The organism is Burkholderia sp. L-4 (genome assembly GCF_056856535.1).
The window spans coordinates 281971-339641 of record NZ_JBXEOX010000003.1; the positions used below are offsets into that span (position 1 = coordinate 281971).

General features: G+C 66.2%; 44 protein-coding genes and 3 pseudogenes (2 of these 47 only partly in view). 27 read left to right on the forward strand and 20 right to left on the reverse strand.

Annotated elements, in window-relative coordinates:
- The 6 genes in view from AC1VVG_RS31805 to AC1VVG_RS31830 are tightly spaced (at most 55 nt apart) and all read left to right on the forward strand, a layout consistent with a single transcriptional unit that may run on beyond the window.
- Nucleotides 1-992, forward strand: the 3' portion of a protein-coding gene (locus AC1VVG_RS31805) for an aldo/keto reductase (protein ID WP_482837423.1). Its footprint begins 25 nt before the window's first position; the window shows 992 of its 1017 coding nt (coding positions 26-1017); its start codon lies off the left edge, out of view; it ends in the stop codon at nucleotides 990-992.
- On the forward strand, nucleotides 989-1864 hold the full coding sequence (locus AC1VVG_RS31810; RefSeq protein WP_034191811.1) for an amidohydrolase family protein: 876 nt from the start codon (nucleotides 989-991) through the stop codon (nucleotides 1862-1864). Before AC1VVG_RS31805 ends, AC1VVG_RS31810 begins: the two co-directional genes overlap by 4 nt.
- A gap of 22 nt (nucleotides 1865-1886) precedes the next feature.
- The gene (locus tag AC1VVG_RS31815; RefSeq protein ID WP_482837424.1) at nucleotides 1887-2897 is read left to right on the forward strand and encodes a zinc-binding alcohol dehydrogenase family protein; all 1011 of its coding nucleotides are present in this window, start codon (nucleotides 1887-1889) and stop codon (nucleotides 2895-2897) included.
- A gap of 31 nt (nucleotides 2898-2928) precedes the next feature.
- A complete protein-coding gene (locus tag AC1VVG_RS31820; protein ID WP_482837425.1) occupies nucleotides 2929-4092 on the forward strand; it encodes a mannitol dehydrogenase family protein in 1164 nt (387 codons plus the stop codon).
- On the forward strand, nucleotides 4089-5612 hold the full coding sequence (locus AC1VVG_RS31825) for a UxaA family hydrolase (protein WP_482837426.1): 1524 nt from the start codon (nucleotides 4089-4091) through the stop codon (nucleotides 5610-5612). The genes AC1VVG_RS31820 and AC1VVG_RS31825 overlap by 4 nt, the downstream gene beginning before the upstream one ends.
- A 55-nt stretch (nucleotides 5613-5667) precedes the next feature.
- The gene (locus AC1VVG_RS31830; protein WP_051701118.1) at nucleotides 5668-5961 is read left to right on the forward strand and encodes a hypothetical protein; all 294 of its coding nucleotides are present in this window, start codon (nucleotides 5668-5670) and stop codon (nucleotides 5959-5961) included.
- A 46-nt stretch (nucleotides 5962-6007) separates the two neighbouring features.
- Here the strand turns inward: AC1VVG_RS31830 and AC1VVG_RS31835 are convergent, their stop codons facing one another.
- The 4 genes from AC1VVG_RS31835 to AC1VVG_RS31850 form a co-directional block, all read right to left on the reverse strand.
- On the reverse strand, nucleotides 6008-7966 hold the full coding sequence (locus AC1VVG_RS31835; protein ID WP_069704837.1) for a phosphatase PAP2 family protein: 1959 nt from the start codon (nucleotides 7964-7966) through the stop codon (nucleotides 6008-6010).
- Between the two features lie 167 nt (nucleotides 7967-8133).
- Nucleotides 8134-9654 carry a sensor domain-containing diguanylate cyclase gene (locus tag AC1VVG_RS31840; protein WP_034191806.1) on the reverse strand — a complete coding sequence of 507 codons (1521 nt, stop codon included), beginning with the start codon at nucleotides 9652-9654 and terminating at the stop codon, nucleotides 8134-8136.
- Nucleotides 9655-9958: 304 nt separating this feature from the next.
- A complete protein-coding gene (locus tag AC1VVG_RS31845) occupies nucleotides 9959-12334 on the reverse strand; it encodes a sensor histidine kinase (protein ID WP_482837427.1) in 2376 nt (791 codons plus the stop codon).
- On the reverse strand, nucleotides 12327-13160 hold the full coding sequence (locus AC1VVG_RS31850; protein ID WP_059562620.1) for a response regulator transcription factor: 834 nt from the start codon (nucleotides 13158-13160) through the stop codon (nucleotides 12327-12329). Before AC1VVG_RS31850 ends, AC1VVG_RS31845 begins: the two co-directional genes overlap by 8 nt.
- A 1439-nt stretch (nucleotides 13161-14599) precedes the next feature.
- On the opposite strand from AC1VVG_RS31850, the gene AC1VVG_RS31855 reads away from it, so the two are divergent.
- Nucleotides 14600-19117, forward strand: coding sequence for a YadA-like family protein (locus AC1VVG_RS31855; RefSeq protein WP_482837428.1), 4518 nt, complete (start codon nucleotides 14600-14602; stop codon nucleotides 19115-19117).
- Between the two features lie 44 nt (nucleotides 19118-19161).
- On the forward strand, nucleotides 19162-19557 hold the full coding sequence (locus tag AC1VVG_RS31860; RefSeq protein ID WP_049035342.1) for an outer membrane protein assembly factor BamE: 396 nt from the start codon (nucleotides 19162-19164) through the stop codon (nucleotides 19555-19557).
- A gap of 79 nt (nucleotides 19558-19636) precedes the next feature.
- Here AC1VVG_RS31860 and AC1VVG_RS31865 read toward each other — a convergent pair whose 3' ends face one another.
- On the reverse strand, nucleotides 19637-19825 hold the full coding sequence (locus AC1VVG_RS31865; protein ID WP_034192021.1) for a hypothetical protein: 189 nt from the start codon (nucleotides 19823-19825) through the stop codon (nucleotides 19637-19639).
- 162 nt (nucleotides 19826-19987) lie between these two features.
- Between AC1VVG_RS31865 and AC1VVG_RS31870 the strand changes: the two genes are divergently transcribed.
- Nucleotides 19988-20206, forward strand: coding sequence for a DUF3820 family protein (locus AC1VVG_RS31870; protein WP_034192020.1), 219 nt, complete (start codon nucleotides 19988-19990; stop codon nucleotides 20204-20206).
- 223 nt (nucleotides 20207-20429) lie between these two features.
- On the forward strand, nucleotides 20430-26324 hold the full coding sequence (gene uvrA / locus AC1VVG_RS31875) for an excinuclease ABC subunit UvrA (protein WP_482837429.1): 5895 nt from the start codon (nucleotides 20430-20432) through the stop codon (nucleotides 26322-26324).
- 79 nt (nucleotides 26325-26403) lie between these two features.
- Here uvrA and AC1VVG_RS31880 read toward each other — a convergent pair whose 3' ends face one another.
- From AC1VVG_RS31880 to AC1VVG_RS31890, 3 genes are all read right to left on the reverse strand, one after another.
- Nucleotides 26404-27138 carry an ABC transporter substrate-binding protein gene (locus AC1VVG_RS31880; protein WP_482837430.1) on the reverse strand — a complete coding sequence of 245 codons (735 nt, stop codon included), beginning with the start codon at nucleotides 27136-27138 and terminating at the stop codon, nucleotides 26404-26406.
- 110 nt (nucleotides 27139-27248) lie between these two features.
- Nucleotides 27249-27731 (reverse strand): cupin domain-containing protein, encoded by a 483-nt coding sequence (locus tag AC1VVG_RS31885; RefSeq protein ID WP_034191798.1) that lies wholly within the window; start codon nucleotides 27729-27731, stop codon nucleotides 27249-27251.
- Between the two features lie 65 nt (nucleotides 27732-27796).
- Nucleotides 27797-28705 (reverse strand): alpha/beta fold hydrolase, encoded by a 909-nt coding sequence (locus AC1VVG_RS31890; RefSeq protein WP_482837431.1) that lies wholly within the window; start codon nucleotides 28703-28705, stop codon nucleotides 27797-27799.
- 88 nt (nucleotides 28706-28793) lie between these two features.
- Between AC1VVG_RS31890 and AC1VVG_RS31895 the strand changes: the two genes are divergently transcribed.
- The 3 genes from AC1VVG_RS31895 (at nucleotide 28794) to AC1VVG_RS31905 (ending at nucleotide 30623) form a co-directional block, all read left to right on the forward strand.
- Nucleotides 28794-29180 (forward strand): MerR family transcriptional regulator, encoded by a 387-nt coding sequence (locus AC1VVG_RS31895; protein WP_034191796.1) that lies wholly within the window; start codon nucleotides 28794-28796, stop codon nucleotides 29178-29180.
- Between the two features lie 34 nt (nucleotides 29181-29214).
- Nucleotides 29215-29451 (forward strand): hypothetical protein, encoded by a 237-nt coding sequence (locus AC1VVG_RS31900; RefSeq protein WP_482837432.1) that lies wholly within the window; start codon nucleotides 29215-29217, stop codon nucleotides 29449-29451.
- Between the two features lie 302 nt (nucleotides 29452-29753).
- On the forward strand, nucleotides 29754-30623 hold the full coding sequence (locus tag AC1VVG_RS31905; protein WP_482837433.1) for a hypothetical protein: 870 nt from the start codon (nucleotides 29754-29756) through the stop codon (nucleotides 30621-30623).
- Nucleotides 30624-31149: 526 nt separating this feature from the next.
- Here AC1VVG_RS31905 and AC1VVG_RS31910 read toward each other — a convergent pair.
- From AC1VVG_RS31910 to acnA, 5 genes are all read right to left on the reverse strand, one after another.
- Nucleotides 31150-32070: a LysR family transcriptional regulator gene (locus AC1VVG_RS31910; RefSeq protein ID WP_482837434.1), complete on the reverse strand. Its 921-nt coding sequence runs from the start codon at nucleotides 32068-32070 to the stop codon at nucleotides 31150-31152.
- 554 nt (nucleotides 32071-32624) lie between these two features.
- Nucleotides 32625-32840 carry a hypothetical protein gene (locus AC1VVG_RS31915; protein ID WP_124608743.1) on the reverse strand — a complete coding sequence of 72 codons (216 nt, stop codon included), beginning with the start codon at nucleotides 32838-32840 and terminating at the stop codon, nucleotides 32625-32627.
- A 139-nt stretch (nucleotides 32841-32979) separates the two neighbouring features.
- Nucleotides 32980-33441, reverse strand: a complete 462-nt coding sequence (locus AC1VVG_RS31920) for a hypothetical protein (RefSeq protein WP_185732850.1) — start codon at nucleotides 33439-33441, stop codon at nucleotides 32980-32982.
- A gap of 98 nt (nucleotides 33442-33539) precedes the next feature.
- Nucleotides 33540-34835: an MFS transporter gene (locus AC1VVG_RS31925; RefSeq protein ID WP_049034474.1), complete on the reverse strand. Its 1296-nt coding sequence runs from the start codon at nucleotides 34833-34835 to the stop codon at nucleotides 33540-33542.
- Nucleotides 34836-34979: 144 nt separating this feature from the next.
- Entirely contained in the window at nucleotides 34980-37631 is a 2652-nt protein-coding gene (acnA, locus tag AC1VVG_RS31930; RefSeq protein ID WP_482837640.1) for an aconitate hydratase AcnA, read from the reverse strand.
- 187 nt (nucleotides 37632-37818) lie between these two features.
- Between acnA and AC1VVG_RS31935 the strand changes: the two genes are divergently transcribed.
- From AC1VVG_RS31935 to AC1VVG_RS31945, 3 genes are all read left to right on the forward strand, one after another.
- Nucleotides 37819-38709 (forward strand): LysR family transcriptional regulator, encoded by an 891-nt coding sequence (locus AC1VVG_RS31935; RefSeq protein ID WP_482837435.1) that lies wholly within the window; start codon nucleotides 37819-37821, stop codon nucleotides 38707-38709.
- Nucleotides 38710-38863: 154 nt separating this feature from the next.
- Complete coding sequence (locus tag AC1VVG_RS31940) at nucleotides 38864-39082, forward strand: hypothetical protein (protein WP_482837436.1); 219 nt, start codon at nucleotides 38864-38866, stop codon at nucleotides 39080-39082.
- A complete protein-coding gene (locus AC1VVG_RS31945; RefSeq protein WP_482837437.1) occupies nucleotides 39054-39425 on the forward strand; it encodes an ATP-binding protein in 372 nt (123 codons plus the stop codon). The genes AC1VVG_RS31940 and AC1VVG_RS31945 overlap by 29 nt, the downstream gene beginning before the upstream one ends.
- 23 nt (nucleotides 39426-39448) lie before the next feature.
- On the opposite strand, the pseudogene AC1VVG_RS31950 reads toward AC1VVG_RS31945, so the two are convergent.
- Nucleotides 39449-39589, reverse strand: a pseudogene (locus AC1VVG_RS31950) (IS481 family transposase); the annotation flags it as partial.
- Nucleotides 39590-39831: 242 nt separating this feature from the next.
- Between AC1VVG_RS31950 and AC1VVG_RS31955 the strand changes: the two are divergent.
- From AC1VVG_RS31955 to AC1VVG_RS31965, 3 genes and pseudogenes are all read left to right on the forward strand, one after another.
- A pseudogene (locus AC1VVG_RS31955) lies at nucleotides 39832-40092 on the forward strand (aldehyde dehydrogenase family protein); the annotation flags it as partial.
- Between the two features lie 10 nt (nucleotides 40093-40102).
- Nucleotides 40103-41050, forward strand: coding sequence for a ketopantoate reductase family protein (locus tag AC1VVG_RS31960; RefSeq protein ID WP_482837438.1), 948 nt, complete (start codon nucleotides 40103-40105; stop codon nucleotides 41048-41050).
- 165 nt (nucleotides 41051-41215) lie between these two features.
- Entirely contained in the window at nucleotides 41216-42337 is a 1122-nt protein-coding gene (locus AC1VVG_RS31965) for an ATP-binding protein (protein WP_482837439.1), read from the forward strand.
- A 172-nt stretch (nucleotides 42338-42509) separates the two neighbouring features.
- On the opposite strand, the gene AC1VVG_RS31970 is transcribed toward AC1VVG_RS31965, so the two are convergent.
- Both AC1VVG_RS31970 and pstS read right to left on the reverse strand, forming a co-directional pair.
- Nucleotides 42510-43079: a YdeI/OmpD-associated family protein gene (locus AC1VVG_RS31970; RefSeq protein WP_034191787.1), complete on the reverse strand. Its 570-nt coding sequence runs from the start codon at nucleotides 43077-43079 to the stop codon at nucleotides 42510-42512.
- 87 nt (nucleotides 43080-43166) lie between these two features.
- Nucleotides 43167-44192, reverse strand: a complete 1026-nt coding sequence (gene pstS / locus AC1VVG_RS31975) for a phosphate ABC transporter substrate-binding protein PstS (protein WP_482837440.1) — start codon at nucleotides 44190-44192, stop codon at nucleotides 43167-43169.
- A gap of 334 nt (nucleotides 44193-44526) precedes the next feature.
- Between pstS and AC1VVG_RS31980 the strand changes: the two genes are divergently transcribed.
- Genes AC1VVG_RS31980 through AC1VVG_RS31990 form a run of 3 tightly spaced genes read left to right on the forward strand, consistent with a single transcriptional unit; the run spans nucleotide 44527 to nucleotide 47154 of the window.
- On the forward strand, nucleotides 44527-45489 hold the full coding sequence (locus tag AC1VVG_RS31980; RefSeq protein ID WP_482837641.1) for a chromate resistance protein ChrB domain-containing protein: 963 nt from the start codon (nucleotides 44527-44529) through the stop codon (nucleotides 45487-45489).
- A gap of 16 nt (nucleotides 45490-45505) precedes the next feature.
- Nucleotides 45506-46678, forward strand: coding sequence for a chromate transporter (locus AC1VVG_RS31985; RefSeq protein WP_175027725.1), 1173 nt, complete (start codon nucleotides 45506-45508; stop codon nucleotides 46676-46678).
- A gap of 14 nt (nucleotides 46679-46692) precedes the next feature.
- On the forward strand, nucleotides 46693-47154 hold the full coding sequence (locus tag AC1VVG_RS31990) for a chromate resistance protein ChrB domain-containing protein (protein ID WP_482837441.1): 462 nt from the start codon (nucleotides 46693-46695) through the stop codon (nucleotides 47152-47154).
- 41 nt (nucleotides 47155-47195) lie between these two features.
- Here the strand turns inward: AC1VVG_RS31990 and AC1VVG_RS31995 are convergent, their stop codons facing one another.
- Complete coding sequence (locus tag AC1VVG_RS31995; RefSeq protein ID WP_069704822.1) at nucleotides 47196-48089, reverse strand: LysR family transcriptional regulator; 894 nt, start codon at nucleotides 48087-48089, stop codon at nucleotides 47196-47198.
- Nucleotides 48090-48196: 107 nt separating this feature from the next.
- Here AC1VVG_RS31995 and AC1VVG_RS32000 point away from each other — a divergent pair, with 107 nt between their 5' ends.
- The 4 genes from AC1VVG_RS32000 to AC1VVG_RS32015 all read left to right on the forward strand — a co-directional run bounded on the left by AC1VVG_RS32000 (nucleotide 48197) and on the right by AC1VVG_RS32015 (nucleotide 52986).
- Nucleotides 48197-48805, forward strand: coding sequence for a short chain dehydrogenase (locus AC1VVG_RS32000; protein ID WP_482837442.1), 609 nt, complete (start codon nucleotides 48197-48199; stop codon nucleotides 48803-48805).
- A 216-nt stretch (nucleotides 48806-49021) separates the two neighbouring features.
- Nucleotides 49022-49459 carry a tetratricopeptide repeat protein gene (locus AC1VVG_RS32005; RefSeq protein WP_482837443.1) on the forward strand — a complete coding sequence of 146 codons (438 nt, stop codon included), beginning with the start codon at nucleotides 49022-49024 and terminating at the stop codon, nucleotides 49457-49459.
- A 279-nt stretch (nucleotides 49460-49738) separates the two neighbouring features.
- Entirely contained in the window at nucleotides 49739-51151 is a 1413-nt protein-coding gene (nosR, locus tag AC1VVG_RS32010; protein WP_034191779.1) for a response regulator c-di-GMP phosphodiesterase, NosR family, read from the forward strand.
- A gap of 65 nt (nucleotides 51152-51216) precedes the next feature.
- Nucleotides 51217-52986: a histidine kinase gene (locus AC1VVG_RS32015; protein ID WP_482837642.1), complete on the forward strand. Its 1770-nt coding sequence runs from the start codon at nucleotides 51217-51219 to the stop codon at nucleotides 52984-52986.
- Between the two features lie 48 nt (nucleotides 52987-53034).
- Here AC1VVG_RS32015 and AC1VVG_RS32020 read toward each other — a convergent pair whose 3' ends face one another.
- The 3 genes from AC1VVG_RS32020 to AC1VVG_RS32030 all read right to left on the reverse strand — a co-directional run bounded on the left by AC1VVG_RS32020 (nucleotide 53035) and on the right by AC1VVG_RS32030 (nucleotide 57362).
- Entirely contained in the window at nucleotides 53035-54189 is a 1155-nt protein-coding gene (locus AC1VVG_RS32020) for an extracellular catalytic domain type 1 short-chain-length polyhydroxyalkanoate depolymerase (protein WP_482837444.1), read from the reverse strand.
- A gap of 264 nt (nucleotides 54190-54453) precedes the next feature.
- The gene (locus tag AC1VVG_RS32025; protein WP_482837445.1) at nucleotides 54454-56157 is read right to left on the reverse strand and encodes a cobaltochelatase CobT-related protein; all 1704 of its coding nucleotides are present in this window, start codon (nucleotides 56155-56157) and stop codon (nucleotides 54454-54456) included.
- 5 nt (nucleotides 56158-56162) lie between these two features.
- Entirely contained in the window at nucleotides 56163-57362 is a 1200-nt protein-coding gene (locus tag AC1VVG_RS32030; RefSeq protein ID WP_482837446.1) for an AAA family ATPase, read from the reverse strand.
- A 70-nt stretch (nucleotides 57363-57432) separates the two neighbouring features.
- Between AC1VVG_RS32030 and AC1VVG_RS32035 the strand changes: the two are divergent.
- Nucleotides 57433-57671 (forward strand): annotated as a pseudogene (locus AC1VVG_RS32035) (type 2 periplasmic-binding domain-containing protein); its annotated part runs 15 nt beyond the window's last position; the annotation flags it as partial.

Here is a 57671-nt window from a genome sequence, read left to right on the forward strand (position 1 = left end):
TGCCGCGCAGCGGGTTGACGGTATCCGCGCTCGGTCTCGGCTGCTCGCAGCTCGGCGGCCTTTATCGTCCGATGTCGGCGGCCGATGCCGCGTCGCTCGTCGACGCCGCGTGGGCGGCGGGCCTGCGCTATTTCGACACCGCGCCGTATTACGGTTACACGCTGTCCGAGCGGCGCGTGGGCGCGGGGCTTGCCCTGCGCGAGCGCGGCGCCTTCACGCTCAGCACGAAGGTCGGACGGCTGATGCGTGCCGACGCGAGCGTGCGGCCGGGCGACGACGGCTGGGCCGAGCCGCTGCCGTTCCGGCCCGTCTACGACTACAGCTACGACGGCATCATGCGTTCGCACGACGACAGCCGGCAACGGCTCGGGCTCGCGCGGATCGACATGCTGTACGTGCACGACATCGGCGCGATGACGCACGGCGAGCGTCATGCGCACTACTGGGATCAGTTGACCCGCGGCGGCGGGTTCCGCGCGCTGGAGGCGCTGCGGGCGGGCGGCGAGATCGGCGGGTTCGGTCTCGGCGTGAACGAATGGGAAGTCGCGGCCGATGCGCTGAACGAAGCGGCGCTCGACGCGGTGCTGCTGGCCGGCCGCTACACGCTGCTCGAACAGACGGCGCTCGAACCGCTGCTCGACACGTGCGCTCGCGAAGGGACGGGGATCGTGATCGGCGGCGTGTTCAATTCCGGCGTGCTCGCCGGCAACGGCAAGTTCAACTATTCGGACGCGCGTGCCGACGTGATCGACAAGGCGACGCGCCTCGGCGCGCTGTGCCGGCGCTTCGACGTGCCGCTTCCCGCCGCCGCGTTGCAGTTTCCGTTCGGCCATCCGGCGGTCGTGTCGTGCGTGATCGGCGCGCGCAGCGTGGCCCAGCTGACGCAGAACATCGAATGGTTCGAGCGCGCCGCGCCGGCCGAACTGTGGGACGCGCTGCGCGATGAAGGTCTGATCGACGCGCACGCGCCGGTTCCGGGAGCGCACGCATGACCGTGCGTATCGACGCCCATCAGCACTACTGGCGCATCGGCGCGCGGGCCGGCAACTGGCCGCCGGCCGAGCTCGATGCGATCCATCGGGATTTCGGCCCCGCCGATCTGGCGCCGCTGCTCGACGCCGCGCGCATCGAGCGCACCGTGCTCGTGCAATCGTTGCCGAGCGAAGCCGACACGCGCTATCTGCTCGATCTCGCGGCCGACACCCCGACGGTCGGCGCCGTGGTCGGCTGGGTCGACATGAAGGCCGACGACGCGCCGGCGCGGATCGCGGCATTTGCGCGCGCGCCGAAGGCGCGCGGCCTGCGGCCGATGCTTCAGGATCTGCCCGACGACGCGTGGATCGACGATCCGCGGCTGGATCGCGCGGTGGCCGCGATGCTTGAGCATGTGCTGAGTTTCGACGCGCTGGTGATGCCGCGCCACCTCGATGCGCTGCATGCGTTCGCGCGACGCCATCCGGATCTGCCGATCGTGATCGACCACGGCGCGAAGCCGTTCGTCGAGCGCGGCGAACTGCAGCCGTGGCTGTCGTCGATGCGCCGGCTGGCGAGCCTGCCGAACCTGCATTGCAAGCTGTCCGGCCTGTGGACGGAGGCCGGGCCGTCGGCCGGACCGGACGCCGTGCGGGCGCGCACGCGGCCGTATGTTCGCGCGCTGGCCGAGCTGTTCGGGCCGACGCGATTGATGTGGGGCAGCGACTGGCCGGTGCTGCGGCTCGCGTCGGCGTGCGGCGGCTACGGCGAATGGCTGGCCGCGTGCGAGGACGATTGCGCGCGGTGGCTCGGCTCTGCGGCGCTGGCCGGCCTCTTCGGCGGCAACGCGCGCCGCTTCTACCGGATCGACACCGCACGCCACGACGAATGAACCCCGAACGAAAGGAACCGACATGCTCAGCGTGATTTGCGAATCCCCCGGCGTGCTGCGCGTGCAGCATCGCGAACTGCCCGTGCGCGGCAGCGGCGAAGTGCTGTTGCGCGTGCAACGTGTCGGCATCTGCGGCACCGACCTGCACATCTTCACCGGCAACCAGCCGTACCTCGAATATCCGCGTGTGATGGGCCACGAGCTTTCCGCGGTCGTCGTCGAGGCGGAACCCGAGTCGGGGCTCGGCGTTGGCGACGCGGTGTACGTGATGCCGTACCTGTCGTGCGGGCACTGCGTCGCATGCCGTCACGGCAACACGAACTGCTGCGTGAACATCAAGGTGCTCGGCGTGCATCGCGACGGCGCGCTGGCCGAATACCTCAGCGTGCCCGCGCAGTTCGTTCACAAGGCCGACGGCATTTCGCTCGACCAGGCGGCGATGCTGGAATTTCTCGCGATCGGCGCGCATGCGGTGCGGCGCGCGGACATCCGGGCCGGCCAGCGAGCGCTGGTGGTCGGCGCCGGGCCGATCGGCATGGCGGCGATGACCTTCGCGAAGCTGCGCGGCGCCGACGTGACCTGCCTCGATACGCGGGCCGACCGCCTGGCGTTTTGCCGGCAGCATCTGGGGGTCGACGCGGCGGTGGAGGTCGGGCCCGACGATGCCGCACGCCTCGCGGCGCTGACCGACGGCGAGTATTTCGATGCGGTGTTCGATGCGACCGGCAACCTCGATGCGATGAACCGCGGTTTCGAATTCGTTGCGCACGGCGGCAAATACACGCTGATCTCGATCGTGCGCGGGCACGTCGCCTTCTCGGATCCGGAATTCCACAAGCGCGAAACCACGCTGCTCGCGAGCCGCAACGCCACGGCCGAGGATTTCGCGACGGTGCTCGATGCGATGCGCGCGGGGCGGATTCCGGACCGCGCGCTGAATACGCACCGGATGCGGCTCGAGGACGTGCCCGACGCGCTGCCGCGCCTGTTCGACGCCGGGCAGACCGTCGTGAAGGCGCTCGTCGAATGCTGAGCCGCGCCATGCAAGCCGCGGGGCGCACGTCATGACGCCGCCGATCCTGCAGTTCGGCACAAGCCGCTTCCTGCTCGCGCACGTCGACCTGTTCGTGTCGCAGGCACTCGACGAAGGCGGCGCGATGGGCGGCATCGGCATCGTGCAGTCGACCGGGAACCCGGCCAGCCGCGCGCGCATCGACGCGCTGCGCTCGGGCGCGCACTATCCGGTGCGCATACGCGGACGCGACGGCGGCCGGATCGTCGACGAGGTGGTCGAGTGCCGCGCCGTGCACCGCGCGTGGGATGCGGAGTCGGACTGGGCCGAAATCCGCCGCGCGGCGATCGAGTCCGTGCGGGCGATCGTGTCGAACACCGGCGACGCGGGTTATCGCGCCGACCCGCACGATTCGGCGCAGGTGCTGGCTCATCCCGACCGCGCGCCGCGCGGTTTTCCCGCGAAGCTGCTCGTGCTGCTGCAGGCGCGCTGGCAGGTGCGGCCCGCCGACGGCGTCACCGTGCTGCCCTGCGAACTGGTCGCGGACAACGGCGACACGCTGCGCGGCGGCGTGCTCGCGCTCGCGCGTGAATGGCGGTTGCCCGACGCGTTCGTCGACTACCTGCAGCACCGCTGCATCTGGGTCAACTCGCTCGTCGACCGCATCGTGTCCGAGCCGATCCACCCGGTCGGCGCGGTCGCGGAGCCTTACGCGCTGTGGGCGATCGAGCGGCGTGCCGGCATGGCGTTGCCGTGCCGGCACGCGCGGATCGTCGTCACCGACGACCTGCGCAGTCACGAGCGCCTGAAACTGTTTTTCCTCAACCTCGGGCACAGCTGGCTGGCGGAGCAATGGCTCGTCACGGGGCGGCCCGAATCGGAAACGGTGCTCGACGCGATGAACGACGTGCGGCTGCGCGACGGCCTCGAGGCCGTATGGCGCGATGAGGTCGCGCCGGTATTCGCCGCGCTGGGCCAGCAAGAAACGGCCGAACGCTACCTCGACAGCGTGCGCGAACGTTTTCTCAATCCGTATCTCGCGCATCGCCTCGCCGATATCGCCGGCAATCATCGCGAGAAGGTGGCGCGGCGGATCGCGCCGCTGCTCGCGCTCGCGGATTCGCTGGCGCTGCCGGACGGGCAGCCGCGCCTGCGACGCATCGCGGCCCGCTGCGATCCGGCGCGCCGCGCCACCACAGGGAGCATCGCATCGTGAACCAGCCGGCAGTAGTGATCCTGCATCATGACGACAATGTCGCCGTCGCGCTCGACGCGCTGGCGCCGGACGTGCCGGTCGACGCGAACGGCACGACGCTGCGCGTCGCGGCCGCGGTGCCGGCCGGCCACAAGCTCGCCACGGCGCCGATCGCGCGCGGCGCGCGGATCGTCAAGTGCGGCCAGCCGATCGGCGTCGCGCTGTGCGACATCGCCGCGGGCGAGCACGTGCACGTGCACAACGTCGGGATGCCCGAGCGGCACGTGCTCGATCACGGCGCGGCCGGTGCGGCGCCCGACGCGCCGACCGACCTCGGCGATACCTTCGACGGGTTCGTGCGGCCCGACGGCCGCGTGGGTACCCGCAACTACATCGGCGTGATCGCGAGCGTCAACTGTTCGGCGAGCGTGTGCCACGCGATTGCCGATGCGTACCGGCACGAGGCGCTCGCGCCGTTCGGTCATGTCGACGGCGTCGTCGCGATCACCCATCAGAGCGGATGCGGGATGGCGGCGAACGGGGACGGGGTCGAGCTGCTGCGCCGTACGCTCGTGGGCTACGCGCGCAACCCGAATTTCGCCGGCGTGCTGTTGGTCGGCCTCGGTTGCGAGGTCAACCAGGTGCGCGTGCTGGCCGAGCGGCTCGACGCGGCCGCGCCGGGCACGGTCCGCACGCTGGTGATCCAGGACGAGGGCGGCGTGCGCGAAACGGTCGCGCGCGGCGTGTCGATCGTGCGCGAGCTGCTGGAGGCGGCCGACGGCGCGCGCCGCCGTGCGGTGCCGGCGGCGCGGCTGACGGTCGGCCTGCAATGCGGCGGATCCGACGGCTACTCGGGGATCACGGCGAACCCGGCGCTCGGCGCGGCCGTCGACCTGCTGGTGCGCAACGGCGGCACCGCGATCCTGTCCGAGACGCCCGAGATCTACGGCGCGGAGCACCTGCTGATCGCCCGCGCGGCATCGCGCGACATCGGCGAACGCCTGCTCGGCCGGTTGCGGTGGTGGGAGCGCTACGTGGCCGACGGCGGCGGCGAAATGAACAACAACCCGTCGCCCGGCAATATCGCCGGCGGCATCACGACCATTCTCGAGAAATCGCTCGGCGCGGTGTCGAAGGGCGGGCGCTCGACGCTTCGCGCCGTCTACGACTACGCGGAGCCGGTGCGGCAGCGCGGCCTCGTCTTCATGGATACGCCCGGCTACGACCCGGTGTCGGCGACCGGGCAGATCGCCGGCGGCGCGAATCTCGTCTGTTTCACCACGGGCCGCGGTTCGGTGTTCGGGTCGAAACCGGTGCCGACGGTCAAGATCGCGACGACGACCGGCCTGTACGAGCGGATGCGCGCCGACATGGACTTCGATAGCGGCGGGATCGTCACTGGTTCGTCGAGCGTCGACGACGCGGGCGCGCGGCTGTTCCGGCTGATGCTCGACGTCGCGTCCGGGCGCAGGACCTGCAGCGAGGAGAACGGTATCGGCGAACGCGAGTTCGTGCCGTGGCTGCGCGGCGCGATCATGTGACGCGCGGGGCGGCATGTGGCCGCCCGCGCGATCCGGCTTCGAAGGAGACCCCGCGATGACGACCCTGATGCGCAAGCCGGCGGCCGGCGACACCGGCCGCGACTTTCCGCTGTCGGACCTGGAGCAGCGACTGCTGGGCGAGGCGCTGCGGATGCTCGCCGAGACACGCGCCCGGGCGCTGGAACTCTGTGCCGAGGTGAACCGGCGGCAAGGCGGCGCCGTGCCCGACGTCCACGACTTCAACCTGCCCGCGATCATCGATCTGCAACGGCGCTTCGGGACGCGGCCTCGTCCGTCGGGCGAGGCTGGCACCCCGGGCGACGGGCCGGTGCCCGGTCGCTTCGCGTAGCCGCCGCCGCTCGGCGGCGACGTCGCCCGGGTCGCTGCGGCGCCGCTTACGCCGCCGACAGCGTGATCGACACGCCCGTCGCCGTGTAGACCGGCGTCGCCTTGAAGCCGTCGACGGTCACCGTCGCGAATTTCGCCGCGCCCGCTGCCGCGTCGATCAGCGCGATGGTGTCGCCGGCCTTCGGCTGATAGCCGTTCACGAACTTCACGTGCAGCGTGCCGCCCGCGACGGTGAACGCGCCGCCCACGCGCAGGCGTCCGCCGCCGTTGCCGTCGATGTCGAGTTCGAGCGTGGCGCCGTCGAGCTGCGTGTAGCGCGTGGCGATCGTGACGGGCGCGCCGGCCGCGATCCTGACGCCGCCGCCCGCGCCGACGTAGACGTCGCCGTTGCCGAACGCCGTCGCGGACGCGGCGGCGAGCGTGCCGCCGCCGACCTGCGTGCCGCCCGTGTAGCTGTTGTTGCCCGCCAGCGTCAGCACGCCGCTGCCTTGTAGCGTCAGCTTGCCCGAGCCGGCGATGTCATTGCGCCACAGGTCGGCGGCGTTGAGGCCGCCCTTCGACGCATCCATCGCGACGGTCACGTTGCCGTTGAATGCGCCGTAGCCGTCGGCGGCCGCGAACAGGTTCAGCCGGCCCCAACCTTCCGCATCGTCCATCACCGGGTAGCCGGACGGCAGTTCGGTGGTTTTCAGCACGACGCGCCGCTGATCCGCGCCCAGGTACGGGAAACGCGTCTGCAGCAGGATCTCCGCCCCCTTCGGCACGACCGGCGGCGCGCCGGTCGCGTCGAGCGCGCCGAAGCCGTAGGTCATGCGGCGCGCGAAGGCCGTCTTGTTCGTCGTGTAATCGGCGAACCGGTCGGTCGCCGTCGTGCCCGAGCGTGCGAATGCCTGGAACGTCGCGTCGGTCGTGCCGGTGAGCTGCTGCAGCGTCTGGTGCGCCTGGCCATAGGCGGCCTGCGCATCGTTCGCGTACACCGCGAGATTGGCCGCGCTGATCGCCAGCGCGAGCATGCGCCCGCCGATCACGTCGAGCGGCGAGTGCATGCCGGCGAGAATGCGGTTCTCGCCGAGTTCGAGGCCGCGGCCGACCATTTCCTGGAAGCGCTCCGGCACGAGCCACGCCATCGTCACGGCGTCGCGCATCGCTTCCGCCTGATGGCCGCTGATGAAACCGCCGTCGGTCGCGGGCGTCGTGCTTTCCGCGGGCACCAGCGTGGGGTCGACGACGACGCTCGTGCTCCAGCGGTACGGCCGCGCATATTTGTAGAAACGTTTCGAGGGTTCGGTCGACGCGTTGTTGCCCATTTCATTGAGCAGATCGACGACTTTCCCGAAGCTCGCGTTCGCGCTGCCGCCCACGCCCACGTTGTTGCCCGTGTCGTTGTACAGCACGCTCGTCGCGTCGGCCGGCACGCTGGTGATGCTGGTCGTCTGCTGGGCGGCGGTGCGCCAGGCCGACGTGAGCGGCCCCATGCCGTCGGTCACGCTGTAGCCCTTGCCGCGCCGGTCGTCGTAGTACGCGGCGTCGGCCTGCTGCGGCGTGCGTGCGGTCGTCGCGTTGACCACGTATTGCACGTTCGCCTGCAGCACCGCATCGTTCAGGATCGTGCCGCACGGTGTGCCGTTGCCGGGCAGCCCCGTGCAGGTCGACGGCGAGATGGCCGGAAACGCGCCGTTGGCCGGCGCGGTCACGCCCGCATCGACGAGCATCGTCGACGGCTGCCAGAGGTCCAGGAAGCGGCTGACCACGCGCACCGCGGCGTTCGTCGACAGCGTCGCGTAACGCGCGTCGCCGCGCTGGTTGGTCGCGATATTGTCGACGAATGCGGGCACGCTCGGAACCGGCGCGCTGTCGACGAAACCGGGATCGGCCGGCGGCGCCGGGATCGCGGCGTTCGTCGAGGGTGTGGCGACCACGTCGTCGCCGCCGCCGCACGCGGCCAGCACGACCGCGGTCGACAGGGCTGCGACGTGCAGCGGGAGACGGCTCGATGACACAAACATGCAAGACTCCATCCTGGGTTTGAAAGATGGCGCATTGTCGTGGCCGATCGTGACGCGATGGTTACGAATCGGCTGTGCGTCACGAGCGATGCATGGATCGAACCCGCCGACGGGTTTGTTTACTCCGATATCCTAAACGCGGTGCGGATGGCGGATCGATCCGGCCGTCACGCCGCTTGTTCGTTCCGCGGCGACGGCGCGTGACGGACGCGGTTGCGTCCGTCACGCTTGGCGGCGTACAGCGCGAGATCCGCCTCGCGCGACCACGCGTCGACGGACGCCGGCCATCCGGCGCGGGCGGTCGCGCAGCCGATGCTCACCGTGAAGGCCGGCACCGGGTCGTCGAACCCGTCGAGGCGGTTGCGTTCCACTTCCCGGCGGATCGCCTCCGCCACCTTCGCGGCGCCGCGTTCATCGGTATCGGGCAGCACCGCGACGAATTCCTCGCCGCCGTAGCGCGCGGCGAAGTCGCCGCGCCGCTGCGTGTGCGCGCGGATGCAGGCGGCGAGGAACCGGAGCCCCGTGTCGCCTCGCGCGTGCCCGTGCCGGTCGTTGTACTGCTTGAAGTGGTCGGCATCGATGAACAGCAGCGACAGGCTGCCGTGGCCGTTTCGATGCAGCCGCTCCCACTGGTCGGCCAGCGCGAAGTCGAGCGCACGCCGGTTGTGCAGGCCGGTCAGCGGATCGGTGCGGCTGAGGCCGGTCAGCAGCGTCTGCTTGCGCAGGTTGTCCCGCAACGCGAAGGCGAGCAGCCAGACGACCGCGCAGAAAAGTGCGCACAGGAGCGACGCCGATATGCCGACCGACCATGACATGCGGATGAAGCCGTCCAGCACGTCGCCTTCGGCCGGCGCGACGACGGCGATCAGCGGTGTGCCGGGCACCCGCTGGAACGTATACAGGCGCAACGTTCCGTCGATGCGCGAATGCGCCGCATAGAAGCCCGAGTCCTGGTTCAGCATGCGATCGAAGGTGTTCGAACGGCGCAGGCGGACCATCTGGTGGTCGTTCAGCGACGGGTTGCGGGCCAGGATGGTGCCGTCCGCGCGCAGGACCGCGCTGATGCCGTGCGGCCCGACGTCCAGCCGGGACAGCAACTGATCGAAATAGGCGAGGTCGATCGCGACCACCGCGATCCCGTTGAACGTATGGTCCGGCTGTTCGATGCGCCGCGAGAGCGCGATCGATTCCTTGCCGCCGCGCGAGCGCGCGCGATAGGCCTCCGACACGTAAAGGCCGACATTCGGCGCGTCGCGATGGACCTTGAAATAATCGCGATCGCTGAAGTTCCAGTGGTGGGACGGCCCGCAGCACGCGTCGATCAACTGGCCGTCCCGGTCCGTCACGCCCATCCCCGTCACGTATTGCGCGGCCGAGCGCTGGAACAGCAGATCGTGCCGCAGCCCGGCGTCCATGTGCCGGACCGCTGGCTTGCCGAGGTCGGCGGCGAGCGCGACCAGTGCGTTGTTGGACGTTTCGACGGTCCGCGCGATCTCGCTCACCAACACGGCGGCGACGTTGCGCGAGGTTTCGTGCGCATGTTCGACCACTTCGCTTCTCGTGGCCCAGAGCGTGATCGCGCTGATGCTCAGCGCCGCGAGCGACATCAGCGTGCCCAGCGCGCCGACGACGAGGTAGTGTCGTCCCGCCCAGTCGGCGATTTTCTCGATGGAGGTGGATGCGGACATGCTGGCGCTCGCGGGGAAGGCCCGGCGCGATGAACCGGGCTGCGCTTAAATCCGGGTTAACGGCAGGTCCGCGGGGAAATCGAGGGTCGTGTGCAACGCAAATGGGCGGGGCCCGGCCGCAAACGTGTGCGGCCCGTGAGGCCAGGCCGGGAATGGCTCGACCCGGCGGTCCGGCGCGGGGCGGCGCTCGATCCCGACGCGGCGATCGGGCATGTGGCCCGCACCCGGCTCGGATGCGTCGGATTCCGTCTTTGTTTCGAGCAATAGGGCATCCCCGGGACGCCCGACGAAATCGGGAGGAGTATCAGGGTCGTCTGGCTGAAGCGCCGATTCGTTCCGGCCCGGCCGCGTCCGCTTCGGCGTCGAACGAAGCGGACGCGCCGCGCGCACGCTTGAGCGCCCCGGCCAGCTTCTCGATCGCGTGCAGGTCGAGCGTATCGAGATGCTCGCGCACGCGCTGCACGAAGGCCGCGTAACCGTGCTCGTCCGCAACCTGGCCGAGCCATGTCTCGATATCGGTGAGCCGCCCGTCACGGGCCAGCAGGATCAGTGCGTCGAGTGCATCGTCGGGCGGGCCATCCATTGCGGGCGCGACGCGTTCCGGGCCGGCCTCGTCGCCCGGATGAAACCGCCGGACGAGTTCCGACACCGGCACGAGCGCGTGCCCGAGCGCCGGTGCGACGACCGGGAACGAGAACGCGGTGCCGACGCCCGGCTGGCTCGCGACGGCCAGCTCGCCGCCCATCGCGCCGACGATGCGCTGCGCGATGAACAGGCCGAGCCCGGTTCCGCCGTTCACGGCCTGCACCTGCTGGTACGCGCGGAAGATGTCGCGGGTGCCGCTGATGTCGATGCCGATGCCCGTATCGGCGACCTCGAACAGCAGGCGCCACGCATTACCTTCGCGCGCCGCGTGCACCGACAGCGTGACCGTCCCGTCCCGCGTGAACTTCGACGCGTTCGACAGCAGGTTGAGCAGCACCTGCTGCAGCCGCATCCCGTCGATCGACACCATGCGCGGCAGCGGCGTGGCCGGCCGGTAGACGAACCGGTTGTCCTGCTGCGCGCACAGCGCGAGCGCATAGTGGCCGATGTCGTCGAGCAGGCCGGGCAGGTCGGTCGCGTCCGGCGCCACGCCGAGCGGCTGCAGTTCGGCCTTCGTGAACGCGAGCAGTTCGTCGATCAGCGTGAGCTGGTAGCGGATGCTGCGGTCGATCGACCGGATCAGCCGTGCCTGGCTGCGCGTCGCGCTCTGCAGCAGCAGCTTCGCATAACCGTTGATCGTCGACAGCGGCGCGCGCAGGTCGTGGCTCACATAACCGAGCGTCTCGATCTTCTGCTGCATGTGGGTCGTCACCTGCTGCAACGCGTCGTTGAGCGCGACCGTGCGTCTCGCGACTTCGTCGCGCAGGCGATCCTGTTCGGTGAGCTGCCAGTGTTCGAGCCGCTTCCTGGCCTCGGTGCGCTGGCGGCCCACGTGGTGGATCCACGCGGCCAGCACCAGCAGGTGCGTGGCGAGCCCGACGATCGCGATGACGGGGTTCGGATAGATATCGGACTTGAGCCAGGACAGCAGCGGCGGCAGCGCGTCCATGCCGTCGAGCACGCGGATCAGCATGTTGAAGGTGGCGAACACGATGGCGATCAGCATCACGCGGCCGGTCGGCGTCCGGCGGATCGCGAGCATCAGCGCGAGGCTGATGTTGACGATCCCGAGCACCGCGTTCAGCCGCAGGCAGAACCACGTGAAGGTCAGCAGGTCGCCGCCTGCGGCGCCTGCCATGCCGATGCATTCGAGCGCGAGGAACGCCATGTAGACGGCGCGCAAGGGCAGCCTGGCCTGTTCGCGCCGGGCGACCGTCAGGATGAAGACGATGAAGCAGGCGATCGCCGCGTACACGGCGATCACCTCGCCGCGCGCCGACCACTCGCGCAGTGCGGGCGGCAACGCCATGGCCACGTAACCGCGGTAAGCGGCCTCGAACAGCGTCGTGCCCAGCGCCATCGCGGCCAGTACGTGGAACACGCCGCTGCGCGAAAAGAAACCGATCAGCAGCGCGCACCACAGGAGCGCGAGCAGGCCGCCGAAGAAACCGAAGTCCCACATCGTCGCGCGCCGTTCCTGCGCATCCCATGCCGCGCGGGTGAACGCGGCCGGCGCGAGCCGCATTTCCTTGCGCGACGTGACGCGGATCAGCACGGGGAGGCTTGCGCCGGCGGGCAGCGTGACGTCGAGTACCGGGTAGCGCGACGGCTGACGGGCCGCGTCGCTGCCGGCGTCGGCAGCCGGGAAGCGGCTGACGAGCGTCCAGATGCCGTCCTGGCCGACATGGAAGTCGGCGTGGTCGATGCGCGCGTCGCGAATCACCAGCACCAGCGGACGCGCGACGCTGCCGCGGTTGGTCAGCGTCGCCCGGACCCACCATGCCGACCGCGAGAACTCGACGTTGAACGTCGACGTGCTTGCCGCAGGCACGCGTCGAGCGGGCCCGGCGAGCCGCGCGGCGACCTGTTCGGCCGTCATCGTCGTGCTCGCGTCCTCGAACACCGATACGCCGTCCAGTTGCGCGGGGTTCGGCGTCGATGCCGCGCGGGCCGTCGCGCAGGTGACGGCCAGTGCGATCACAAGCAGCAGCACCGCGCGCCATCCGGCTGCCCACGCCGCGTGTCGCCTACGCATCGCCGTGGCGCCCCCCCTGTGCGGCCGGCGTGTCGCCGGTGTGGCGCTGGCGCCGCCAGTCGGACGGCGTGATACCGAAACGTTCGCGGAACGCCGTCGCGAAATTGCCGGGCGTGGAAAAGCCGATTTCCTCGGCGATGTCGCCGATGCCCATCGATGTATCCGACAGGAAGTGCATCGCGGCGCGCAGGCGCGTGTCGCGCAGGTACTCGAATACGGTCTGGCCGAGCTGGTCGCGGAACACGCGGGACAAGCGCTTTTCGTGCGTACCGACCTGCTTCGCGAGATCGTCGAGCGCCGGCGGATGCCGCAGGTCACGCAGCAGCACGTCGGTCGCCGCGCGTACGAGCGCGGCGTCGGGGTGGTCGGGTAGCTCGGGCAAGTGCGCGAACGGCTGGCTGCGCCGCGCGCGTTTCAGGTGATTGCGGATCCGCGCGATGACTTCCGCCGGCTCGAACGGCTTGACGATGTAGTCGATCGCGCCGGTTTCGAGCCCGGCGATCCGATCCTCGAGCTCGCCGGCCGCCGTCAGGATGATCACCGGGATCGCTTGCGTCGACGGCGTTGATGCCAGCAGCCGCGACGCGGCGAAGCCGTCCATGCGCGGCATGCGGACGTCCATCAGGATCAGGTCGGGCGCGATGGCCTGCGCACGGTGATAGGCCTGCAGCCCGTCGAACGCCACGCTGATCCGGCACCGCGCCGCGCGCAGGATTTCGGTCAGGAGCCGCAGGTCGTTCGGGCGGTCGTCGACGACAAGAATATGCGCGCCCGCGAGATCCGGCGTGGTACGAGGCGGCGCCGAACTGGGCAAGCGGGATGGCATGGTGGCGGACGCGAGGGAAGGGTGGTCGGTCGGATTGAAAGCATCGCAGTGGGTGCGATTGTTGCGAAAAATTATATGTCGACAACAATACCGATTGTGAGGATTCCGTGCGGACTGTGTGGGCTTATCCGCCGGGACACTGAACGGTTTCGGCAGCGTTACTAGACCGGAAGAAATGGAGTGGAAAAACATGCCGAGCCGTCTTTTTTATTTCGGTCTTTATTTCCGATTTTTATGGATTATGTGATCGAATTGGCCCGCGGAATAAATTAGGGTGAATTGTGTCGAGAGGTGATGTCTTTCGATTTGAAACAGGCGCTTCGAATCGGCGCTCGTCCGGTTGATTTTTTGGGTTGGCCGGTCAGGATTTGTTTTGATGAAAAACCGATTTCGAGTGGAAATGTATGAATGTAAATATCATCCGCTCTGGAAAAGGATTTTTCCGCTCGGGAAAAGGTTTGTTTGAACGGATGACTGCACACTAGCTCCGGCGCGGCTGGAATCGGTTCTTCGAGGGGAACGGATGTTCGTGGATTCCTTGCCGCTGCCACGTTCGGATGTTGCGATATTCAATGTGACATCGAATGATGGCAATTCTCAGAATTTGAGAGTGCGATGATGAACAAGAAAATTGGCACGAGGGTAATACAAATTTCATAATTTTCCGAATGTGTTCGTATACAAGAAAAGCGGAATGATTGTGAGATTGGTTCGGGTGTGACGCATCGACAAGAAAAATCGTCAAGAAAATTCGATCGACTCAATCGATGCGGGGGCCGTTCTGCAAGTCGGGCGATTTTTCCGGAAATCCGGAAAGCGCTCGACTGCCGGCGGAGAGGGTGAGCGGCTGCGCATGGTCCGCCCGACGGTCTGATCCGTCGTGGCGCGATCGCGCGGCGCGTTCTCGAATCAGGCGGGCACGAAAAACATGAATACGACAGGCATGACAGGTCAACGCACCGGTTCGAACGGACCGGATGCGCATGCTTCATACCCGGGGACCACACGGCGTCATCCTCCTCCTGAATGAATCGTGACGAAAGCCGCCCCGGGTTCGGGGCCGGCTTTCGTTCATCCGGCGTCTGAACGGCGCCTTCCCATGAAATTCAAGGTCGCCGCCGGCTCGGCGCGACGGCGCGCGCACGCGAATCCGCGATGCGCGGGGCAGCGTGCCGCCGTCTTCGCGTGCCATCGGCTTCCATGATCCGATAACCGGCGAGTGCCGCCGCGCAGCGTGCCGACGCGCGCGTGCGGCGTGCCGTCGCGCGATCGCCGTGGCGATCGTGATTGCCGAGCAGCGTTGTTCGATCGTTTAGTTAGCTATCCAAAGTGAATCGCGAAGCGTCGCGACACGGGCGAGGAGGCGGGCCGATGCATCGTCGCTTGCCGTCGCGCTCGCTGCTGCGTCATCCAGCACATGAGAACCGAGGGAACACAAGATGAACAAGTCGTTCAAGTCGATCTGGAACGAAGCACTGGGGGCCTGGGTCGCGGCGTCCGAGCTTGACCGTGCGCGCGGCAAGCGGGTTGCGTCGTCGGCAGTCAGGTCCGGGCATGCCGCGAGCGAGGGCGCCGCGAGCCGCGCGGGCCGGTCTTCGATGCCGTCGCCGCGGCGATTGGCCGTGCTGATGGCGTCAACTTATCTTGCGTTGTTCCATGCGGGCGCGCACGCGCAGTATGCGCAGGATGGCGGCTCCGCGACCGGCGGCGTGAGCTCGATCTCGATCGGCGTCGGGTCGAGTGCCGCGCAGCAGAATTCCACCGCGCTGGGCAACCTGTCGACGGCGCAGGGCGTGTCGGCCACCGCGCTGGGGCCGGGCGCGCATGCGATGGCGGACGGTTCGACGGCCGTCGGCATCAATTCGCAGGCGACCGGTGTCAATAGCGCGGCGTTCGGTGTGCAGGCGATCGGGTCGGGCGCGTTTTCGGTTGCCGTCGGGAATGCAACGCAGGCGACGCAGTCCGGTACGGTGGCGATCGGCAGTGGCGCGACCGCGAGCGGCACGTCCGCCATCGGGCTCGGGAACAATGCGACGGCCTCCGGTCAGAGTGCGGCTGCGCTCGGACTCGGCGCCGTTTCGTCGGGTATCGGCAGCGTCGCGCTTGGTTTTTCGGCGCAGGCGACCAATCAGGGCGCGGTTGCGCTCGGCAACCAGTCGACGAGTTCCGGCGCTGCCGGTGTCGCGGTGGGCAGCGGTGCGCTGACGACCGGCAATTCGTCGATCGCGATGGGTGTCAACAGCGGCGCGAAGGGTGCAACGTCGATCGCGATCGGCTGGGGCGGCACGGCCGGCGTACCGGGCTCGGGCACGCAGTCGCTCGGCACCAGTTCGATCGCGCTCGGCTCCGCCACGACTGCGGGCGCCGATCAGGCAATGGCACTCGGCCTGAGCGCCAATGCGTCGGGCGTCAGCTCGATCGCGGCCGGCGTGCAGTCGACCGCGACGCAGCAGTTCGCCGTCGCGCTCGGCAATCTCGCGCGCAGCAGCGGCATTTCGGCGACCGCACTCGGGTCCGGCGCGACGGCGTCGGCCACGAATGCGACGGCGGTCGGTATCAATAGCGTCGCGGCGGCGAGTTCGACCGTGGCGATCGGCGATTCCAACTCGGTCGCCGCGGCGGCCGGTGCCGGTTCGGTCGCCGGCGGCTACGGCTCGAAGGTGCTGGGCGGTACCGGCGCAGTCGCGCTCGGCTTCGGCCAGACCGTGAGCGGCAACGGCGCGGTAGCGATCGGCGATCCGAGCACCGCGATCGGCACGGGCGCGGTCACGCTGGGGGCGAACAACACCGCGAACGGCGACGGGGCGGTGGCGATCGGCAATACCAACAACGCGCAGGGCACTGGTTCCCTCGCGCTCGGCAATACGTCGACGGCAGCAGCAGCGGGGGCGGTCGCGTTCGGCGCCTCGGCCGTGGCGAACAATGCGAACGATGTCGCGCTCGGCTCGGGCTCGACGACGGCCGCGCCGAATCCGACGGCCAGCGCGGTGATCGGCGGTGTCACGTACAACTTCAACGGTACGTCGCCGACCAGCGTCGTCAGCGTCGGCGCGGCGGGTACCGAGCGCCAGATCATCAACGTCGCGGCCGGACGGATCAGTTCGTCGAGCACGGACGCGATCAACGGCTCGCAACTGGCCGCGACGAACCTGGCGGTCGATTCGCTGTCGACGTCGACGGCATCGAGCATCACGTCGTTGTCGACCTCGACGTCCACCGGGTTGTCGTCGGCAACCAGCGCGATTTCGTCGCTGTCGACGGGCCTGAGCTCGACCAACAGCACGGTGACGTCGCTGTCGACGTCGACCTCCACCGGGTTGTCGTCGGCGAACAGCGCGATCACGTCGCTGTCCACGTCGACGTCGACGGGCATCACGTCGCTGTCGACGGGCCTGAGTTCGACCAACAGCACGGTGACGTCGCTGTCGACGTCGACGTCCACCGGGTTGTCTTCGGCAAACAGCGCGATCACGTCGTTGTCGACCTCGACGTCGACGGGCATCACGTCACTGTCGACGGGCCTGAGTTCGACCAACAGCACGGTGACGTCACTGTCGACCTCGACGTCGACGGGCATCAGCTCGCTGTCTACCGGCCTGAGTTCGACCAACAGTTCGGTGACGTCGCTGTCCACCGGATTGAGCTCGACCAACAGCGCGGTCACGTCGTTGTCGACCTCCACGTCGACCGTCGTCGGGTCGTTGTCGACGGGCCTGAGTTCGACCAACAGTTCGGTCACGTCGCTGTCGACGTCGACCTCGACGGTCGTCGGTTCGCTGTCCACCGGCCTGAGTTCGACCAACAGCTCGGTCACATCGCTGTCGACGTCGACGTCAACGGGCATCACGTCGCTGTCCACCGGCCTGTCGAGCACGAACAGCACGGTCACGTCGCTGTCGACCTCCACGTCGACGATCGTCGGTTCGTTGTCCACCGGCGTCGCGTCGCTGTCCACCGGCCTGAGCACGACGAACAGCAGCGTGACGTCGCTGTCGACGGCCACGTCGTCGAGTATCGGCTCACTGTCCACCGGCCTCAGTTCGACGACCAGCTCGATCTCGTCGCTGTCGACGTCGACGTCGACGACCGTCGGCTCGCTGTCCACCGGCCTGTCGAGCACGAACAGCAACCTGACGTCGCTGTCCACCGCGACGTCGACGGGCATCGGCTCGCTGTCGACGGGCCTCAGCTCGATCGCGTCGAACAACACCAACCTCGGCAACAGCACGGCAGGTGCGATCGGCGGCGGCGCGACCTACGACCCGACGACCGGCACGATCTCCGCGCCGTCGTACGTGACGTACAACAGCGACGGCACGACGACGGTCAACAACAATGTCGGTTCGGCGGTCGACAACATCAACGCGCACGGCATCAAGTACTTCCACGCGAACTCGACCGCGCCGGACAGCCAGGCGCTCGGACCCGACAGTGTCGCGATCGGCCCGAACGCCGTGTCGAAGGTCGACGGCAGCATCGCGCTCGGCGCCGGCTCGGTGGCCGACCGCGCGACGGTGCCGGCATCCGGCACGATTCGCAACGGCAGCGCGTCGATTCCGTTCAATACGACCGACCAGACGCTGCTCGGCGCGGTGTCGGTCGGCGACGCGACGAGCAAGACGTACCGCCAGATCACCAACGTCGCGGACGGCACCGGCCAGCAGGATGCGGTTACCGTGCGACAGCTGGCGGGCGCGCTGCAATCGTTCGCCGTCACCAGCACGAAGTACTTCCACGCGAACTCGACGGCCGTGGATTCGCTCGCGGTCGGCGCGGAATCGGTCGCGGTCGGCCCGACGACGGTCGTCAACGGCGACAACGGCGTGGGCATCGGCAACGGCGCGATCGTCGATGCCACCGCGCCGGGCGGCGTCGCGATCGGGCAGGCGGCGAGCGTCGCGCAGGCCGATGCGATCGCGCTCGGCAGCGGGGCGACGGCCACCGGCGCGCAGTCCGTCGCGCAGGGCGCGAACGCGGTCGCGGCGAGCGTGGGCAGCGTCGCGCTCGGGTCGGGCGCGCACGCCACGGCGACCGATGCGCTCGCGTTCGGCGCCGGCGCGTCGGCGACCTATGCGAACAGCGTCGCGCTCGGCGCGGGTTCGCTGACCACGGTCGGCGCGCAGACGAACTACATCGCGTACGGCCTGAGCAGCCCGCAGTCGTCGGCCGGCGAGGTCAACATCGGCAACCGGCAGATCACCGGCCTCGCGGCCGGCAAGAACGGCACCGATGCGGTGAACGTGTCGCAGCTCGACTCGGTCGCCAACCAGTTGACGACGCTGATCAACCAGCGCACGTCGAACCTCGGCGGCTCGTACACGACGAATCCGAGCGGCACGAACGTGCCGCCGGGCTCGACCGGGTCGAACTCGTCGGCGGGCGGCTCGGGCGCGGTCGCATCGGGCTCGAACAGCACGGCGGTCGGCAACGGGGCGCTCGCATCGGGCAACGGCTCGACCGCGATCGGCGTCGGGTCGACCGCGTCCGGCAGCAATTCGGCCGCGATCGGCACGGGCAGCAACGACGGCGGCCGCTCGAACGTCGTGGCGGTCGGCTCCGCGGATTCGGCGCGCCAGGTCGTCAACGTCGCGGCCGGCACGCAGGGCACCGACGCGGTCAACGTGAACCAGCTGAACGCGAGCGTCGGCAACACGCTGTCGCAGGCGAACAGCTACACGGACGGTCAGGTCGCGAGCTTGCGCAACAGCCTCGACAGCTACCGCCGCGATGCGGACGGCGGCACGGCGACGGCGATGGCCGTCGCCGGCCTGCCGCAGCCGTCCGGCCCCGGCAAGAGCATGGTCGCACTGGCCGGCAGCGTGTATCGCGGCCAGTCGGGGCAGGCGCTGGGCATCTCGACGATTTCGGAGAACAACCACTGGATCTACAAGGCGGCCGTCTCGACCAACACGCGCGGCACGTATGGCGCGGTGGTCGGTGCCGGGTATCAGTGGTGAGCCGCGGCGCGCGCCGTTTCCCTTCCATTCAGACAATGGCAAACATGAACGCAAATCTTGCAAAGTTCGCGGCCGCCGCACTGGTCGCCGCCGCCGGCCTGACCGGATGCGCCACGCAGCAGGGCGATCCGCCGTTCCCGTCGCCCGATACGGCCACACTGCCCGAAGGCACGTATCCGAATCTCGCGAACCTGGCGCAGGTGCAGCCGGGCGTGACGAAGAACCAGCTGTACGAACTGCTCGGCCCGCCGCATTTCCACGAGTGGATCTTCCACGTGCGGACGTGGAACTACCTGTTCCAGTTCCGCGACGCGGGGAAGGTCGCGACCTGCCAGTATCAGGTGCAGTTCGATTCGGATAGCCGCGTCGCGAAGACGCGGTGGGACAAGCCGGAGTGCGAGGCCTTCGGCGGGAAGGGGGCGGCGGGCAACGCAGGCTGACGCGGCACGGCCGGCTCTCGGGCCGGGCGGCGGGCGTCGATGGCGCAGGGTCCATCGGCGCCCGCCACCGGGCGTCGGGTCAGTGCCTGAGCACGCACACGGCCACGATTTCGTACCCGGGGTCGGCATGCACGTGCGCCGCCTTTTCCGCTTCCTCATACGAACGAAACGACGTGGCATCTTCAACCGCCGGTGCCATGCCGATATCGCCATCCTCGGCGGTGCAGAGGAACTGCTCGCCGGTCTTCACGACGTAGACGGACAACATGACGCCCTCCATCGTTTGCAGGGGGAATTCCAGTCTAGCAGGCCGGAAAAGGGGCGCGGGCGGTTCGTGGCGGCCTGTTCGCGAGGCCGCGGCCGGCGGGTTTGCCGCGTGCCGCATCGGCCCGGCGCGCGACACGGGCCCAAAGGCGTGCACAATACGCGGATGCAGACCGCCGACCTCGCACACCTCGTCACCGTCACCATGCCCTTTGGCAAGTACAAGGGCCGGCTCATCGCCGACCTGCCCGGGCCTTATCTCAACTGGCTGGCCCGTGAAGGCTTCCCGCGCGGCGAAATCGGCCGGCAGCTGGCGCTGATGCACGAAATCGATCACAACGGCCTGAGGGACTTGCTGGAACCGTTGCGCACGCGTTCGTCGTGAGCGACGCCGCTTTCGCCAGGGCGCTTGCCGGCCGTTCCCCGGCCGCCTGCCCATGACGCCCGCAGGGTCGTCATGGAAAACTGTATGAATATACAGTATAGTACCCGTCGAACTCGAGCCGCACAGGTGCAACCCTTGCGGCGCGTGCGCCGCGCCTGCGGATATCCGCCGCAGCGTTCCGGCACCGTGAATTCCGGCTAACTCATTCAGACGGGCAGGCAAATTGTCATCCAGCAATCTGATCCGCATTCGCGGAGCACGTCAGCACAACCTCAAGAACCTCGATCTCGACCTGCGCACCGGCGAAATGACGGTCGTCACGGGCCCGTCGGGCTCCGGCAAGTCGAGTCTCGTGTTCGACACGCTGTATGCGGAAGGGCAGCGGCGCTACGTCGAAACCTTCAGCGCGTACGCACGCCAGTTCCTCGACCGGATGGACCGCCCGCAGGTCGAGCGCGTCGACGGCGTGCCGCCCGCGATCGCGATCGACCAGACCAACCCGGTCCGCAGTTCGCGTTCGACCGTCGGCACGATGACCGAGCTGAACGATCACCTGAAGCTGCTGTACGCGCGCGCGGCCGAGCTGTTCGACCGCCAGACCGCGCGGCAGGTGCGGCACGACACGCCGGAAACGATCTACGCGGATCTCGTCGCCCGCACGCGGGCGGACGATCCGCGCGTCGTCGTCACGTTCCCGGTCGAATTGCCGGAAGCGGTGTCCGACGAGGAAATCGCGCAGTGGCTGTCCGCGAGCGGCTATACGCGCGTGCAGGCGCAGCGTGAAGTCGCGTCGCCCACCGGGCCGCGCAAGATGCTCGACGTGGTGGCCGACCGCTTCCGCGTGCAGGAGGCCGACAAGGTGCGCGTGGTCGAGGCGATCGAGGCGTCGCTGAAGCGCGGCGGCGGCCGCGTGAACGTATACGTGCTGGCCCCCGAGGCCGAACATGCGGTCGCCGAGCCGCAGGTGTGGCGCTTCTCCACCGGGCTGCACGATCCCGACAGCGACCTGCGCTACGCGGAACCGCAGGCGGCGCTGTTCTCGTTCAACTCGGCGTACGGCGCGTGCGAAACCTGCCGCGGCTTCGGCCGCGTGATCGGCGTCGATCTCGGCCTCGTGATTCCAGACGCGCGCAAGACGCTGCGCGGCGGCGCGATCAAGCCGATGCAGACCCCCGCATGGAAAGAGTGCCAGGACGACCTGATGCGCTACGCGGCGAAGGCCGGCATCCGCCGCGACGTGGCGTGGTCCGAGCTGACCGACGCCGAACGCGACTGGGTCGTCAACGGTTCGCCGGACTGGAACGGCAAGTGGCAGAGCCAGTGGTACGGCGTGAAGCGCTTCTTCGGCTATCTCGAATCGAAAGCGTACAAGATGCATATCCGCGTGCTGCTGTCGAAATACCGCAGTTACACGCCGTGCGACGTGTGCGGCGGCGCGCGCCTGAAGACGGAATCGCTGCAATGGCGGCTCGGCTCGAAAGAGAATGCCGACGGCGTGCTCGCGCCGGCCGAGCGCTTCATGCCGCGCGGCGTCGACTGGAGCCGCGCGCAGCTCGAGGCGCTGCCGGGCCTGACCGTGCACGACCTGATGCTGCTGCCGATCGAGCGCATCCGGCGCTTTTTCGACGGCATCAGCCTGCCGAGCGCGCTGCTCGACGATGCGCTGAAGCTGCTGCTCGCCGAGGTGCGCACGCGCCTGAAATACCTGTGCGACGTGGGGCTCGGCTACCTGACGCTCGACCGGCAGAGCCGCACGCTGTCGGGCGGCGAGGTGCAGCGGATCAACCTGACGACGGCGCTCGGCACGTCGCTGACCAAAACCCTGTTCGTCCTCGACGAACCGAGCATCGGGCTGCATCCGCGCGATCTGACACGGATCGTCGAGGCGATGCAGCGGCTGCGCGACGCGGGCAATACGCTGGTCGTCGTCGAGCACGATCCGTCGGTGATGCTCGCGGCCGACCGGCTGATCGACATGGGGCCGGGTCCGGGCGAGCGCGGCGGCACGATCGTCTACGACGGCACGCCGGCCGACATCCGTTCCGCGCCCACGCTGACCGGCGAGTATCTCGGCGGCCGCAAGCAGGTCGCGCACGCGTCGAACTGGGCGCGCCGGGCGGTCGACGCGCATACGCCGCGCATCGTGCTCGAAGGCGCGAGCGAACACAACCTGCGCGACGTGACGGTCGAGATTCCGCTGCAGCGGCTCGTCTGCGTGACGGGCGTGTCCGGTTCCGGCAAATCGACGCTGCTGCAGGACGTGCTGTATCCGGCGATGGCGCGGCACCACGGCAAGGCGACCGAGTCGCCGGGCGCGTACCGCAGCCTGACGGGCGCGGACCAGGTCGGCGACGTCGTGTTCGTCGACCAGTCGCCGATCGGCAAGACCACGCGCTCGAACCCGGCGAGCTACGTCGGCGCGTTCGACGAGATCCGCAAGCTGTTCGCGAAGGCGCCGCTCGCGCTGCAGCGCGGCTACGGCGCCGGCACGTTCAGCTTCAACTCGGGCGACGGCCGGTGCCCGACCTGCGGCGGCTCGGGCTTCGAGCACATCGAGATGCAGTTCCTGAGCGACGTGTACCTGCGCTGCCCGGACTGCGACGGCAGCCGCTACCGCGCCGAGATCCTCGAGGTGCGCATCGAGCGCGACGGCCGTGCGCTGAACATCGCCGACGTGCTCGACCTGACCGTCAGCGAGGCGGCCGCGTTCTTCGCGACCGACGCCGAGGTGCTGCGCGTGCTGCAGCCGATCGTCGACGTCGGCCTCGAATACGTGAAGCTCGGCCAGCCGGTGCCGACGCTGTCGGGCGGCGAGGCGCAGCGCCTGAAGCTCGCCGGCTTCCTCGCCGAATCCGCGGCGGCGGCCAACGGGCGCCGGGTCGCGACGGAAGAGGCGCGCATCGCGCGCGCGAAGCTGTTCATGTTCGACGAGCCGACCACCGGGCTGCACTTCGACGACATCGCGAAGCTGATGCAGGCGTTCGGCAAGCTGCTCGCGGCCGGCCATTCGCTGATCGTGATCGAGCACAACCTCGACGTGATCCGCGCGGCCGACTGGCTGATCGATCTCGGCCCGGAAGGCGGCGACGGCGGCGGCCTCGTGCTGTGCGCGGGCACGCCCGACGACGTGAAGGCCTGCGCCGAATCGCACACGGGCGTCGCGCTGCTGCAGTACGATCGCGCGATGGACGCCGAGGCGGCGCTCGCCGACGAAGGCGTGCCGCTGCAGGCCGTGCTGAACGCCGCGCGCGAGCGCCGTGCGATCGAGGGCGAGGACGTCGTGCGGATCGTCAACGCGCGCGAGCACAACCTGAAGGCGCTCGACGTCGACATTCCGCACGGCAAGTTCAACGTGATCACCGGCGTGTCGGGTTCCGGCAAGTCGACGCTCGCGTTCGACATCCTGTTCCACGAAGGCCAGCGCCGCTACCTCGAATCGCTGAACGCGTATGCACGCTCGATCGTGCAGCCGGCCGGGCGGCCCGAAGTCGACGCGGTGTACGGCATTCCGCCGACCGTCGCGATCGAGCAGCGGCTGTCGCGCGGCGGGCGCAAGAGCACGGTCGCGACCACCTCCGAAGTGTGGCACTTTCTGCGGCTGCTGTACGTGAAGCTCGGCCTGCAGCATTGCATCCACGACGGCACGCCGGTCACGTCGCAATCCGTCGAATCGATCGCCGCGCAGCTGCTGCGCGATCATCGCGGCGAGCACGTCGGATTGCTCGCGCCGCTCGTCGTGAACCGCAAGGGGGTGTACACCGATCTCGCGAAGTGGGCGAAGGCGCGCGGCAGCACGCATCTGCGTGTCGACGGCGAGTTCGTGCCGGTCGATCCGTGGCCGAAGCTCGACCGCTTCCGCGAGCACACGATCGAATTGCCGGTCGCCGATATCGTCGTGTCGCCGGACAACGAAGCCGAATTGCGCCGCAGGCTCGACGAGACGCTCGAGCTCGGCAAGGGCGTGATGCATCTGCTCGCGCCGCTCGACGGGCTGCACGATGCGATGCGGAACGACCATTCGACCGCGCGCGTCGGCACGGTCAAGGTGCTGTCGGTCAAGCGTGCGTGCCCGGTATGCGGCACGAGCTATCCGGAGCTGGACCCGCGAATGTTCTCGTACAACAGCAAGCACGGCTGGTGCACGACCTGCGTCGGCACCGGCGTCACGCTTACGCGCGAACAACGCGCTGCGTACGACGACACGGTACTCGCCGAGGACGGCCGCGGCCGCGAGCAGACGCTGCCGTCGGACGAGCAGGAACCGGAAGGCGTCGGCAACGAGCCGTGCCCGGACTGCGGCGGGACGCGGCTGAACCCGACCGCTCGCGCGGTCACGTTCGACGCGCATCCGATCGTCGAGGTCGCGCAGTGGACGGTGTCGGACACGCGCCGCTGGATCGACGCGCTCGAACTCACCGGGCGCGACGCGCAGATCGCGCGCGACATCGTCAGCGAGATCGGCAGCCGCCTCGCATTCCTCGAGGAAGTCGGGCTCGGTTACCTGAGCCTCGACCGTGCGGCGCCGAGCCTGTCGGGCGGCGAAGCGCAGCGCATCCGGCTCGCCGCGCAGCTCGGCAGCAACCTGCAGGGCGTGTGCTACGTGCTCGACGAGCCGACGATCGGCCTGCATCCGCGCGACAACCAGATCCTGCTCGACGCGCTGCGCAAGCTCGGCGACAAGGGCAATACGCTCGTCGTCGTCGAACACGACGAGGACACGATCCGTCGCGCCGATCACATCATCGACATCGGCCCCGGCGCCGGCAAGCGCGGCGGTGCGCTGGTCGCGCAGGGCGCGGTCGCCGATCTCGCCGCGCAGGCCGACTCGGTCACGGGTCGGCTGCTCGCGCGGCCGATGACGCATCCGGTGCAGCCGCGCCGTAGCGTGGGCCTGCCGGGCAAGAAGGGCGGCGCGGCCGTGCCGGAAGCGTGGCTGACCGTGCACGGTGCGCGGCTGCACAACCTGCGCGACGTCACGGTCGGCATTCCGCTCGCGCGGCTCGTCGCGGTGACGGGTGTCAGCGGCTCGGGCAAGTCGACGCTTGCGCGCGACGTGCTGATGACGAACCTGCTCGACGCGGTCGGCCGCTCGGTGCTGTCGTCGCCCGCCACACGGCGCGCACGCAAGGCCGCGCAGCAGGACGCGCCGGCGGCCAACCGCCGCTCGAGCGTGCTCGCACGCAGCGCGCCGCGGCCGTCGCTGAACGTCACGCACGCGTGGCAGGGCTGCGCGTCGCTGAGCGGCTGGGAGCAGATCGATCGCGTGCTCGAAGTCGACCAGACGCCGATCGGCAAGACACCGCGTTCGTGTCCGGCCACCTACATCGGCGTGTGGGACACGATCCGCAAGCTGTTCGCGGACACCCTGGAGGCGCGTGCGCGCGGCTATACGGCATCGCGGTTCTCGTTCAATACCGGCGACGGGCGCTGCCCGGCGTGCGAAGGGCAAGGCGTGCGCACGATCGGCATGAGTTTCCTGCCCGACGTGAAGGTGCCGTGCGACGTGTGTCACGGCCAGCGTTTCAATCCGGAGACGCTCGCCGTCACGTGGCGCGGCCGGAACATCGGCGACGTGCTGACGATGGAGATCGACGAGGCGGTGGAATTCTTCGCGCCGATCTCGAACATCGCGCATCCGCTGCAGTTGATGAAGGACGTCGGGCTCGGCTACCTGACGCTCGGCCAGCCGTCACCGACGTTGTCCGGCGGCGAGGCGCAGCGCATCAAGCTGGTCACCGAGCTGACGAAGGTGCGCGACGACATCACGCGGCGTGGCCAGAAGGCGCCGCATACGCTGTACGTGCTCGACGAACCGACGGTCGGCCTGCACATGGCGGACGTCGCGAAGCTGATCCGCGTGCTGCACCGGCTCGTCGATGCGGGGCATAGCGTCGTCGTGATCGAGCATGATCTCGACGTGATCGCGGAAGCCGACTGGATCATCGACCTCGGGCCGGAGGGCGGTGTGGGCGGCGGCACGATCGTCGCGGCGGCGCCGCCCGAAGCGCTCGTGAAGGTCGGCGCGAGCCATACGGGGCAGGCGCTCAAGCCGGTGCTGGCGCGCACGAGTTCGGATGAGGGGGAAGCCGAGCGCGAGGGAGAGGCGCGCGTCGGTTGAGCGCGGGGCTTCCATTCGGTCGACGGCCGCGGTGTCTTGCCGGACACCGCGGCCGTTTCATTTCGTCATGCGCGTCCGGTCAGGCGGCCGGGGCGACGGACGCGCCCGTGATACCGTGCCGACGCAGCGATTCGGCGACGAAGCCCGACGCCTTCATGTCCTGGACGAAGGCGTTCAACACCGCGGCGGCGGCTTCGCCGCGGCTCTTCGGTACGCCCATCGCCTGCCGGATCTCCATGAAGCGCGCGTCGAGCAGGCGCAGGCCGGTCGTCTTCGCGGCGTCGGCTTCGAGCTGCTGCTTCACGCCGGCGGCGACTTCCAGATGCTGTTCGAGAAACGTCGGCACGACGGCCTGCGATGTCGGTGCGCGCACGATCCGGGCGGCTTTCAGTTCGCGCGTGAGGAACAGGTCGTACGCGCTGCCCTTGCCGACGGCCACGCGGTTGTGCGGCTGGTCGACGTCCGCGTTGGTGCGGATCGGCGATGCGTCGGGCACGAGGTAGAAGCCTTCGATCAGCACGTACGGTGCGGTGAACGCAACCGTTTCACCGCGCAGCGGATCGACCGCGAAGAAGCCGAAATCGGCGCGTTCTTCAGTCAGCGCCTGCACCGATTGGCCGGCGGTGTCGAATACGACGAGTTCCAGCTCGGCCGACAGGCGCTCGGCGAATGCGCGCGCGAGGTCGATCGAGACGCCGAATGGTTCGCCGGTCGCCGGATCCCGGTTCGCGAGGATCGGGTTGCCGAGGTTGATCGACGCGCGGAGCTTGCCGGTAGGGGTGAAGGCGGAGCGGACGGAGGAAGCGATGGGCATGACGGGCTCTCGTTGGGGCGTGGGCGGGCGGATGCGATTGCGTACCGCCTCGCAGCTTATCACCAGCCCCGGGCCCGGGCCGGTATGCCGCGGGCGAGCCGCTGCAAACGTCAGTCCGGCATCCCGTCATGGGGGCCGAGTGGCCTGTCGGGCCAGTCGACCCAGCGATCCGCGCGGGTCCGCTCATAGGCCTCGTTGAGCGGGTAGCGAATGCGGTTGTCGTCGCGCGGGCGTTCGCCGATCACCATCAACCGGACTTCGTCCTTCGTATTGTTGATGAAGGTGTGGCAGATGCCGGTACCCGCGGGAAACGCGACCGAATCGCCTTCGGCGACCGGATGAAGCACGCCGTCGATCCAGACGTCGGGCTTGCCTTCGAGCACGTACACGAATTCCTGCTCGGTGCTTTCGGCATGCGGGTACGATGTCCGCCGGCCCGGAAGCAGCCTCACGTGATGAATACCGATGCGCGTGATGCCGAGCGCGGCGGAAAGCGGGGCATCCAGTGCCATCGGCTCGGTATCGCCGCGATAGCAATGCGCATCGGGTTCTTCGAGTTCGGTCCAGTGCTTGATGAAATCGGGGCGGCTCATCGGCGGTTCTCCGTGGGGACGAACATCGATGGTAGCGGTTTGGCGTCCGCGCGGACACGGTTTGCTCAGTGCGTTGCGACACGGTCGACGAAATCAGCCAGATCGCGATTGAAGCGCGCCGGTTCCTCGATGAAAGGCGCATGGCCCGAGTTCGCGTACAGCCGGATTTGAACGCGCGGCGCAATGGCCTTGGCACGGGCGATCGCCCCGTGGGTGTTCACCAGCGCGTCGCGTTCGCCATAGAGCAGCAGCACCGGCACGCGGGTGTTGCCGAGGCCTTCGGCCGCCGCCACCGTCATCGACGGCACCGCGCGCTGCATGTCCCATGAAGCCATCGCCGCGTTCGCGAGCAGCCGGTCGGCCGTGGCGGTGTCGGGTTGCGTGTGGAAGCACTGGCCGAGAAATGCGCGTTCGCCATCGAGGTGCGTCTTCAGGTCCGCGGAGATCATGTCGCGATAGATGTCCGCATGGGCGACGAGCTGGTCCGCCTTCAGTTCGATCACTCCGTCGACGTAGACGGCTCCCGCGATCCGGCTATCGCCATGAGCGGCCAGGTAGTTCGAGATGACGGCGCCGCCCAGCGACCATCCGACCAGTACCGGACGGTTCGCATGCGATGACGCAATGACGGCGGCGAGATCGTCCGCCCAGCGCCGCCCGTCGAGATAGGCGGCGGTTCCCGCCGGCTTGCCGGACAGGCCGTGGCCGCGCAGGTCGTACGTGATGATGCGATACCGCTGAAGCAGCGCGCTGTCGACCTGTGCATCCCAGTTCAGATGACTGCCGAGCAAGCCGTGAATCAGCACGATCGCCGGCCCGGACGGGTTTCCCGATTCCTGGACGGCAAGGGTGACGCCGTCCGGCGCGGTCACCGTATAGTTTGTTGTCGCGGCGCCGGCCGTCGATATCACCGCAAGCGCGGCGAGCATGGCCGCCAGTGTCGAAAGCACGTGACGCAAGAGGGTATGGGGCATGATCGGTGTTCGAGAATCGTTGAGATGCCCACGAGTTTCAACCCTGACACTGATGTGAGGGTCAAGCGAAAGCTGCTATGCTTTTTCCATGACTCGATCTCCCGGACAAAACCTGCTGACCATTGGCGAGCTTGCGCGCCAGACCGGCGCAAGCGTGCGCTCGATCCGTCATTACGACGAGCAGGGGCTGCTCACGTCCGTTCGCGCGAGCAATGGTTACCGCGCGTTTCCTGCCGCAGCGGTGACGCAGGTCAGGCAGATTCAGCGGATGATCGCAACGGGTTTCAGTCTGGCCGAGATTCGTTCGTTTCCCGACTGCATGCGCATGATCGAAGGCGCGGGCGCATGCCCTGAAACCACTGATGCCCAGCGCAAACGACTGGCGTCGATCGAACGTCAGATCGCGGATCTCGAACGCCGTCGCGCGCGGTTGCTCAAGACCTTGGCCGAGGGGGCCGTGCCGCCGTTGGATTGATGTCCGGGAATGAGCGGGCAGGCCAGTGCTCATCATGCAGGGATTGCAGGATCTTCAGGTGGGCTCCGCGGATGCGCAACGGTTGAAACAGGCAAATCCCGGCGTTGAACTCGTGCTTGTCGCCGACGCCAACCACGTACTCAAAGCGGTACATACGGCTGACCGTCGAGCCAACCTCGCGGCTTATTCTGATCCCGATCTCCCGTTGGCGGACGGTATCGTCGAAAGGATTGCCGCGTTCGTGTGGAAATCAACGACCGGGCAGCGGTAGGTAGTCGAATGATCGTCCATTGGCATTGCCTGTGCGTCTAAGTGGATCGGCAAGTCGATGCGCGAGGATGAGCGTCCGCTTTCATAATCTTGATGGTCGCTTCAGGGGGCGGTAGCGGTTCTGTACATCTGTCGGCTGCCGGCCACTTGCAGCCATTCGCCCACATGCTTTGGAGGACAATCCACTGACCGCTCTACCTACGGCAGCGGACCGTTGTTTCCCGAGCTCGTCGTGAGGTCGGCCAACCTTGAACGCGAAAACATCGCGCGAAGGCATAATCGTGACTGTGCCGGTACCAAACGGTGAATGCGATGACCGAGGGGCGCCTAGTACTAAAACTGGACGATGAATTTCGTCATCTTGCGTCGTACGCGCTTGAAGACGATGGGTCGTTATACCTTTTTTTGGTTCGAGAAGGCACTAACGACCATAGTTTACTGCATGAGGTTGGGCAAGAGGGACTGACCAAGGTCGACTTCGAAGGGCGGCGACCAAAGACGAAGAAAATCTCGTACCACGCGTCAGGCCTCATTAGGTACCACAACGCTGATCACCAGAAAGTGTTCCGTGAGCCGTTGTGCGCGGTATCAACCGTCAACCCGATTGTCGCTTACGTTATCCCCTCTGTGCAAAAACTGGATAGATTAGAAGGTACCCGCGATAGCGATTTCGTTTTCGAGCTTGAAACGGACAGCCGCATGCAGTTTTCATTCTGCGTGACGCCGTGGCAGCACGTGCCGTCGTGCAATCACGCTGCGATTCGTTTCCACAACTTATTTGCACTTGTCGTCGAAATTGGTGGACCCGTAATCGAGTTGCCGAAAGAGCTAGCGCAGCACGTAACTACTTGCGCGACCAAAGAGGGATTTCCCGTGCCGTTACTTGACGAGCCGACGGCTTTTACACGCTTCCACCAACAGATGAATCAAACGCAGAGTTTGATCTTGTACTCGCCCAACGCGAAGGGCGAGTATCGGCTAGTTTGCGCAGTACCTATGCGAATTCCTCCTTCGCTCGAAATTCGCTTTGTCGACAAGTCCTACACTGCCGAGACGCTTCCGCCGCATCCAAAGCGCGGCACGGTAGAAGTCAGATTTCGGGTAAAAGGCAAAGGTGGCTACATTCGACAAGAGGTGCCCATTGAATTTTTAGCCTTGGACGCAAGATTGTAGACGCCGAACTGATCTCGTCAACCTCCTTTCCGCCCCCTTCCGAATGGCCGCCGCACTTTGGGAGCGGCCATTCAAATCGTAGTGGTTTCAATGGCGGGTCGGGGCCGCAAGGAGCCTTTCGCCCCGGCTCCGCGCGGACACTCGATGTTGTGCGGGGTTACTTGCAGACATCGCCGAACGGCATGATAACGAGATGCCTGCGTATCACGACAGCATGCCTGCGCAGCCAAACTCAGGCTCCGCCGAACGCGTGACCGCGACTGTCCGCCGTGCAAGTGCGTCCCGGGCGAGTTGACACCTATCGGCGTGCAGCTTCACGCAGCGATGCAGCTGGTCGGTCCCGAACGGCGACCTGATGGCGCGTTATACCCGTCGCGCCGATATCGGGGGCACGACGCGATGCGTTTATCGTTCGAGGCGCTCACGTTGCTACGACCACGTATCACGCGCGCCTCGACGTATTTTCCGAGCATCCTGTCTTCCCCATCCAGCGAGTCGACGCCGAGGTGTGAGACGGGCATTTGCTTCAGGTAGCGATGCCGCGCGCACTGAAAAGCCCGGATATCAGATCGATCTGATCCAATCGTTCAATCCACCATCTCGACGCACGCCCCGTCTTATCCTCCCGCCAGCCGAGGTAGCAGTTTGTGTGCGCCCGCACGCCTGTTACCTGGCGCTCGACGAGCTTGCCCTGCCGTATCAACTCGTCGGCGACAGGCGCGGGCAGCATGCCGACGGCAATGCCTTCGCAAAGGAGGTCGATTTTGGCGGCCAGGTTCGGTACGACGATGACCGGTTGTCCGTCATGAATGGCCACCGATCTCGGCTCGAGGTCACGCGATGTATCGCTGATGACGACGCCGCGGTGACTTGAAATTGCGCTGCTGTCGAGTGGCTTTTCGTTCGCGGCAAGCGGATGATAAGGCGCCACGACAAAAACGTGACGTAGCAGGCCGATCGGCCTTGCTGCAATGTTGGGCGCGTGTGGCGGTTCTCCCGCGGCGCCGATCGCGATATCCGCACGCCCCGTCACAAGCGCGTCCCACACGCCACCGAGCACTTCGGTCGATAAACGCAGCCGTGTCGTCATCTTCAGTTCGTAGAACGCACGCACGTGCGGCCACAACGAAGGCAACGGGAGAATATCGTCGACGCACAGCCTGAGCTCAGCCTCCCAACCCGCATGGACACTTCGAACCTTGCTCTCCAGATCCTGCCCGGCTCGCAGCAAATGACGACCGTCCTCCACGAGCAGTCTCCCCGCCTCCGTCATCTGCGCGCGCCGGCCGTTGCGATCAAACAGGGCGACGCCAAGATCAGCCTCGGCCTTTTTCACCAGATAAGTCAATGCCGACGGTACGCGATGAAGCAGCACGGCCGCTTCCGCGAACGTTCCCGCCCGGTCTATGGCATCGAGCACTTCGATAACTTCAAACGACAATTTCAAAGCGATTACCTGTGAGATACGCCGCTGATGATCGACGCAGGGCTTGGGGTGTCGTTGGTCGAGACTTCCCTCGCGGCTGCGGGGCCGCCATTTTGGCAGCCGCCACGACGCTTTGCCACTGATTCCTCGGATCACGCACGTCAGCCCGGCTGGACTTTGGGTCACTGATACGAGGTGTTCAGGGACGGAAGCGTCGGTCACAAGTTTATCAACGCCGGAAGTCAATCCATGCGGATTCGAAGGGCGGTAGCAGGATGGCGGCGCCCACGTCCGGCTCTGTGCGGCCAGAAGCCGCCAGTCGCCAGTGGCTGCTTGCAGGTAGACAAGCCAGCTGTTTCTTGGCGAGGCGGCTCGTCGTCAGCGCGTCTGCTAGCCGCAGCTAACACATTGATCCGAGCACCGCTCACTCGCTGGTTCGGATCTGGAAGTCGGACTTGTCTAGTTGGATGTGCTGGCCGTCGTCCGGCAATGCATGCTTCGCTTTGAAGGTTGATTGGAGTATTGCATCCAGACGTGAAAACTCAAGCGGGCTTTCCGTGCCGGAGACGACAAGTTCAGGTGCCCGGACTTGTGACAATCGCGGCCAGCGCTTGACCACCATCACATCGGGCAGTGTCTTGGTTGGGAAGGATGTGATTGCTGGATGCGATCAGTTTGAATCCGCATCCCACCGAACGAGGAACCGTGATGCCCCAATGCCAACCTCCATCTTGTTCGAACACATGGAGGGCGGGCAGGGACTGGCTCAGTGCTGGTGAAGAAGTCGTCATGGCGTGCTCTCCCGTCATGGGGCGACTGAGGGGCTACTGCTTCTAAGGCGAAAATTCAGTCGACGGAAGTTCACGCTGCAACGCAATATCGGGAGTGTTGCGAATGCGTCAGTGCGTCAGTCGCCACAATTTTGAAATATTAATGTGCGGATTGAGAATAGCTGGCATATTGATCTGACGATAGGGATTTTCCGGAGGCGTCATGGATTGCGGCCTGCTTGTATGGGCAGGAGTACCGCATAACAGCGATGGGGTGGTTTTTCAGGTTCGCGTGCGGCGCGGATTTCAGCGCTTTCATCTCCCGCGGACGGTGCTTGAGAGGGCGTTCGATCTGGAGAGATTGTTGTCCGATGCGCGACAGCTCGCGTGTTTTTATGAACACTTGGGCGCGATCCTGGTTGTCGCGCGGAAGACGCGCTCGAACGCAAAGGCGGATACAGTTCCACTGAGCGTTTCCGATTTCACTCGAGTCGTCAAAACGGGGATCCAGCAGGATTCGCGGACGGTCGCGCGATGAGCGTAGGCGAAAACGACGAGCGTAGGTCTTGGCGAAGATTGCACTGCCGGCCGTTGTCACGTCAGGCGCAGGTGTGGCACGCACGCGATCTCTCGAAGTTCGCCTTCCGGCTAGGTATTGGTATCCGTACCTGTAAAGGCGGGAATTGTGCGGACCTTCAGGCGCCGAGGGCATTTATCGTCTCAGACGGCGGACTGTCTGTCATCTGGCGCGTGAGGATTGTTGGATTCGGGCATCCGTAGATAGACGGCCAACGAGACGGCGGCCCACAAAGATACGTACCAGTAAAAATACGCTTCGTGCCCGCTCGCCTTGAATTTCAGTGCGACAAGCTCCGTAGTGCCGCCGAGGATCGCCGTGGTCAAAGCGTAGGGCAATCCTACCGCAAGGGCCCGTATGCGCGCCGGAAACAGTTCGGCCTTCGCCAGCATATGCACCGACGTGAAACCAGCCAGCATGAAAAGGCCCGCGAACGACAGACCGAACGCAACCCATGGATCGTGCGTCATGCTTAGCGCCTTGAAGAGCGGGACGGAGAACAGCGTGGTCGACAGTCCGAACGTGATCAGTACGGGACGTCTGCCAAACACATCCGATGCATAACCAAATAGCGGTTGCAGGAACATGTAAAACACCAACGCGCAGGTAAAGGCGAGCGTCGACACTTCCTTCGTGAGGCCGACGGTATTGACGAGGTACTTCTGCATGTACACCGTGTAGGTATAAAAGCCCACTGTGCCGCCAACGGTCATGCCGATTGCGAGCAGTATCTGTCTCCAGTGCTGCAGCAATTGAACGGTTATGGACGGTCCTTCCTCGCGCTGCGCTGCTTCAAATGCCGCCGTCTCAACCACATTACGACGCATGTAGAGCGCGAACATGGCAAGCACGCCGCCAATTGCAAACGGAATCCGCCAGCCCCATGCCTCGATCTGATGCGCGCTCAGCGTGTTCTGCAACAGGAGCATCAACCCGAGCGCCACCAGTTGGCCGGAAATGACACTCACCTGCAAAAAGCCGACGAAGAAACCGCGACGGTGTGGCGGCGCGATTTCGCTCAGATAGGTCGCGCTGGTGCCATATTCTCCACCCATGCTCAAGCCTTGCAGCAGTCTCGCTGCGATCAGCACGATCGGCGCGCACACACCGATCGACTCGTAGCCGGGTGTGACGGCGATCATCAATGACCCGATGCACATCGTTGCGACCGACCAGGTGAGCGCGGATTTGCGCCCGCGCTTGTCGGCCCATAGACCAATCAACCAGCTGCCGAGCGGGCGCGCGATATAACCGACGGCTGCAATTGCCGCTGTGTTCATGAGCTGGACGGTCGGTTGATCGCTCGGAAAGAACGACTTCGCGAAGTAGATCGAGAAAATACTGTACGTGAGGAAGTCGTACCATTCGATCAGATTGCCGCCCAGGCCTCCGGCGATCGAGCGGATGCGCGGACGTCCGGATGATTCGATGCGAGGCATATCCTCCGCAACGTCGCATGCGGTACGGGTGTCTGTTGCGATTGTCATAGCGTCTCCTGCATGTATCCATGCCTGTTTTTGGGTCTAAAGGACGATCTGCGACAGCCGACGTGTGTCGGCCAGTGGCATGCGGATGTCGCAGGGTCAGGTAGCCTGCCCGGCACTGAATCTCGTCAGTCGTTCACGCAGGACGAAGGGGAGAATTCCGCCGTGACGGAAGTAAGTCTCTTCAATCGCCGAGTCAAGGCGCGCCAGCAGCGACACGGTTTCGGTTTCTCCATTGCTTCGGTGAATCACCATTTCGACGGTGTGCCGCATGCGTAAAGCATTCATATCCGCACACACGTCGAACCACTCGTCGCCGGACAGATGCAGTGTTTGCGCGCTCACGCCGTCCGGAAACTCAAGCGGAAGAATGCCCATGCCGACCAGATTGTTGCGATGGATGCGTTCGAAACTGCGCGCGATCACTGCGCGAACGCCGAGCAGGCGCGGCCCTTTTGCTGCCCAGTCACGACTGGATCCGTTGCCATATTCTTCTCCAGCGAACACGATCATGGGCACGCCGTCCGAGTTGTAGCGCGTCGCCGCCTCGAAAATGCTCATGCGCCGGCCATCCGGCTGATGTCGCGTTACGCTTCCTTCCTCGCCGTCAGCCATCATATTGCGCAGACGGACATTGGCGAAGCTGCTGCGTACCATCACCTGATCGTGGGCACGGCGCGAAATGTAGCTGTTAAAGTCACGCGGCGTGACGCCGAGGAACTGGAGGAATTTTCCCGACTCGGATTCCGGTGGAATAGCGCCCCCCGGGTTGATGTGATCGGTCGTCACCGAATCGCCGAGGATCGCCAGCGCCCGCGCGCCCCGAATGTCCGGCAAGTGGGGCAGATCGGGCGTCACACCGTCGAAAAACGGCGGGCGTTTGAGATACGTCGAACCGGCAGTCCATGTGAACACGTCGCCTTCCGGCGCGGGCAGCGCGTCCCACAATTCCGTTTCCGCAGTAGTCCGATAGATATCCGGCACGTTGCGAGGGTTCTGGGCATACGGCGAAACGGCAGCGAGCTCGGCAGATGTGGGCCACACATCACGCAGATACACGTATTCACCATTCGCGCCTCGGCCCAGTGGCTCGCTTTCAGGATCAAAATCACTGCGGCCGGCAATGGCGAAGGCGACGACCAGCGGCGGGCTCATGAGAAAGTTGGCCTTGATCGCCTGATGAATGCGCGCCTCGAAGTTGCGGTTGCCGGACAGCACAGCCGCAACGTTCAGATTGCCAGCGTCGATCTGTTCGAGTATTTCCGGTGCCAGCGGACCCGAATTCCCCATGCATGTCGCGCAACCATAGCCCACGGCCTGAAAGCCGAGAGCGTCGAGATACTGTTCCAGACCGGCTGCCCTCAGATATGCGCTTACCACTCGCGAGCCGGGCGTAAAAGACGTCTTCACATGAGACGCGGTTTTCAGGCCATGTGCAACGGCCTTTTTCGCGAGAACGCCAGCCGCAAGCATCAGATTCGAGTTCGACGTGTTGGTGCACGATGTGATCGCCGCCAGCACGATGTCACCGTGACTCAGCTTGCCGGTTTCGCGGGCTGTTGATGGCAGCATTTCGCGGACCTTGCTTTTCAGTGTCGATAACGGAATGCGGTCTTGCGGACGCGAAGGTCCCGCGACGCTCGGCACAACCGCGGACAAGTCGATCGTCACCGTATCGGTGTAGTCGATATCACCGCGCTTTGGAATACCAAACATCTGTTGGGCTTCGAAATAACGCTTCAATGCGGCAAGCTCGGTGTCGCTTCGGCCGACGGACTTGAGAAAGTCGAGGGTTTTTTCGTCGACGGTGAAGAACGCGACGGTCGCGCCATATTCCGGCGCCATGTTCGCGATCGTCGATCGATCGGGCGCCGAGAGACCCGTTGCACCTTCTCCAAAGAACTCGACGAATTTCCCGACGACCTTTCTGGCGCGCAGCGCTTCGACGACGGTCAGGACGATATCGGTCGCCATGATGCCGGGACCCGGCGTACCGATGAGTTCCACGCCGATCACATCGGGAACCACCAACGTGACCGGCTGGCCAAGCATGGCCGCTTCAGCTTCGATGCCGCCAACGCCCCAACCGATCACACCGATTCCGTTCACCATCGGGGTGTGGCTGTCGGTACCCACGAGCGAATCGAAGTACGTGACCCCGTCCTTTTGATGGACGCCGCGTGCGAGCCATTCCAGATTGACCTGATGGATGATGCCGGTGCCGGGCGGAAAAATCCGGAACGACTTGAATGCGTTGGCAGCCCATTTGAGAAACGTGTAGCGTTCGGTGTTACGTTGATACTCGACCCTCATGTTTTTGCGCAGCGCGTCGGCGCTTCCCGCATGCTCGACGGAAATTGAATGATCGACAACGAGATCGACGGGTATTTGCGGCTCGATATCGGCAGGATCGACGTCGAATTGTGCTGCCGCTTCGCGCATCGCGGCGAGATCAGCGAGCAACGGCACACCGGACGAATCAGGCGCCACGATGCGTGCCACGACAAACGGTATCTCCGTCTCCCGGGTTGCGTTCGGTCGCCACGCGGCCAGCTCGCGGAGATGGTGCTCCTGCACGCTGATGCCGTCGAGATTGCGCAGAAGCGCTTCCAGGATGATGCGGATCGAATGTGGCAATCGCGAGATCTTGCCGAAACCTCGCTCTTCGAGCACGGCCAGAGAATAGAACTGGCTCGCAGGCAGACCGTCTGCGAGAAGCGGTTTGAGGGCGTCGTTGGATTGAAAGTTCATGTCTGGATGAGAATCGTCAAGCAAACCTGACCATTGACCAGCCATGACGAGATCGTCGCGTTGGCATGACAGTACGATTTGCGATTGAAGGGGCACGCGGTGCAGGGGCCAAGGAATGAACAAAGTCTATGCAATCGCGGATAGCGCGTCTAATATATTGAAGTCGCAGTCCCGATATGTTTAATGTATGGATCTCAGGCATTTGCGGTACTTCGTCGTGGTCGCAGAGGAACTGCACTTCACACGCGCGGCGCAGCGCATCGGTATTGCACAGCCGCCATTGACGTCGCAGATCAAAGCACTCGAGCGTGATCTGGGGGTGCAATTGTTCGACCGCCAACCGGGGCGTGTGAGTCTGACGGTCCCCGGGAAGGTTTATCTGGAGGAGGCGCGCGCAATCCTCGAGCAGGTCAAGAAAGCGGGGCTGCGATGCCAGCTGAGCGCACAGGGGAAAGTCGGGCGTCTGGCTATCGGCTTTACCGAGTCGGCGTCGTATCGCGAAGAGGTGACCTGGGCGCTACACGAATACCGGAGCCTCTATCCGCACGTCGAAATTTCACTGGAAGAACATCGAACGGGGCCGTTGATGGACGCCTTGAGGCAAGAACGCCTCGATCTGGCCTTCGTTCGTCCGCCGGTCGACGAGGATGACGCAATTGCGTTTTTGCTGATGTCGACGGAACCGATGGTGGTCGCGGTTCCCAGGGGGCATCGGCTCGGCAAGCGCAAGTCTGTGCGGCTCGCCGAATTACGCGGCGAACTGTTCGTGCTTTACGCGCGGACCACGCGCTCCGGTCTCCCGGAGAAGGTACTGTCGGCGTGCGAGGCAGCCGGCTTCAGTCCCAAGGTCGTGCAGTTTGCCCCCCAGATTTCGTCGACGATCAATCTGGTCGCGGGCGGTCTGGGCATTTCAATCGTGCCCTCCTGCATGCGCAAAAGCCGGGCGGACGACGTCCGTTATCTCGCGCTGCAAGGCGGGCAACTGACGGCAAGTCTGGGCTTGGTACATCGAGTGAACGGGATTTCGCCCGCAGCCCAGAACTTTGTCGATCTGGTGCGGAAGAAGACGGTTCGGTAGCCGCGAGGAAGTCATTCCGCCGTGCCGCCAGAGCGCAGCACGCCGCCAGCGTCACTGCTGAGAGGACAGAGGGTCTATCTGTCTTCGCCATCTCTGCGCACGGCCGTTGGGTGCACGAATGCGACATTCAGTATCCGAAACGATCGATCGGGCCGTGACGGAATCGGTCGCCCATCTCAACGCGCAAGTGGAATGGGCGCGTAACCTGCTGCTCGGCATGCTCGGGCATGACGTGCGCACGCCTTTGCAGACGATCCTGCTGACGGCGTCGTATCTCGCGTCGCTGAATGCCGGCGAGACGGTGGCGAATGCCCGCAGCGCGACTCGCAAGGAGTGGCACCAGGATGCGATCGCTGCTGGACGACTTGTGTGACTTCAATCGGGCGCAATTGGGATTGGGGATCAAAATCGATCCGCGCGATTCCGATCCGAGCGACATCGTCACCGATTTGGTCGAAGAGCTTCGTGTCGCGTACCCCAGTCGGCAGATCGGCTCGAACGTCGAATCGAATTTGTCGGGACGCTGGGATGGTCTGCGAATCCAGCAGCTGGTCGGGAATCTCGTGCTCAATGCATTGAAGTACGGGGCCCAGGATGCACTGGTCGGCGTTCCAGTTGCGCGGGCCACCGAGGACGTATGCATCGAGGTGAGCAACCATGGGGCAGCCATCAACCAATCGTCAGTTGTATTAGCCGAGACTCGATCTGACAGGTAGTCGGACCGACAAAGAACGACGCATCAATGGGGAATGAGTTTCTCCTTGGCAAGCGCGAGTGAATCGAGGAAAGTGCGCATCGGTGTCTTGCCGTAACACCGGCACCCCTGACGCGCTCGTTCAGCGTTGTACGGGTCGACCCACGCATCAAGGTCCGTCTGCAAGGTTTCGGCCGCGCGTCGGAGGCTGCAGACTGAGGCGATCGTGACGGAGGCGTAAAGCTGCTGGCGATTGGAAGTCATGCCTGAAGGTAATGCCTTTTGGCGAAATCGGCAATTCCGGATTCTGTCGGATGTTTAGATAATGCGTTCACCAGAACCGTACTGAACAACAGGAGACCTAAATGGAGCACAGCGTTCCGCCACAAGGCCATCAAGCCGGCAATGCGCAGGGCATGACAGTACGCGATGCGGTGATCGCTTGCGCAAACGACAACCGCTACGGTCTCGCGGCGGCCGTGTTTGGTCGGGACAGCGCACGCGCGATGAACGTTGCCCGGCGCATCGAATCTGAAATCTGCCGTATCGATGGGCCGGTGGTATACGACGGAGCTCAAATGCCGTTCGGCGGCGCCAAGGACAGCGGCTTCGGGCGATTCGGCGGCCGCGCGGAATTTATCGACTTGCGGTGGATCGCCCTGCAGCTCCCTCGCCACTATCCGTTCTGAGGAGCATGCCATGCAGATCGCCATTCTGGGCGCCGGTGCGATGGGTTCGTTCTTTGGCGGCCGCCTCGCACTGGCAGGTCATTCGGTCAGCCTGCTCGATATCGACGAGGCTCATCTTGCCTCGATTCGCGCCCACGGCCTGCGGCTGTCGACCGATTCGGGCGAGCAAGTTGTGCGCAATCTCGTCGCGCTGAGGCCGGAGGAGGCCGGCAAGCCCGTCGACCTCGTCATCGTTTTCACGAAGACGATGCATACGACCGCCGCACTCGCTGCCGCAAGCGCCGTACTCGGCTCTGACACCGTCATCCTGTCTTTGCAGAACGGCCTGGGGAACGCCGAACGGCTCGCCCGATCCGTATCGTCCGACCGGATCATGGTCGGCGTGACCACGTGGCCAGCCGACAAGTCGGAGCCTGGGGCCGTCCGCTCGCACGGCCAGGGCACGATTCGACTGATGAACGTGAACGGCGCGCATACGAGCGCGCTCGAACAGACCGTGCAGGCCTTGAACGACGCCGGCCTCTCGTGCCATGTCGATCCCGACGTCTGGGCCGCGATTTGGGAGAAGGTTGCATTTAACGCCGCCCTCAACAGCCTGTGTGCCGTGACGCAATGCATGGTCGGCGAGTTGACGAATACCCCTGACGGTGAAGAATTGGCGCTGAAGATCGTTGCGGAGGTGATGGCCGTCGCCCGTGCGCTCGGTATTTCGGCAACCGAAGAGCACGTGGTGTCGAACGTGCGCGATGCACTCGCCCATCATCGTACGCATCGGCCATCGATGCTGCAGGACGTGCTGGCCGGGCGGCGTACCGAGATTGAAGCAATCAATGGCGCCGTAGTCGAGGCTGCTCGCAAGGTCGGTGTAGAAGTGCCGTATACGAACAGCCTAGCGTGCCTCGTCAGGCTCGTCGACGCTCGTGCACGCCAGTCGGATGGAGCGACGACTCGACATTGAAGCACATGGCGGTTGCCGCCACGCGCGTCGTCGAATTGTCCGTCGACCTTCCGAGTTTCCAGCAGCACGTACGATCCTCCAGAAGAATCCCCTCGATGCTTCAGGCTCAACTCTTGCGCAGTCGACTGCAACGCGGGTGTTCGCCCGTTTCGCGGAGGACACGACATGCGCTTGTCTGAATTCATCACACATAACATCGAAGCCATCCTGGTTCAGTGGGAGGCATTTGCCAGAACCCTGATGCCCGCAGCCGACGGCATGTCGCCGATGGCCTTGCGCGACGATGCCCGGAAAATTCTCGAGGCGTTGGTCAGAGACATCTCGACGCCGGAAACGCGGGATCAACAACGGGAAAAGTCGTTAGGGCATGCTGAGGAGCAGGGCAATGCTGCCGATACGCCCGCGCAAACGCATGCTCAGTCGCGCGCCGGGCGCGGCTTCGACATCAACCAATTGATCGCCGAGTACCGCGCGCTCCGCGCCAGCGTGTTGCGGATGTGGATAGACGACTGTCTCCCGGAGGCCCCTCACATAGGCGACATGGTGCGCTTCAACGAAGCGATCGATCAGGCCGTGACGGAATCGGTCACCCATTTCAATGCGCAAGTGGAATGGGCGCGTAACCTGCTGCTCGGCATGCTCGGGCATGACATGCGCACGCCTTTGCAGACGATCCTGCTGACGGCGTCGTATCTCGCGTCGCTGAATGCCGGCGAGACGGTGACGGACGCTGCTGCGCGACTCGCAAAGAGTGGCGCCAGAATGAGGTCCTTATTGGACGACTTGTGTGACTTCAATCGGACGCAGTTGGGATTGGGGATCAAAATCGATCCACATGATTCCGATCTGAGCGATATCGTCACGGATATGATCGAAGAGCTTCGCGCCGCATACCCCAGGCGGCAGATCGACTTGAGCGTCGAATCGAATTTGTCGGGGTACTGGGATGGCCAGCGAATCCAGCAGCTGGTCGGGAATCTCGTACTCAATGCACTGAAGTACGGCGCCCAGGATGCACCGGTCGGCGTTTCGGTTGCGCGGGTGAACGGGGGCGTATGCGTCGAAGTGAGCAACCATGGGCCAGCCCTCGATCCGTCGACGCTGGCGAAAATCTTCAATCCGCTCCAACGCGGTCCCGGCAAATCGCACAACGCGCCGGGCGATGACGGCATGGGCCTGGGCCTGTTCATCGCGCGTGAAATTGCGTCTGCGCATGACGGGACCCTTGAAGCAAGGTCGGACGCGAGCGAGACGGTGTTCGTTGTACATCTGCCATACCGCAGCTAGTTGCTGTTGATCGACCGCTTGAATCCGCGGCCAGGAACGATCGCTCGATACAGCGGCCCGGATCGCGGGCGCGGCGCTGATCGTCACCGCACTCCATCGTGGCCGCCAAGACCATCCGGGCAGATTGAATGAAATGCCCGCATCGGGAAAGCCTCCATCGGAAGCGCAAGATCTATGGATGAATGGTTTCGCCCCGGTTCAGCATGTCGATGAATTCGCCGATCTTGCGCGCCCTTGTTTCCGGCTTTTTGGCATTCTGTATCCGGAACAGAATGGCATAGCGGTTGCGGCTGCTCAGCGTTGCAAAGAACTTCCCGGCTCGCGGATTGGCGTCCAGGGCCGCCTGCAGGTCGTCCGGCACGATCGAGTTGCCGGCCGACGTATACGCGGCCTTCCATCGGCCGTCCTGCCGGGCCTTCTCGATTTCGACCATGCCGCGCGCGCGCATTCTGCCCGCGGCGATCAACGCTTCCGCCCTGTCTTTGTTGAGTTTGGACCAGATGCTTTTGGCAGTGCGCGGGGTGAAGCGTTGCAACCAGTATGTCTCGCTCTCGGCCCGCTTTTGACCGTCGATCCAGCCATGGCAGAGCGCACTTTCCAGCGCCTGTCCGTAGGTGACGGTTCGCTGCCCCGCGCCTTGTTTCGCCAGACGCAGCCATGCGCCGGTCGCGGTGCCGCCGTTCTGCTCCAGCCAGCTTTCCCACTCGGCCTGACTGGCAAAGGTCAGCGCGCATTCTGTCATGTCGTTATCCTGAATGGTTGGGTACGGTACAGGGCAGGCGTCCGCGGTCCGGCAGTGTCGACGCGGACATCACCGTCCGGGGTGCCCTCAATACGTGAGCGCCTTACCGGAGGCATCCTTGATTTTTGTCTTCCACTGCGTGCGGATTTCAGATACGACCGAATCAGGCAGCGTGATGTAGTCGAGGTCCGTGGCAGTTTGGCTGCCCGAGCGGAATGCCCAATCGAAGAACTTCAGCGTTTCCGCGCCCTGTGCCGGCTTCTCCTGCTTCGCGTAAAGCAGCACGAACGTCGCGCCGACGACCGGCCATGCGTCCTTGCCCGGCTGGTTGGTCAGGATCTGGTAGAACGACTTCGACCAGTTCGCGCCGGCCGCGGCCGCCTTGAACGTTTCCGTCTTCGGCTCGACCACCGTGCCCGTCGAGTTCTTCAGGGCCGTGTAGACCATGTTGTTCTTCTTCGCGTACGCCCATTCGACGTAGCCGATCGCGCCCGGCAGGCGCTGCACGAAGGCCGCGACGCCGTCGTTGCCCTTGCCGCCCGTGCCCGTCGGCCAGTTGACCGCCGTGCCTTCGCCGATCTTCGACTTCCACTCGTCGTTGACCTTCGACAGGTAGTTCGTCCAGATGAAGCTGGTGCCCGAACCGTCAGCGCGGCGAACCACCGCGATGTCGGTATCCGGCAGCTTGACCTTCGGGTTCAGTGCGGCGATCGCCGGGTCGTTCCACTTCCTGATCTTGCCGAGGTAGATGTCGCCGAGCACCGGGCCCGACAGCGTCAGTTCGCCGGCCTTCACGCCCGGTACGTTGACGACCGGCACCACGCCGCCGACCACCGTCGGGAACTGGAACAGGCCTTCCTTCGCGAGCGCTTCATCCTTCAGCGGAGCGTCCGAACCGGCAAAATCGATCGTCTTCGCGATGATCTGCTTCAGGCCGCCCGACGAGCCGATGCCCTGGTAGTTGACCTTGCCGCCGCCCGCCTTCCGATAGGCATCCGCCCACTTCGTGTAAACCGGGACTGCAAATGTGCTGCCGGCTCCCGTGATGTCGGCGGCGTGAGCGGTGATGGCAACGAAGGCCAGGGCGCAGGGGGCCCACATCCGGATGTTCATGCAACGTCTCCTGTCTGATTTCGATGGCAATGAGCAACGGCTCGGGTGCAGTTTCGGTCACGTCGAACTTCTCCGCAACGGCATCCGCAGCCAGTCCGGCTGCGACGCATTGCCTGCCCGTGCCTTCAGCAGAGCGATGGTCGTCACGCCCCCGCTGTCTGCCCGAATGATGCCGATGAGGGTCGAGACGAGGCGCGGGCACCGATCGGCATCCCGGGGGCCGTTTGGGGGCGGCAGCTACCGATTCGGAAGGAACGAGGCTGGTACGCGCCTGAAGTGTTGTAGCGATCTCTACAAGATTGCAGTCTTCGTGACGGGAAACTATGCTGCCCTCATGAATGCGATTCCTGCCCCCTGGCTCCTGTTGATCGTCAGTCTGCCGACCTCCGGCGCGACTGCGCGGATGCGCATCTGGCGAACCGTCAAGACGCTCGGCTGTGGCGCACTGCGCGACGGTGCCTACCTGTTGCCGGCGCATGCCGAACAGGCCGCGCAGTTGCGCGAGCTGGCCGACGAAGCGCGCAAGGGCGAGGGGCAAGCCTGGCTGTTGCAGGTCCGCCCGGAAGATGCGTCCGACGAGGACGCGTACCAGGCGCTGTTCGATCGCAGCGGCGACTACGCGGACTGGCTCGCCGAGCTGTCGGAGGACCGCAAGACATTGCCCGAGCTCGCCGCAGCCGATCTCAATCGTCTGCACCGTCGCCACGCGCGCACGTATGAGGCCATTCGCAGCATCGATTTCTTTCCCGGCGAAACCTCGCTGCGCGCCAGTGCGCAATGGCGGGATTTCACCGCTGCGATCGAAGCGGTGAAATCCCCCGACGAGCCGCGTGCTGCCCAGGGTGGCATTCCGCGGCGCGATCGTGGCCGGTATCAAGGGAAAGTGTGGGCGACGCGGCGTCACCTGTGGGTGGACCGCGTCGCCAGCGCATGGCTGATTCAGCGCTTCATCGATCCGCATGCGCGCTTCGTGTGGCTGGAAAACATCGCCGAATGCCCGGCCGATGTCCTTGGCTTCGATTTCGACGGCGCTCCGTTCACGCATGTGGGCGATCGCGTTTCATTCGAGGTCCTAGTCGCCAGCTTCGGACTGGACGACAACGAAGGGCTCGTCCGGCTGGGGGCGATGGTGCATGCGCTGGACGTGGGCGGGGCGAGCGTGCCGGAAGCCGGCGGCTTCGAGGCCATTCTGGCCGGCGCCCGCAAGCGCCTTGTCGGCGACGACGCGTTGCTGGCGGAGATGGGTGCCGTGCTCGATTCGCTGTACGCCCATTTCCGCGGCCCCCGGAAACCTTGATCTTGCTGCTCGCCCCATGAACATTCATCGCGATCGCCCCGCCTATACGCTGTGGCAGCTGATCATCTATTTCGCGTGGCTTGGCGCGACGGGCTTCGGCGGCCCGGTTGCGCTCGCCGGCTACATGCATCGGGACCTCGTGGACACCCGCAAATGGATCGCCGACGCGGACTACAAGGAAGGCCTCGCGCTCGCGCAGCTCGCGCCTGGTCCGCTCGCAGCGCAGCTGGCGATATATCTCGGTTATGTGCACTACCGCATCGTCGGCGCGACGATGGTCGGGATCGCGTTCGTGCTGCCGTCGTTTCTGATGGTTGTGCTGCTCGGTTATGCGTACACCCGATTCGGCGGTCTGACGTGGATGCAGTCGGTGTTTTACGGGGTGGGCGCGGCGGTGATCGGCATCATCGCGATCAGCGCACGCAAGCTGACCGCGAAGAGCATCGGTCGCGACAAGCTGCTTTGGGCGATCTATCTGACGCTGGTCGCCGTGACGGTGATCACCGAATCGGAAGTGGCGTGGCTGTTTCTCGCGGCAGGCCTGCTCGTCTGGTTCACGCGCTCGCCGCCCGGCTGGTTGCGCCAGCGGCGCGTCGATGCGATGGTCGCGCTGCCGGTATCGGCTACCGGCGCCTGGCTGGGTATCGCCGACTGGCCGCAGCTTGCGCAACTTGCCGCCTTCTTCGCCAAGGCCGGCGCCTTCGTGTTCGGCTCGGGCCTCGCCATCGTGCCATTCCTCTATGGCGGCGTGGTCACGGAGCACCATTGGCTCGACGAGAAACAGTTCGTCGACGCGGTTGCGGTCGCGATGATCACGCCGGGGCCGGTCGTCATCACGGTGGGCTTCATCGGTTATCTGGTGGCGGGCCTGCCAGGCGCATGCGTGGCGGCAGCCGGCACGTTCCTGCCGTGTTATCTGTTCACGGTGTTGCCGGCCCCGTACTTCAAGAAGTACGGCAAGCTGCCGGCCATTCTGGCCTTCGTCGACGGTGTGACGGCAGCCGCCGTGGGCGCGATCACGGGTTCGGTGATCGTGCTGGCCAGACGTTCGATCGTCGACGTGCCCACCGCATTGATGGCGCTGGCGACGATCGTGCTGCTGGTCCGATTCAAGAAGCTGCCGGAGCCGGCGGTCGTGGCGGGGGCCGCCGTGATTGGCTTGATGGTGTATCCGCTGTTGCATCGCTGATCGGGGAGACTGTCATGCAGTGGATTACGCGAGAACGTCCCAAGATCGACAGGGTCGCCTGTCCCTGGCTCATCGTTCGTTTCATCGACGAGCGCCCGGTGTTCCTCTACGTACCGCCGGGCGACGTGTTGCGGATCGCCGGCGAGACCGGTGCGATCCCGTACGACATTCCAGGCGTGGAATTGACGCATGTCGGCGAGTACTGCAGCTTTGACGCGTTTCTCGACAAGTACGGCCTGACCGGCGACCGGGCGCTGCAGCAGATGGCCCGCATCGTGCGGGGCGCGGATACGTCGCGGCTCGACCTGACGCCGCAGTCCAGCGGGCTCTACGCGATTTCACTCGGGCTGTCGGCGCTGTTTTCCGACGATCACGACATGCTCAAGCATGGCCTGGTCATGTACGACGCACTGTATGCGTGGTGCAGGCATTGTCAGGCCGAAAGCCATGCGTGGCCGCCGAAGATGGCGGAGTGACGCACCCGCTGTCGTGCATGCCTTCTGGCGGGAAACGCATGCTACGACGCTTCACGCTCCGTCACCTGCTCGAGCAAATGGGCAACGAAGCGGGTGAGCTTCGGCAGCGGCCGCCGGTCGTGTCGATACACGACGTGAACGGGATGCGGCCTCGGTGAATGGTCCTGCAGCACCTGCACCAACGCGCCGCTGGCCAGATCGTGGCGCACGAGGACTTCCGGTTGCAGCAACAATCCCGCGCCTGCGATCGCGGCCATCCGCAGGCCGTTGCCGTCATTGCACGTGAATACCGGTTCCGTGGACAAGTGCGGGCTGTCCTGGTCCCCGAGCTTCCAGCCGTGACGGCTGTTCCATACCGTGTGAGACAGGCAGTGATGCGCGGCCAGGTCCTGCGGCGTCTCCGGCCGCCCGTACCGGGCGAGATAGTCCGGCGACGCACAGATCACCATGCGATACAGCGTCAACGGCTTGGCAACCAGGTCGGCATCGCCCAGGTCGCCAATGCGGATCGCCAGATCAAAACCCTCGTCGATCAGGTCGACGTTGCGATTGCTCAATTCCAGTTCGACACGCACGAGCGGATACCGCTGCCGGAACGTCGCGGCCAGCGGCGCGATCACACAGGCGCCGAAGGTGATCGGCGCGCTGATGCGCAACGTGCCGGACGGTGACGCGCGCAGCCGTTCGACCGACGTTTCGGCGATCCGCATGTGTTCGAGCGCGCGCTTGGCGTCTTCGTAAAACGCGCGGCCGGCATCGGTCAGGTTCTGGCGTCGGGTCGTCCGCTCCAGCAGGCGTGCGCCGAGGCGTTCCTCCAGTTCGCGCACATATTTGCCGACCATGACCGCCGAGATTGCCAGCCGCCGTGCTGCCTCGGTGAAGTTGCCGCCCTCCACGACGGCAACGAAGGTTTCCATCGCACGCAGTCTGTCCATATTGCGAACTGTAGGTTAGTAGTGTCGGAAATTAGAGCATATTTATGGGCTCATTGGTTCGGGGAAGAATGGCGACGTTTCCACCTGAACGCGAAAAGGAGTGTTCGATGAAGATCGTCGTAATCGGTGCCGGCGGGGACGTCGGCCGTTCCGTGGCAGATGAGCTGGCGCGTGACGGCAAGCACGAAATCATTCGTGTCGGCCGCACCCGTGGCGACCGCCAGGTCGACATCACCCGTGACGACAGCGTGGGTTCGCTGTTCGAGCAGATCGGGCGCATCGACGCCATCGTGGTCGCCGCGGGCAATGTCATTCTGGCGCCCATCGACGAGATGACGGCGGAGGAATTCCATCAGGGCCTGCAGGACAAACTGCTCGGTCAGGTGCGTGTCGCGCTGATGGGTCAGCATTTCCTGAGCGACGGCGGCTCGATCACGCTGACCTCGGGCATCGCGGTCGATGATCCGATCGCGCAGGGCGCCCATGCCGCAGCGTCGAATGCCGCGATCGAAGGGTTCGTGCGTGCCGCCGCATGCGATCTTCCGCCCGGGCTCCGCATCAATGCCGTGAGTCCGACCGTGCTGACGGAATCCATCGACCGGTTCGGGCCATTCTTTCCCGGCTACGAAGGCGTGCCGGCGGCACGCGTGGCATTGGCCTACCGCCGCAGTATCGAGGGGGTGCATAGCGGTCGCATCTATCGGGTCGGTCATTGAAGTGACGGGCCCGCATGCCGGCACCTGCGGCACGCGCCGGGCCGGTACACCGGAAACCGCAGCGCACGCGTCATCGCGCTCGGGTATGCTGCGTCACTGTTGACGAGCCTGGCGAACGAATCGGGCACGACGATGCATGGCGCGGCCGATACCGCGCTGGCAGCGCCCCGTTCGCCGCGCGACGCCCCTTCGATTTCCGGAAAAAAAGGACCCCTCATGGCAGAACTGGACCACGCACTTTACGAGCAGATCGGCGCGCTGAGCGAGGCCGGCGACGCGCTGGCGGAGGACGAGGATTTCGAAGGCGCGCTCGCGAAATACCGGGAGGCGCTCGACCTGCTGCCCGAACCCAAGACCCAGTGGGAAGCCGGCACCTGGCTCATGGCCGCCATCGGCGACGCGAACTTTTTTCAGGAAGACTACGCGGCCGGACGCGACAATCTCGGCTACGCGATGCGGTTTCCCAACGCGATCGGCAACCCGTTCCTGCACCTGCGGCTCGGTCAGTGCCAGTTCGAACTCGGTGATCTCGACCGCGCGGCGGACGAGCTGATGCGCGCCTACATGGGCGGCGGGCCGGAGCTTTTCGAGGACGAGGACGACAAGTACCTGCGCTTCCTGGCCACGCGGGCGGACGGGATCCAGGTGCCTTGACGGGTGCGCGGCGCGAGTCCCGGCCAACGAGCCCGACCCGCGCCCCGACGCCATGCCGCTTCATCGAAGCCGATGGCGCCCGTTCGGGCTTTGACGTATCGGCGAAGCGGAAGGGGATATCCGCGCCGCGCGCGAAGCGGGTTCGACAATGGAGGTAGCGCAGCGCCGGATGCATGTCGGTGGAACCGGCACGCACGTATCAGCGTTTCCACCAATATGGAAAACGCGAGGCCGGCCGATGTTGCAGAGAGGACGTGAACAATCGATCCGAGGCCCATTGTGACGACATCTGCAACGAACGGCGTGAATGGCGTGCCATCCGAAACCCCCGACGCAACAGCGGCTTCCGGCGACGCCGAACGCGCCCCGTCGATCCTGCTGGTCGACGACGAGCCGAACGTGCTGTCGGCGCTCAGGCGCGTGCTTCGTCCCACCGGCTACGACGTCCTGACCGCCGACAGCGGCGAGGCCGCACTCGCGATCCTGGCGTCGACGGAGATCGACCTGATCGTGTCCGACATGCGGATGCCGCACATGAGCGGCGCGGAATTTCTGGCGCGCGCACGGGCGTTGTACCCGGACACGATGCGCATCCTGCTGACCGGTTATGCGGAGATCGCGTCGGTCGTGCAGGCCGTCAACGAAGGCGGTGTGTACCGCTACCTGAACAAGCCGTGGGACGATCACGACCTGCTGCTGACCATCGAGCAGGCGCTGGAGCAGCGCAGTTTGCGCCGCGAAGCGGCCCGGCTGGCCGCGCTGACGGAAGCGCAGAACGACGCGCTGCGACGGTTCAACACGGAACTCGAAACGCAGGTGCGTGCGCGCACCGAGGAGCTCGGCCAGACCGTGATGTTTCTCGAGGCCGCGCAACGCGACCTGAAAAGCAGCTTCACGGCGATGGTGCAGGTCTGCGCGAGCATGATCGAACTGCGTTGCGGCGCCGCCAGCGGCCACGCGATGCGGGTCGGCGAGATCGCGCGCCGGCTCGCGCTGGCGGCGCAGATGAGCGAGCTGCACGCGCAGGACGTCTATTTCGCGGGGCTGCTGCACGGCATCGGCAAGCTGTCGCTGCCGGACGAATTGCTGCACAAGCCGCTCACGCGGATGACGACGGACGAGCAGCGGCTGTTCCACGAGCATCCGTTGCGGGCGCAGATGGTGCTGACGCCCGTCGCGCAATTGCACAAGGTCGCGTCGATCGTGCTGCACCAGTACGAGCGCTTCAACGGGCGCGGCACGCCGGACGGGCTGATCGGGGAAGCGATCCCGCCCGGCTCGCGGATCGTGGCGATCGCCCGCGATTTCGAAGGGCTGCGCCACGGCGAAATCGGCGCGCCGCATTCGATCGAGCAGGCGATCGACGTGTTGCGTTCGCAGGCCGGCGTGCGTTACGACCCGCTACTGGTCGAGCGCTTCACCGAGCTGATGCGCGACCCCGCGAGTCTCGGCATCGCGGCATCCGTCGCCGAGATCCGGTCGGCGCAACTGCGCGAAGGCATGCGGCTCGCCGACGATCTGCGCACGCATCGCGGCGTGCTGCTGATGACGAAGGGCAGCGTGATGTCCGCGCATCAGATCGAACTCGTGCGGCGCTTCGAGACGCGCGAAGGGACGCCGTTCGACATCCTCGTGCTGGCCGGCCCGGCGGCGTCGGCGCAGGCGCCCGACGCAGGCGCGCCGCCGGCGTGACGGTCGCGGTGCGCGTTCGACCGCGCACCGCGACGATGCCTTCACCCAGCCTCGGGCGCCCGACCATGCACGGCACCTACAACGTCCCGCTTGTCCTGCTGTCGCTCGCGATCGCGACGCTGGCCTCCTACACGACGCTCGACCTCGCGGCGTTCATTTCGCTGCTCGACAACCCGAAGCTGAAGCGGGCCTGGCTGGCGGGCGGCGCGGCGGCGATGGGCACCGGCATCTGGTCGATGCATTTCGTCGGCATGCTCGCGTTCTCGCTGCCGATCCCGCTCGGCTATGCATGGCAGGGCACGGGCATCTCGCTGGCGATCGCCGTGCTCGTGTCGTACTTCGCGCTGAACGTCGTCACGCGCGCGCGGCTCGGCTGGCGGCGGCTGTGCGCGGGCGGCGTGCTGATGGGCGGCGGGATTGCCGGCATGCATTACACGGGCATGGCCGCGATGCACATGCAGCCGGCCATTCGTTACGATGCCGCGCTGTTCGCCGCATCGATCGGTATCGCGGTGATCGCATCGACGGCCGCGTTATGGATCGCGCAGGCATTGCGCGCGCGGCAGGCGCGCCACGCGACCGTGCAGCGCATCGGCGCGGCCGTCGTCATGGGCGTGGCCATCACCGGCATGCACTACACGGCGATGGCCGCCGCGCATTTCGCGCCGGATGCACGGTGCGGCGCCGCGCAAGGGGTCGACGCGCCATGGCTCGCGACGACGGTCGCGCTGTTTACGATGGCGACGCTGGTCGTCACGCTGATGCTGTGCCGTTTCGATGCGCGCACCACCTTCCTGCGCGGCATGACCGACACGCTCGAGCGGCTTGTGCGGTTGCGAACCGACGAACTCGAACGCGCGCTGCGCCGCTACGAGCAGACGACGCAGATGCTGCAGCGCACGCGCGAGAACATGGCGGCCGAGATCGACGAACGCAAGGCCGCGCACGCGCAGCTCGAACAGGAGAAGGACGAACAGCGGCGCCTGCTGCATGCGCTCGCGGAAACGCACGAGCAGTTGCTGCAGTCGGAAAAGCTCGCGTCGATCGGCCAGCTCGCGGCCGGTGTCGCGCACGAGATCAACAATCCGATCGGCTTCGTCAGCGCGAACCTCAATACGTTGAAGGCATGGGTGCGCAACTTGCTCGACGTGATCGCCGCGCACGAAGCCGCGCTGCCGCAGCTCGATCCGACCACCCGCGACACGCTGACAGCCGTGCGCCGGGCCGCGGATCTCGACTACGTCCGCGATGAGATCGTGACGCTGATCGACGAATCGATCGACGGCGCGCTGCGGGTGCGGCGCATCGTGCAGGACCTGCGCGATTTCTCGCGCCCGGCCAGCGACGAATGGCGCGTCGTCGATCTGCACGCGGGGCTCGAGAGCACGCTCAACGTCGTCCACAACGAACTCAAGTACAAGGCCGACGTCGTGCGCGACTACGGCGATATCCCGCCCGTCGAATGCCTGCCGTCGCAACTGAACCAGGTATTCATGAACCTGCTGGTCAACGCGGCGCAGGCGATTCCCGAGCATGGCGTGATCACGATCCGCACGTCGAGCGACGGCGATCAGGTGTCGATCGAAATCAGCGATACCGGCGCGGGCATGACGCCCGACGTCATGCGGCGGATCTTCGATCCGTTCTTCACCACGAAGCCGGTCGGGCAGGGCACGGGGCTCGGGCTGTCGGTGTCGCACGGGATCGTCGAGCGCCATCGCGGCACGATCGACGTGACGAGCGCGCCGGGGCGCGGGACCACCTTCCGGATCCGCTTGCCGGTCCGGCGTGCCGTCGACCGCGCGAGTGCGGCGGCGCTGGAGCAACGCGCGTGACGCGATCGCCGCCCGCCGCTCGCGGGAACCCGCCGCGCGCGTCGCGCGTCACGCCGGTCGCTTGCGGCGCTGACGACGAAAGAAATGCCAGAACATCGCGCTCGCGTCCGGCCCCGTCGCGGAATGGAACGGCTCGCGCGGGTCGCCGCCGCTCCATGCATGCGGCAGCCGGTGGACGATGCACACCCTGACGACGAGCCGCCCGGCCTTCAGATAATCGACGTAAGCGGCATCGTCCCGCGCGTAGCTGTGTTGTTCGCCGACGCGGATCGCGCCGTGTTCGTCGACGAGCCGGTTGAGCCGCGCGAATGCGATGCCGAGTTGCGTCGCGTTCCGGTCGGTGACGACCGTATCGAGCGCACCGTGCGCGACGAGCGCCGGCATGCCCGGATAGGACGCGACGTCGGCGCAGGCGTCGAGCGCATCGAGCGGGTCGTCGCGGATGCCGCGTCGCATCAGGCTCATCGCGGCCATCGCCGACGACGGCGGGGCAATGGCCGGCCCCGAGTGCAGGCCCACCGCCGCGAAACGGTCGGGATACCGAATCGCCAGTGCCGCCGCGAGCCCCGCGCCGGCCGACAGGCCCGCCACGTAGATCCGGTCGCGATCGAAGCCATGGTGCCGCACGATCGCATCGACCAGCGACACGACGGCCGCGGCTTCGGACTGCGTCGCATCACCATGCCAGTGCCAGCAGCGGTGCGCATGCGCGGTCTTGGCCTGCTCGGGAAACAGCACGGCGAACCCCGCACGCTCGGCGAGGCGGCACATGCGCGTGCCCGCTGCAAACGATTCGGCGGTCTGCTTGCAGCCGTGCAGCATGACGACGACCGGCAGCGCGGCTGTCGCGGCCGGCGCGGCGGGAAGATAGAGCGCGTACGCAAGATGATTGACGAGGCGGCCGGCGCTCGGGCCGGCGGAGTGAAACGAGCGCAGCCACGTGCCGGGCGGCGTGTCCGACGCCGCGCGTGCGGCATGCGCGGTGCGCGTGCGCTTGGCGGAACGGACGCTGGCCGCCGGCGTGGAGGCCGGTCGAGTGATTTTCACGGCGGCTTTTTGCGGCGTCTTGGCGGAAGCGACTTTCGGTGCGGCCTTTTTGGCGGCCGGCCGCGGCCTGCCGGCCACCTTCTTCGGCCGCGCACCGGTCGCGATGGAAAGGAGTTCGAGAGGCCGCAGCCAGAGGCTGGATCGTTTCCTGGGCATATGCAGTTTCGTGCCGGCTGCCGGCCGCGGCAGTGCGAGGCGGCCGGATTCGCCGTCGGGATGAAAGTCGACCGGCTGCGGAGCAAGGTTCGTGCTGCCGGCCGCGACCGCAGCGGAACCGGGCGGCCGAGCGCATGCAACGGAGAAACGCGATCCTGCGTCGCGGCGGCGATTCGACCCGGCCAAGCGGAATGGTAACCGTCCGATGTGACTTGTGTGCGAACCGCAATGCCGAAGTCCGCTTCCACCCTGCCGCGCGCAGCGCTACCGGCGATCCAGCAGCGTGTCGCTCAGAACCGCGAACGCCGCGCCCGGCAGCGCATTCAGATGTTCGACCACGCGGCTGACCGGATAGAACGACTCGACCGCATCGTCGAGAATGCCGATGCCGATCAGTTCGACGCGCCGTGCGCGCAACGCGTCGACGCGTGCGTGCAGGTCGGTGCGCAGGATCGCCGGGTGGCCGTCGCCGGTGGCCGGGGAGCCGTCGGACAGCACCATCAGGATGCGCCGGCGTGCGCGCGTCGACAACAGCCGTTCCGCGGCCCAGCTCAATGCCTCGCCGTCGGGATTCTCGTGGCCGCATTCGAGGCACGCGATGCCGCTCGGGTTGTCGGAGTCGAACCGCTTGTAGACCCGCAGGTCGAGCCGTTCGACAAACCGGTTGTAGCCGAACGTGCTGTGACCGCCGTCGATCCAGCGCTGGTAGTGCGTGCGCATCGCCGCATCCTCGGCGGAACTGTAGCCAAGCACTTCGCACGCGAAGCCGAGCTGAATCAGCGCGTCGCACAGCGCGGCCGCGCAGAGCGTCGCGAGTTCGATCTTGCTGCCCGCCATCGAGCCGCTGCAGTCGATCAGCAGGCTGACCGCCGCGTCGCGCCCGGGCGTCGCACGCCTGACGCGAAACGGCGTGCGGTAGCCGGGGGACGTCGCGACGCGGGCGAGCGCCGCACGGTCGAGATCGCCGCGCTCCTGTTCGCGCTTCCAGCGGGTGTGCTCGTCCACCTTCAGCGCCCGTTCGAGCTGCCGCTTGAGCGCCCCGGTCTGGGCGCGGGCCGCACCGAGCAGACGATGCCAGCGCGCCGGTTCGCCGCGGCCGGTGAAGTCCGCCACCGTGTCGAATGCGGTGGTCAGCGGGACCGACAGCAGCGGCCGGTTCTCCGTCGACAGGCGGATCGCGCCGGCGGACGCATCGCCCGGCGTCGGCGGTTGCGCCGACGTTGCCGTGTCGGCGATCGTCGCGGCGCCGGATTCGGCGGCGGCAGGCGCGCGCGCATCGTCCGCCGCGCCCTGGCCGTCCGGGTCGAACTCGGCGGCGATCGCGTCGCTGTCGATCGTGCTGCCCGGATCGGCCGTGAACATCATGTTGTTGGCGCCGGCCGACGCCAGCGCGCGCACGCGTTCGACGATGCGCCGCGCCGCGCGGATGCTGTCGGCCGTCGACGTCGCGGCGCGCGCTTCGTCGACGACATCGTCGCAGGCGGCCAGCGTCGCGTCGAGCGACGGCAGGCGCTCGACGGCTGCGGGCCGCTCGTCCCACAACGCGCGCTCGATGCGCCACAGCAGCTTGTCGCGCCATGCGACGCGCGGCCACCGGCGCAGCGTATCGGCGCCGGTCACTGTCCGCATCCGGCGCAGGAACGCCTGCGCGCCGGGATAACGCGCGACGAGGCACGCGGCTGCACGGCGGTCGTCGATCGCCTGCGCGAGCGCGCGCACGGCGGGCGACGCGAGCGCGGCCACGGTGTCGCTGGCACCGAAGCGCAGGCGCGCCGCATACAGGTCGACGAAGCCGGTGAGGGCAGCGTCGTCGATCTCGCCGGCGAGCCATCTGTCGGGCAGCACCAGCACGTCGTGCTCGACGGCCGGGCCGTGGCTCGCGAACCGCACGTCGATGCCGTGCCGTTGCGCGAGCGTGCGCGCGAGGCGGCCCAGACGCTGCGCGCGTGCGTCGTCGTCCCGGTTCACCGGCTTCACCCGTCCACGTCGATGTAGTGACGGATGATGGTGCGAATCAGGTCGGCGTCTTCCGTGTCGACTTTCGCGTAGATCGTCGGGCCGGCGGCGGCTTCGGGGTCGCCGGTACGCAGCATCAGCTCGGCCCAGTCGAGCAGGCGCCGTGTCGAGAATGCGCTTGCCAGATCCTCGCGAACGAACGCGGCGCGGCAGTCGGCCGCGATCGCGGCGAGCGTGTCGGCCATCGCGGGCGACATCGCCGCGCCGAAGGTCCGCTGCAGCACGTGCGCCTCGTCGGCCGGCGGCAGGTAGTCGAGGTGGTACACGCGCCAGCGGTCGAGGAACGCCTCGTTCATCACGTTGGCGCCCTGGTACAGGTGGCGGAACTGCCCCATCGCGCCCACCGCGTTGGCGGTCGCGAACAGCCGGAACGACGGATGCGGGGCGACGATCTCGTTGCCTTTCTCCTTCAGCAGCAGGCTGCCGCCCGGCTCGAGCACGGCGGTCAGCACCGCGAGGATCGCCGGTTCCGCGAAGTCGATCTCGTCGACGATGAGCCACAGGCCGTCGCGCATCGCCGTCGGCAGCACACCGTCGATCCAGACCGTCTCGCCGCCCTTGACGGTCCAGAAGCCGACGAAGTCGCCCGCCGTCGTCTGGCCGTTCATGTTCGAGCGCAGCACGCCGTGGCCGGTCTGTGCGGCGGCCTGTTCGATCAGGCTCGTCTTGCCGGTGCCCGTATGGCCGATCAGCAGGACGCGGCGGTTCTCGACGACATCCTCGAGCACGCTCGTCGCCCGCGCGGTAAACAGGTAGGCCGGATTCGGCGGCGGTACGAGCGGCCCGCCGGGGCCGCGCGGCATCGGCACGCCGCCGACGCGCGCGAGGTGGGCGGCATCGGGGCCCGCGGCCGGTCGCGACGCATGCGCGCGACGCAAGTCCTGCATGAACCCGTCGCGATGCGCGGGCGGTGCGCGGTCGTCGGACGCGCGCCGCACGAAGCCTTCCCGAAGCCACTTGTGCAGCTTCGCGTCGAGATTGTCGGCGTCGACGACGGTATCGACCGACGTGCTGCCGTCGGGCCGGTGATGCTGGATGCGGAACAGGTGCGCGCGCTCGGAGCGGCTGACGAGCCATTGTCCGGCGGACGGGTCGGCCGGGTGCCGGTAGACGCCGAGTACCGGCGGCGCGGAGGAGGGGGCGGCGGGTGCATTCATGGTGGCGGACGGGCGTGGTCGGTCAGCGCTTCATGGCTTCGATGCATCGTGCCGATTGTATAGGCTTGCCGAGCGAGAGGTCGTGCTGGCGTTGCCGGGTTTCCCGGGTTGGGGGCGATCGTCCGGACGACCGACCTGATCACGGCGTTGCCGCGTCATGTCGGCCAGACCCTGGCTCAGGCGAGCGGCCTGGCGGTTCATGCCTGCCCGGTCCCGGTCGAAGGCTTCACGGTACGGCAGCATTGGCAGGCGCGTGATCACCACGAGGCCGGCGACCGGTGGCTGCGCGGCGTCGTGATTCGACCGTTC

Bases quoted from the DNA above. Each gene is read 5' to 3' on its own strand.
- AC1VVG_RS31830 (WP_051701118.1), top strand. From the start codon at position 5,668: ATGACGACCCTGATGCGCAAGCCGGCGGCCGGCGACACCGGCCGCGAC.
- AC1VVG_RS31970 (WP_034191787.1), bottom strand. From the start codon at position 43,079: ATGACAGAATGCGCGCTGACCTTTGCCAGTCAGGCCGAGTGGGAAAGC.
- AC1VVG_RS31895 (WP_034191796.1), top strand. From the start codon at position 28,794: ATGACTCGATCTCCCGGACAAAACCTGCTGACCATTGGCGAGCTTGCG.
- AC1VVG_RS31935 (WP_482837435.1), top strand. From the start codon at position 37,819: ATGGATCTCAGGCATTTGCGGTACTTCGTCGTGGTCGCAGAGGAACTG.
- AC1VVG_RS31995 (WP_069704822.1), bottom strand. From the start codon at position 48,089: ATGGACAGACTGCGTGCGATGGAAACCTTCGTTGCCGTCGTGGAGGGC.
- AC1VVG_RS31980 (WP_482837641.1), top strand. From the start codon at position 44,527: ATGAATGCGATTCCTGCCCCCTGGCTCCTGTTGATCGTCAGTCTGCCG.
- AC1VVG_RS31870 (WP_034192020.1), top strand. From the start codon at position 19,988: ATGCAGACCGCCGACCTCGCACACCTCGTCACCGTCACCATGCCCTTT.
- pstS (WP_482837440.1), bottom strand. From the start codon at position 44,192: ATGAACATCCGGATGTGGGCCCCCTGCGCCCTGGCCTTCGTTGCCATC.
- AC1VVG_RS31850 (WP_059562620.1), bottom strand. From the start codon at position 13,160: ATGCCATCCCGCTTGCCCAGTTCGGCGCCGCCTCGTACCACGCCGGAT.
- AC1VVG_RS31820 (WP_482837425.1), top strand. From the start codon at position 2,929: ATGACGCCGCCGATCCTGCAGTTCGGCACAAGCCGCTTCCTGCTCGCG.
- AC1VVG_RS32005 (WP_482837443.1), top strand. From the start codon at position 49,022: ATGGCAGAACTGGACCACGCACTTTACGAGCAGATCGGCGCGCTGAGC.
- AC1VVG_RS31945 (WP_482837437.1), top strand. From the start codon at position 39,054: ATGCGATCGCTGCTGGACGACTTGTGTGACTTCAATCGGGCGCAATTG.
- AC1VVG_RS31990 (WP_482837441.1), top strand. From the start codon at position 46,693: ATGCAGTGGATTACGCGAGAACGTCCCAAGATCGACAGGGTCGCCTGT.
- AC1VVG_RS31960 (WP_482837438.1), top strand. From the start codon at position 40,103: ATGCAGATCGCCATTCTGGGCGCCGGTGCGATGGGTTCGTTCTTTGGC.
- AC1VVG_RS31840 (WP_034191806.1), bottom strand. From the start codon at position 9,654: ATGTCCGCATCCACCTCCATCGAGAAAATCGCCGACTGGGCGGGACGA.
- AC1VVG_RS32015 (WP_482837642.1), top strand. From the start codon at position 51,217: ATGCACGGCACCTACAACGTCCCGCTTGTCCTGCTGTCGCTCGCGATC.
- AC1VVG_RS31835 (WP_069704837.1), bottom strand. From the start codon at position 7,966: ATGTTTGTGTCATCGAGCCGTCTCCCGCTGCACGTCGCAGCCCTGTCG.
- AC1VVG_RS31900 (WP_482837432.1), top strand. From the start codon at position 29,215: ATGCAGGGATTGCAGGATCTTCAGGTGGGCTCCGCGGATGCGCAACGG.
- AC1VVG_RS32030 (WP_482837446.1), bottom strand. From the start codon at position 57,362: ATGAATGCACCCGCCGCCCCCTCCTCCGCGCCGCCGGTACTCGGCGTC.
- AC1VVG_RS31810 (WP_034191811.1), top strand. From the start codon at position 989: ATGACCGTGCGTATCGACGCCCATCAGCACTACTGGCGCATCGGCGCG.
- AC1VVG_RS31860 (WP_049035342.1), top strand. From the start codon at position 19,162: ATGAACGCAAATCTTGCAAAGTTCGCGGCCGCCGCACTGGTCGCCGCC.
- AC1VVG_RS31855 (WP_482837428.1), top strand. From the start codon at position 14,600: ATGAACAAGTCGTTCAAGTCGATCTGGAACGAAGCACTGGGGGCCTGG.
- acnA (WP_482837640.1), bottom strand. From the start codon at position 37,631: ATGAACTTTCAATCCAACGACGCCCTCAAACCGCTTCTCGCAGACGGT.
- AC1VVG_RS31985 (WP_175027725.1), top strand. From the start codon at position 45,506: ATGAACATTCATCGCGATCGCCCCGCCTATACGCTGTGGCAGCTGATC.
- AC1VVG_RS31845 (WP_482837427.1), bottom strand. From the start codon at position 12,334: ATGCGTAGGCGACACGCGGCGTGGGCAGCCGGATGGCGCGCGGTGCTG.
- AC1VVG_RS31915 (WP_124608743.1), bottom strand. From the start codon at position 32,840: ATGACGACTTCTTCACCAGCACTGAGCCAGTCCCTGCCCGCCCTCCAT.
- AC1VVG_RS32000 (WP_482837442.1), top strand. From the start codon at position 48,197: ATGAAGATCGTCGTAATCGGTGCCGGCGGGGACGTCGGCCGTTCCGTG.
- AC1VVG_RS31815 (WP_482837424.1), top strand. From the start codon at position 1,887: ATGCTCAGCGTGATTTGCGAATCCCCCGGCGTGCTGCGCGTGCAGCAT.
- AC1VVG_RS31880 (WP_482837430.1), bottom strand. From the start codon at position 27,138: ATGCCCATCGCTTCCTCCGTCCGCTCCGCCTTCACCCCTACCGGCAAG.
- AC1VVG_RS32020 (WP_482837444.1), bottom strand. From the start codon at position 54,189: ATGCCCAGGAAACGATCCAGCCTCTGGCTGCGGCCTCTCGAACTCCTT.
- AC1VVG_RS31890 (WP_482837431.1), bottom strand. From the start codon at position 28,705: ATGCCCCATACCCTCTTGCGTCACGTGCTTTCGACACTGGCGGCCATG.
- AC1VVG_RS31965 (WP_482837439.1), top strand. From the start codon at position 41,216: ATGCGCTTGTCTGAATTCATCACACATAACATCGAAGCCATCCTGGTT.
- AC1VVG_RS31885 (WP_034191798.1), bottom strand. From the start codon at position 27,731: ATGAGCCGCCCCGATTTCATCAAGCACTGGACCGAACTCGAAGAACCC.
- AC1VVG_RS31865 (WP_034192021.1), bottom strand. From the start codon at position 19,825: ATGTTGTCCGTCTACGTCGTGAAGACCGGCGAGCAGTTCCTCTGCACC.
- AC1VVG_RS31925 (WP_049034474.1), bottom strand. From the start codon at position 34,835: ATGCCTCGCATCGAATCATCCGGACGTCCGCGCATCCGCTCGATCGCC.